Below are 44,817 nucleotides of genomic sequence, written 5' to 3' on the forward strand. Positions count from 1 at the left end.
TGGCATCAAAAGCAGCCACCGGAACCGGCACAATATCCGTTGCGTTAATGGTGGTAAAAACCGGATCGCTGGAACATAAACCCTGCGTAATCACCAGTGAATAAGTGCCGGCAACCGATGGCCCGGTAATTGGCACGCGTATAGAAGATTGATTGGAAGTAAAATTATTAGGCCCGGTCCAGGTGTAAACGGTGTTGGCGGTTACGGTCGTGCTCATCACCAGCGTATCGCCAATGCAGTACGGGCCTTTAACTTTGTTTAGTTGCGTTAAAACAGGTTTCTGCGGCACATTAAATGTTTGGGTAAAAACAGTAACACAACCTTGCGCACCGGTAGCGGTCAAGGTGATTTTTTTATCACCAAAAGAAGCATAGGTAAGGGTAAAAGGCCCGTTGGTAGTGGCACTGGCTATGCTGGCACCGGCGCCAAAATCCCAGTTTAAAGTGGTGTAATCGGTAGAATTATTGGTGATGGTAAAACTTTGCTGCGGCATACATAAATTGTTGGGTGTAACCGTAAAATTCAAAACCGGCGTTTTGCCGATGGGCGGAACGGTAATGGATGCCTGATCGCTCGAACAACCGTTTTGGGTAATAACCAACGTGTAAACCCCGGCTTGGTTATAATTGGTCAGCGGAATGGTAACGACGGAATCCGTTGAAGAAAAACCATTTGGCCCCTGCCATAAATACGAAGTTTTAGCGGAAGGGATTTGCGCCCTCAAAACCAAATTATCGCCCAGGCAATAATTGGTGTTGGAATTTAGCACAACGGGTATGGCTGGTTTTACCGGAATATCAAAAGTTTTGTAATCTACCGTGATACAACCTTGCGGATTGCTGGCCTGCAAAACTACTGTTTTTGTCCCCGGTGTTTTATAAGTAATGGTGTACGGCCCTTCGCCATTGGCAGAATCAATACTGGCGCCATCGCCAAAGCTCCATTTTAATTTGGTGTAATTGGTAGATTGATTGGTAAAAGTAAAGCTTGGACTTGGTGTACAACCGTTGTTAACCTGCATGGCCAACTTGGCAATTGGGCCTAAAAAAGTCCCGGTAGTGTTGCCAGAACCGGTAAAGGAGATTGTAAATCCATTGTTGCCGCTGGAAAAATTATTGATCAGCAAAGCATAAACATGGCCTTGCACCATATCAATATATTTTACAAAACCATCCTGGCCAGGGACGCAGCCAGGCATTTCTGTTAAATCGGTAGAAGTTAAATTTAATCCGGTCTGGTTGTAAAAAGGTGTGCAGTTAACGCCGCTGCCTGATGCACATCGAATAGCATTTGCCGCATTTACATTCGCGGCGCTTCCGCTGGTTCCTAAATCATACAAAACCCAATCAATATCATCCCCGGAAACTGTGGGGGAAATGGTAAAAGTTAACGTGCCGTTATTGGCAGCAGTCCATTTATACCAGGCAGAATTAGCTTCAATAGGTGCAGTTGAAGGGCCATTATCTAAACAAGTTCCGGCTGATTCGCGATTGTTAGACCCTGCACCGCTTACGTTGGTTTGTGTAAAAGCATCTTTAGTACAAATAATTGAAGCCGAACTGTAATCCTGGCCGGGTTTTAAAACCGGATTATAATTGTTAAGGCAAATTTTGAAAGTGCCCGTATTGCTGTCTGCTGCGCTTATACGGATGTAATACGTTTGCCCGATGGTTAAACCACCCTTATATAAAGTAGTAACAGTACTGCTATTGGAAACAGATCCAATCAATTCTGAAAAATTGGAACAATCTGTTGTACTGTATATAGCAATTAACGGGGAATTTAGTGTGCCGCTACCGTTTTCATTTCCGGTAACCGCTATATTCAAATCAAAAGCAATGGCTGTATATTTAAACCAGACATCATTTCCATCTGCAGGCCAAAATTGTGATTTTGCTAAACCGCTTGGCGTAGCATTTACATTGGTGTAAGCTGCATTATCAGAACAAAAGTTGTGAACACTCGACAAATCAATCGCACCCGAACAATTATCGTTTACCGGTGCCTGCGCTTTTAAAGCAGCCGCAAAACTTAAAAAAAAGACCGATAAAAGAAGTATGCGCTTGATTTGCTTCAATTGTTTTCCTGCTTTAAGAGCCTGTTAAATTTATACAAGAAAAAATGCCATGCTTCTTTTACCCTATATAAATTGGTGGCCTCCATCAATTTAAATAAACCAATTGTTTACCAAATTTTAGGTGATAAAAGAAGCATTATAATCCTGTCAAATAAATTTTAACAAAGTTTAATCTTTTCTAAAAATAGAAAAAGCCCCGATAAATTTCGGGGCTTTTTTGGGTAACATTAGCAATACTGTTTTTATACCACATTTTTTTGCTGGCGGCGGATGATGTTAAGCGCGCCTCCTGCCTTAAACCACTCAATTTGCTGCGCATTGTACGTGTGGTTTACGGGGAATAATTCCTGTGTGCCATCGCCATGGTGCAAAACAACCGTTAATTGGCTGCCCGGCGCAAACTGGTTTAAACCGGTAATGTCAATCGTATCGTCTTCTAAAACTTTGTTGTAATCTTCGCGGTTGGCAAAAGTTAAAGCCAGCATCCCTTGTTTTTTGAGATTGGTTTCGTGGATACGCGCAAAAGATTTCACCAAAATGGCACGGACACCGAGATGGCGCGGTTCCATCGCCGCATGTTCACGGGAAGATCCTTCTCCATAATTTTCATCACCCACTACGATACTGCCAATCCCTGCGGCTTTGTAGGCACGTTGCGTAGCCGGAACCGGGCCATATTCGCCAGTCAGTTCGTTTTTTACGGTATCAGATTTTAGGTTGAAGAAATTGATCGCGCCAATGAGCATGTTATTGGAAATGTTATCCAAATGGCCGCGGTATTTTAACCAGGGGCCAGCCATCGAAATATGGTCGGTGGTACATTTCCCTTTGGCTTTGATCAGCAATTTTAGGCCAGTAATGTCGGTTCCTTCCCAGGCTTTAAAAGGATCGAGCAGTTGCAAACGGTCTGAAGTCGGGCTAACCTTTACTTCCACCGTGCTGCCATCAACAGCAGGAGCTAAGTAACCGGCATCTTCTACCGCAAAACCTTTGATCGGCATTTCGATACCTTGCGGCTCGTCTAATTTTACCTGTTCCCCGCTTTCGTTGGTCAGTGTATCGGTCAGCGGGTTAAAAGAAAGATCACCGGCAATGGCAAAAGCGGTTACAATTTCCGGCGAGGCCACAAACGCGTGCGTATTTGGGTTGCCGTCATTTCGTTTGGCAAAGTTGCGGTTAAACGAAGTAATGATGGAATTTTTGCGTGTCGGGTCGCTGGTGTGGCGCGCCCACTGGCCAATGCAAGGGCCACAGGCATTTGCCAAAACCACGCCACCAATTTGTGCGAAAGTGTTTAAATAACCATCGCGCTCTACTGTATAACGTACCAGTTCTGATCCTGGCGTAACCGTAAATTCGGCACGGGTTTTTAAGCCTTTATCAATGGCTTGCGTGGCGATGGAAGCCGCACGGGTAATATCTTCGTAAGAAGAGTTGGTACAGGAACCAATCAAACCAACTTCCAATTGTGCCGGCCAGTTGTTTTCTTTCACGGCATCGGCAAATTTAGAAATCGGCCAGGCCAAATCTGGCGTAAACGGACCGTTAACATAAGGCTCCAGTTCGGAAAGGTTGATTTCAATCACCTCATCAAAATAAGCTTCCGGGTTGGCATAAACTTCTTCGTCGCCGGTTAAATGTTCTTTAATGACATTGGCTGCATCTGCAATGGCGGCACGTTCTGTTCCGCGCAAATAGATTTCTGATTTTTCATCGTAACCAAAAATTGAAGTGGTGGCGCCAATTTCGGCGCCCATGTTGCAAATGGTTGCTTTTCCGGTTGCCGAGATCGAACGTGCGCCTTCGCCAAAATATTCTACAATGGCGCCGGTTCCGCCGTTAACGGTTAAAATGCCGGCCACTTTCAGGATCACGTCTTTTGCTGCCGTCCAGCCGGAAAGTTTTCCAGTCAGTTTTACACCAATCAGTTTCGGGAATTTTAGTTCCCAGGGCAGTCCGGCCATTACGTCGCAAGCATCGGCACCGCCAACACCAATCGCAATCATACCTAGACCCCCGGCGTTTGGGGTGTGCGAATCCGTACCGATCATCATGCCGCCCGGAAAAGCGTAGTTTTCTAAAACCACCTGGTGGATAATGCCGGCCCCCGGTTTCCAGAAACCGATACCATATTTATTGGAAACGGAAGAAAGGAAATCGTAAACCTCTTTGTTTTGGCTTTTTGCGGTGTCTAAATCTTCCCCGGCACCATCTTTTGCCTGGATTAAGTGATCGCAATGCACCGTGGAAGGCACGGCAACCTGCGGCCTGCCCGCCTGCATAAACTGCAAAAGCGCCATTTGCGCGGTTGCATCCTGCATGGCCACACGGTCGGGTGCAAAATCAACATAATCCACCCCGCGTAAAAGCTCCCGGGTCGGGTCGCCTTCAGAAAGATGGGAATACAGGATTTTTTCGGTGAGGGTGAGCGGTTTACCAACTGCTTTACGGGCAGCCTCGATACGGCTGCCGTAGCGATTGTAAACCTGCTGAATCATATTTAAATCAAAAGCCATTTTATTGATTTTTATTTGGGTGATTAATAATTAAACGGGCGAAGTACGGGTGCGAATCTACAAAATTAACAGGTAAAAGAAGTATCGGTTTTGGATTTTTGATTGGTGTGGAATGGGGAAAGGTTGGGTTTTTACGGTGGCTTATAGGTAGATTTGTTGTATGATAGGCGATGGTGTAGGTTTAAGCGGGATTAGAAATTTCAAGCTCGAAAGACGGGGTTGCACCCCGAACAGTAGGGACCAGCAGGGTAGCCGAGAAATGGACAATGCCGCCGCACAACTAGAACTTGACTTTATCTCAACTATACAATTATGTTTTAGGATAGAATTAAACTGCAATTACAAAATGCTTAAAAGCAAAACTGACACACTTCAATTTACACTCCCTTTTATTCAGCTAAATCAAAATTATTTTTCATAGAAATTGAATTTAGTTTTCTAATCAGTTTTGCTTGTATCTCTTCAGATATATTATTCGTAAAGCCCTGCTCCATAAGTTTGCCGTCTAAAATAAATACTTGATAGCCAAAATATATTGTATTATCGTAAATAATGGTGGCAATTTTTTCGATATAAACATTATTCCTTGCCCTGATTTGAATATAGAACCTTGCTGAACCTAATTTAATTTTCTTGTCAAGATACTGAGTCTGAATAGGTGTTAGCTCGTCAAGTTTAAATGCTATAATTTTAGCCTTATTGAAATCCGTTAAGGTAACAACTGGGTTTTTTGTAAATGGCTTTTCATGAAAGCTATTAAGTAACATGTCATAATCGTAAACATTAATAGTTAAATTATAAATAGGAAATTTAGATACAATTCTCAGTTTAAACAGCCCTTTATTTTCATTGTAATTATCTGTAGCAAATTTTTCAATGTCAACAACAGGATAACCATTACCTCCTGTTAAATAATTTTGAATATATTCAGATTTGTCGGAGAGCCTTTGACTTAGTTCAATTATCTTATCATTTCTCTTCTGTAACTTATTGTCTCGTTTTACTAATTCATTATTAAGTTCATTTCTTTCCTTCCTAAGTTCCTTAATGTCATTTTTCAATGCAATATTCTCCTGTTTTGTTGTATTAATGATATCACTTTTATCTTTTGAAGAGCTAATTGATTGTCCAACTGTCAAGAGTATCGCCCCAATGCCTCCTCCAAAAATTAAAACTAAAGCAACTATTGTAATTGTATTCATTTTAGTCATTCACAAACATTATTTAAAACAATTATTGGATCTTTTACTGCCGCGGACTTTAAATCATAATCTTTAAGCGAGGAAATTTATTGTATCGAAAATGCTTTTTTTATCTTATTGTTAACTAAGATTCTATATAACATCCTTATTGGTCGGGATATATAAACCGGTTAGGTCTGCTGGTTGCGGGTTTGTAACCCCAACCTTGAAACTTTAGATTTCAAATCCCCTATTTACAAATACCGATGCTTCTTTTACCGGCAAAAAATTGTTGTGCAAAATATAACGGCGCGGTACATCTAAAGACCTTTTTCAATATCGTCCATCGCAGCATCAAAATCCAATGCCTGCTCCGGTTCGTTCCTGTAATCCTGAAGGCGCTTTTCCACTTCTTCCATCTGCCAAACAGGTATGTCCGTATGCTCCTGTTCAATACCCTTGTATTTACTTTTGAGTTCGTTCCACTCAGAAATCGGGATGAATACGCCGGTGGTTTTTCCTATATTGTCAGAAATATATTGAAGGTTCATAATTACAAATATAGCTTATTTAGAAGTTGCAAATCCCTCACAAACTTTTAAAAACATACCTTTTATCCTGCCAAAAAGCCAATGCTTTCGGCAGCACATATTCCAACCGCGGCCAGGCTTTTAAACTGTCATGAAAAACTACAATCGAACCGTTACTGCTTTTATCCACCACATTTTGGCAACATTGCTGCGGAGAAATATCCGGGTCAAAATCGCCGCTTAAAACATCCCACAGAAAAATTTCGTATGCCTTTTATAAAACCACACTAAAAACTGTTAAACCATCGGTACTAAGTGTTCAACCTAAATTAGTTTATATTATTTCATTTTGCATTACGGGCCGTGCAAATACACCAAAATCAACTATTGAAGAACGTTTGGCTTTGGCGCAAGGGCACAAGCCAGGCGCTTCGCATGCTTTCCGTTCGCGTTGCCATGTTGCCCTGCCGAAAGGGGAAGGCCGCAAGTCGAAAGGCGTTGGGCTGGCAACAGGGATGGCAGGCGCAGGCGCGGACGGTCAACCATCGTATGGCATGCGTAGGCAAAGAACTGACGCTAAACCTTAGCCCTTTTAATGAAAACCAATTTTGAAAAAAATACTTATCAAAATTAAAACAGGCAAAAAAACCCTACAAATTCACGCCGCCCGAAACTTCAATACGCTGTGCATTGATCCATTTAGCCTCATCGGTACATAAAAAAGCCACCACGCTTCCGATATCGTCCGGGCGGCCTACACGACCTAAAGCTGTTGTAGCTGCAATGTATTTGTTTATATCGGGGTTGTCTCGTACCACACCACCGCCAAAATCAGTTTCGATAGCTCCCGGGGCCACTATATTGACAGCAATCCCGCGTGAACCGAGTTCTTTTGCCTGGTATTTGGTTAGCGTTTCGATAGCGCCTTTCATAGATGCGTAGGCAGCATAACCGGGGTTGCTAAAGCGGGCCAAACCGGTAGAAAGGTTGATGATGCGGCCGCCATCAGCGATTAAAGGCAACGCTTTTTGGGTGAGGAAAAACACACCTTTAAAGTGAACGTTCAGCAAAAGGTCAAACTGTTCTTCTGTTGTTTCGGCAAAAGAAGCGTGGACACCGATGCCTGCATTGTTGATTAGGAAATCAAAACGATCGGTTTCAAAAGTATCTTGCAATACTGTTTTTACCTGCCTAAAAAAAGCATCGAAACTTTTTACATCGGCTGTGTCTAATTGCAAGGCTGCGGCTTTTTGCCCGGCCTGTTCTATTTCGTCTGCCACGGCAAGCGCTTCTTCTTTTTTGCTGTTGTAAGTCAGGATCACGCCAATCCCTTTTTTTGCAAGGCTAAAGGCCATGTCTTTGCCCAAACCGCGGCTGCCGCCGGTTACCAAAGCAATTTTGTTGTTCGTTTTCATATTGTCCATATTTGTTTTTGTGGTACAAAGCTGAACAATATATGCCTGGAAAAAATGGTGTACTCTTCAGTATTTTATCAAACCAAAGCAGCAATTTTTAAGGCTTTCCGGTAGCGTAAGGGCGTTGTCCCGGTCATTGATTTATAAAATTTTATAAAGTTGGTCGGTTCGCCATAAGCCAGTTTGTAGGAGATATCCGCCACAGACATTTCTGTTTGGCGCAGCATTTTTTGTGCTTCTTCCAGTAAGCGTTCTTCCATAATTTCGCAAGGCGATTTTCCTGTCGTTAGCTTAATTGTATTGGTTAAATGTATCGGGTGGATAAACAACATTGCGGCAAAATGACTGGTATGAAACCGCACAGTTGCCCGTTGGTGAAGCAAATCATCTACATACTGATCAAACAATCTTAAAAAATCAGCAGTAATTTCGTCTTTCCGGGAAAGGACTTTTTTGGGTAGCGGCATTGGGTAAAAATAAGGATAATACAGATGAACCTTCTTTTTGATCATATTTTGTATGAACTTTTATGATTTGTAGTTTTCCACAAACCAGTTCAAGCAAATAATGCCGACTTTCCTCTTTAATCAAACCCAAATAATTAATTTTACAGGATTATTTTTTTAAAAGCTGATGGTTTTAGTTACCGGTGCAACAGGTTTTTTAGGTTCAGAATTATGCCGACAACTAATTTTAGCCGGTAAAAACAGTATCCGTTGTATCAAAAGGGCAAGTTCTGTGGTTCCCGAAATCCTGCTTCCTTATCAAAAAAAAATTGATTGGGTTGAAGCAGATTTGCTTGAAATTGATGCGCTAAACGAAGCATTGCAAGGTGTTACGCAAGTTTATCATTGCGCGGCTTTGGTTTCCTTTGATCCTTCCTTGAAAAAGAAATTGATCCAAAACAATGTAGAAGGCACGGCCAATTTGGTTAATCTTTGTGTTGAAAAAAGGATCCGGCTTTTACATGTCAGCTCGATTGCGGCCGTTGGCGAAGGGAAACCCGGCGAACTGATCAACGAAAACCATCATTTGGAAGAAACGCCGAAAGACAACGCCTACGCTATGTCTAAATACGAAAGTGAGATGGAAGTTTGGCGCGGGATGGCCGAAGGTTTGGATGCCGTAATTGTAAACCCGTCTTTAATCATCGGAAAAAATGCAGGCACAGCAGGCACCGGGCAAATTTTTGAAACCGTACGCAAAGGCTTAAAATTTTACACTTCCGGCAGTTGCGGTTTGGTGGATGTGGAAGATGTGGCCAAAACAATGATTTTGTTGATGGAAAGTAAGATCAGCAACCAGCGTTTTATCATCAACGCCGAAAACTGGGGCTATAAAACTTTGTTTGAGGAAACTGCCAATTGTTTTGGCATCAAACCGCCAGCTTTTGAAGCCAAGCCCTGGATGCTGGAACTGGCCTGGCGCGCCTCGGCTTTGGGTACTGTTTTTACCGGCAAAAAATTGGGCGTGGATAAAATCTCGGCACAATCGGCCAGCCGGATCCAGGATTATGATAATGGCAAGGTAAAAGCAGCAATTGGTTTTGTGTTTAAGCCGGTGAAGGAAACGGTTCGGGAGATTTGTGAAGCAGTGAAAGATTAAATTAACTACTCAAAACAGTTTTTGGATAACTGTTTTTTTCTCTCGGTTTTAAAAAGTATTTTTCAATACAATGCCAACTTAAAAACGCCGTAAAATAAACTACAGGCAAAACACTAAAAAATAAGCTGTAAGGATTTAAATGCCTTCCTAAAAAATACAAAAACAACTGCTGTACAGGCCAGGCATAAAGGTACATGCCATAAGAAAAATCCCCGTTTTTGGCAAAGTTTTGAAAGCGAATATTGGGATGATAAGCGATATAAAAAAACAAGTAACTTCCGGCAATTGGCAATGTTAAATTGATGCAAGGCACACCAATGCAAGAAACAACAATAGCTACCAGGGACAAAACAACAAATACCTTTTTTCGAAGGATATAATTCCGATACAGATAAAAACAAGCACCAGAAAAAAAGTAAACAAAAAGCCTGGGCAAAATATAAGAATCAAGAATTTCAGAAAGAAAATCAATTGGATAACGGTAGAATATGCTTGTATAAAACCGTAAGGAAAACGCGGGATATTTCAATTGTAAAAAGAATACAATATAACTTAACAAGAATAAAAATAAGGCTGTCCTTTTCTTTTTAAAAACGCCCATGATGGCTGCTAAGGGTACAATCAAATAGCAAGCAAACTCATATTGAATAGACCATAACGGTTCATTAATCATCCCTGGTAAAGGATTTAGGGTGAAGGAATTCTGCAAGGGAGGTTTTCGCAGTGTTAAAAGATTTACAATAGTTTGCTTTTTATGTTGCAAGTTTAAAAAATATCCAGTCCAGGATCCGATTATATGATGACGATCAGTTGCGCCCAACATCCCAAAAAACAAAACACTTAAAATAAAGGCAATAAAAAAAGCAGGGCAAATCCTGCGTATTCTTTTTTTCAAATATGATGCGAATGTACCGCTGTATTCATAACTTCTAAATATTAAAAAACCACTTGTTACAAAAAAGAAATCTACTGCAACGCCTCCTAAATCCATCTGGTTTCTTGTAAAAACCATTCCTGGTTCTGTATCAATTACTTTTGCGTAGCAAAGTACAAAGCAATGGCTGTATATTACGATTACAGCTAAAAACAATCTTAAAATATCAAAGTTGTTTTCTTTAATATTTTCAGCAATTAGCAATTCCTTTTTGTTATAAATTTTTGTTGTAAAATTATCCAATTTTAAAAAGTTGTTTATATTGAAAGTATGTTTTAAAATTTATTCAACAGGACATCAATGCTTCTTTTATCAGCTATAAAATGGGCAAATGTTTGATTTTGAATTTATATAAATCAATGCGGCACCAATTTTTATACGGTAAAAGAAGCATTGGCAATTTTTTCTTGTATAAATTTAAACAGGCCCTGATATAACAAGTTATTTATACGTTCTCTATTTGTAAGTTATGCTCCTGTAATAATATCTACATTATCGTTAAACTTGTTTTCGGCAATAAATTTAAAATACAGTTCTTGGTCGTTTTCCTTTAATGCTTCAAGCCCTTCTTTATCAACTTGCAAGTTTAAATCGTACAATTGATAAAGCAACTTATTATAAATTTTTTCAGAATAATAAACTTTCCAATTGTTCAAACCCTTTTGCAAACATGCTTCTTCTGGTTCATTTAAAACAATGCTTTTCTGTTTATTCAATACCAATAAAGCATATTTTAACATTTCTACATGGTTTGAGGAAACACTATCTTCATGGAAATTGTAAACTGCAACCGGCGCGGTATGATGAACAACCGGATACTTGCGTACAATTTGCAAACACAGATCATAGTCTTCGCAATAGTGCAGGTTTGTATCAAATTGAAATTCATTTAAAACCCATCTTTGGTACATCCCTACCGCAGGCAGTCCCATATAATTTCCTTGCAACAAATTGCAATAATGGTTTTCGGTTACTTCTTTTTGAATGAGCCAGCTTTTGTTTTCAGGTTGATAAAATAGCTCGTGGGCACCAGATACAAAAGCAGCTTCAGGATTTTGTATTAAGTAATTTATGTTGATAAAAAGAGCATCAGGCAAAAGCCAGTCATCCGCATCTAGAAATACAACTAATTCTCCAGTACTGTTTTTTATCCCAATGTTACGTGCAGCAGAAACACCTTGGTTGGATTGATAAACATATTTTACCAACGGATACTTTTGTGCAACTTCTTTTGTTTGATCGGTTGAACCATCATCCACAACAATAATTTCAAAGTTTCGGTAAGATTGTGAAAGGATACTTTCTATAGCTTTTTCAAGATATATTCCTTGATTGTAGCATGGTATAATTACAGAGACAAGCTGCTTTTGCATGGCTAAACTTTGTTAATACCAGAACGGATAGCAGGTTTTTTTCTGTTCTGATAATAAAATTTTATTCCAGAAAGTAAACCATGTATCTCACTAAAAACCGTTCTGTGGTTAAATTTATAAGACGGAAAACCCTTAACCAACAAATAAAAATAGTATTGCGGAAGTTTGTAAAACAGATGTTTGCGATAGCCTGCATGTTTATTTTGGTCATGCTGTATTAAAGCCGCTGCAGCAAAACCACGCATGTAATTAAAAAGCTGTTTATGCAATTTACCAAGTTCTTTTCGATGTTCATGGTACACAACAGCTTGTGGGTTATATTGAATGTTGAAATTATTTTCTAAAACCCTAAACCAAATTTCAGAGTCGCCACTGCAACCAGCAGCCCCAACATCCAACCTTTCATCAAACCAGTTTACTTTTGCCAATACCTGTTTTCTGAAAGCCATATTTGCACCAGCGCCAATGTCCCAAACTTTTGGCCCAACTTTTAAATTTTCTTTTATAAACTGATTGTTATATACTTTATAAAGATATCCTTTGTTAAAAGCCCAATGCTTTTCAAATATTTGCTGGCTTTCTGTATCAAGAGATGAAGCAAGCACCAAACCAGTCATGGCATGGACATCTTCTTTTAAAAACGTTTCCCAAACCCGGTAAGTCCATAATGGATGTACCTGAACATCATCATCTGTATATGCAACAATCTGATTTTTAGCCTTTAAAGCCCCACTATTCCTTGCAATATCAAGCCCGGGGCGCTCCTCTTTGCAATACGTAACATCTTTATATTGTTCTGCAATAAGTTGTGTACTGTTATCTGTTGGTGCATTATCAACTACAATAATTTCTTCAGGCAGGCACGTTTGCTTTAACAGGCTTTCTATGCACAACTTTAAGTCCTGGCTTCTGTTCCGGGTACAAATAACAACAGAAACACCCACTTTACTTGGAATATCAACCGGCAGACAGGCAGAAAAAATTTCGGCCATAATTTTTTTAAAAACATCGTAATTACCACTTATAAATTCCTTTTGGTAATTACCTTTTGGTTTATATTTAGCTGCATAAAAATCAATTGTAGGGGCAATGGCATTAATAATTGCCTTGTTTAATTTACTATTGTTGGGTTCCTGTCCATCAAATTCGATATACAAATCACCCAAAGGGATACTATACCACCAAAACACTAAATAACAATAGCCTTTTTGTTTTGGTTTAAAAGCTAAACCGTCAAGCTGTACATGCTCAATATTGGCTGGTAATATTTTACTCATTTTTTAAATTAAAATTTAAAACTTTTTTCAGGTCTTTGGCATAAGTTTTAATCCTCATTGAAAAAATTAAACGCGCCGTGATCCTGAGAACTTTTGGGTCTTTGTATAGTTTAAGTATTTCTTTTAATTGGTTGGAAACAATCTCCCTGTTTTTAGTTGTGTGCCAAATATCGCAAGTTATGCCCAACGCCCAATAAACGTAGGTTTTTCTGGCTGCTAAACTTGCTTTTTTTTGTTTTTCTTTTGGAAGGTAACTATTAATGATACTAAAAACTTTGCTAATGTCCCTTATATTTTTGCCCGTAATAAAACTGGTGTTAGAAATAGAGCTTTCGTGTTCCCGGTACTCAGCAAGTATTTTAGGCACGTAAGCTATCGGATATTCTTTTGCAACCCTTGCCCACATGATCCAGTCTTCGCCATAGGTTACACCATAAAAGCTGCCTAATTTTTCATAAACTTCCCGCTTAACCGCAATACAAACGTATTGGAGCAATTGCTGCTCAGCCAATAAGGACAAACAATTTTCTATTACACATTCTGCCTCTGCTTCTATCCTTGACGGCCGCAAAACATTGCCTTGGTTATCAATATAATTCCATGCACAATAAGCAGCCCCGGCATCAGGGAAATTGTCAAACAATCTTTTCAAACTGCTGTAAAACCCCGGCTTTACACGATCATCTCCATGCAACAAATGAATATGATGACCCTGGGCACGGTTGATGCAAGTTTCAAAGTTGCGGAGGCTACCCACGTTTTTTTCCTGCCTGTAATATAAAACCCTTCCTTTTCCAAGCTCTTTTACCAATGCCTCAACATCGTCGTCCGTGCTGCAATCGTCCACAACTTCTATTTGCATCGTTTCTTCGCCCGGGTCCTGCTCCAGCACACTTTGGATGGCATCCGGCAAAAAAACAGAACAGTTGTAGGCAGGTATCATCACAGACCAAAAAGGCCGTTTAATACCTGCCGCAAGCGGCGCAATTTTGGGTGGTGTGTCTGGTATCCTTTGCAAAATTGTTATCGTTTAATTTTTTAATTAAGTCCGGTTTAAATATTGTTCAGCTATTTTTTATGCTTCTTTTATCCTATAAAAAACATTAAACTTTTTGTTCTTTTTTGAAGGAAAAAACATAAATACCAATTTTAATAGGGTAAAAGAAGCATTGTTTTTTCAATATTAATTTAAAAAAGCTTTAGGATTATAATACAAGTAGGATGCGTTATCGTATCAAATGGTATAGCTTTTTTGGAACCCTAAAAAATAAATCTATTAAAATCATTAATCCAAATATGAACAGCATTATTACAAGCTTTAAATCAATATAAACTTTGAGGATCTCTTTCATTTGATTATAAACGAGCTTCAAATTTCTTGTTTGTACCCATAAATCTTGCGTATAATAAAACGCCCAATGCATATAGTTTTTTTTTGCCAAACGACTAATTCTCTTCTGGCTTTTTTTTGGCAGATAACCTTTAATTGTGTTAATTACTTTAGCAATATCACTAATGTTTTTACCGGTAAGAAAACTATGGCTTGAAATTGAACTTTTATGTTCGCGGTATTCGGCAAGTATTTCGGGCGTATAAGCTATCGGATATTCCCTTGCAACCCTTGCCCACATTTCCCAATCTTCGCCATAAGTAACACCATAAAAGCTGCCTAATTTTTCATAAGTTTCCCGCTTTACAGTGATTGCAACATATTGGATATGTGTATGTTCAGCTAATTTAGGTAACCATCCTACCAAAAGGTCCGGCTTTCCAACTTCGATAGCAGAACGGCGCAAAATATTATTTTCTTCATCAATATTGTTCCAGGCACAAAACGCAGCACCAGCTTTTGGGTACTTTATAAATAGCGATTGGATATGTTGATAGTATCCCGGCTTTACGCGATCATCCCCATGCAATAAATGAATGTGATAGCCCAGGGCACGGTTGATGCAAGTTTCAAAGTTGCGGAGGCTGCCCACGTTCTTTTCCTGCCTGTAATATAAAACCCTTCCTTTTCCAACCCTTTTTACCAATGCTTCCACATCCGCGTCCGTGCTGCAATCGTCAACGACTTCTATTTGCATCATGTCTTCTCCCATATCCTGCGCCAACACACTTTGGATTGCATCAGGCAAAAAAACAGAACAATTGTAGGCAGGTATCATCACAGACCAAAAAGGCCGTTTAATATTTGCCCCAAGTGGTGCAATTTTGGGCGGTGTATCTGGTATCCTTTGCAAAATTTAATTAATTGGTTGTAGTTTTAAAATGATGGTTTAAAGTTCATCATTTGTTTCAGATGGTTTTAACACTAACGGTAAAGCAGGACGAACAAACCCGGGCCATTTATCAATCCTGTTTTCATTTTCACGGTAATCAGCAACATCGAAAAAAAGGCATGACTCATGCTTATACAAATAAACAGAAGTGTCTTTTACAAAAAGAATGGTTATAAAATAAGAGCCGTCATTAAGCAAATTTCCGGGGATAGTACATTCCCCTTCTAACATTCCTTCATTAAAAACCATAGGCTGAGACGGGATACTAAAAATACATTCCCCTAATAAAGTGTAAAGCATCAGGTCGGTTGATAACATCACTTGATTGCTAAAATTGTAAAACCTGAATTTTATGGTAAGGGCAGTCCGAATATCAATGGCGGCAGCAGGATTTGGCAGATATGGAACAAGTTCAACTGAAAGAACTTTTATCAAATCATTTCCCGGTGCTTCTTTTATCGTATAAAATTTTTGTTTTGGCGCTTTTTGCTGGATGGCGCCCATGTACTGATTGGCTACTACGTTTACATTTCCATCTGCATAAACCCGGCCTTTATCAAGCCAGATGGCTTTAGAGCAAAGTTTTTTTATAGCGTTAATATTATGGCTGACAAATAAAATTGTACGGCCTTGCTCAGATGAAACCTCACTCATCTTGCCCATACATTTTTTTTGAAACTCGGCATCACCCACAGCCAAAACTTCGTCAATGATCATAATATCAGTTTCCAAGTGCGCAGCCACAGCAAACGCCAAACGGACATACATGCCTGACGAATAGCGTTTTACCGGCGTGTCTATATAACGTTCTACGCCTGAAAAATCTACAATTTCATCAAAATGCCTTGCAATATCTTTTTTCCGCATGCCCAAAATGGCTCCGTTTAAATAGATGTTTTCCCTGCCGGTTAGTTCCGGGTTAAAACCTGTACCCACTTCCAGCAAACTTGCAATTTTACCTTTTACTTTTATAGTGCCCGAAGTTGGTGCTGTTACCCTGCTTAATAATTTTAATAGAGTGCTTTTCCCGGCACCATTGCCACCAATAATCCCAACTGCTTCGCCATGTTTAATATCAAAACTGACATCTTTTAAACTCCAAACTACATCGCTGCTTCCTTTTTTGGTCCTGTCATTTACTTCCCCAACAGTTAAAAAAGGGTCTTCCTTGCCGCGCACCTTAGCCAGCCATCGTTCCAAGTCTCTTGAAATCGTACCGGTTCCAACTTCACCCAAACGGTAAACTTTTGAAAGGTTCTCAACTTTAATAACTGTAGACATGTTTTAACCTAAGATGATGAGCTTTATGTTTAAATGAGTAAAAGGTAGTATTGCTTAGTGCTATTTAAGATTATGAATAAATACTTTATAACTGCCGGTAATAGATTTATAAATTTGACTTAACCATTTTTTGTACCTGCTTAAACTTTAATAAATGCATCAGGTAAAAGCGGTACATCCAAAAATACGTCCTTAAGTTTTTATGCATCTTAAAAGCTCCTTCTGCCTGCAAAAAAGCAGCCTCTTTATTGGTCAGCAATAGAGTGTTTGCCACTTTGATACAAAATACGGCATAATATACGAGCGCTTCTTTTTTAAGTTTTCCTTGGTGTGAAACCGGGAGGTAACCTTGGATGATATCAACAACCTTAATAATATCATGGGTATTTTGACCGCTTAAAAACGAGCTATGGCTTATTCCTGAATTATAAGCAACCCGATAATAAGCCAATTTTTTGGGCGAGTAGGCCACCGGAAAACGGGAAGCAATCCTGGCCCACATTTCCCAATCTTCGCCGTAATGCACCGCATAAAAACTGCCAATAGTTTCGTAAACACTTCTTTTTACTACAATTGCCGGTGGCTGGATTAACTGACGGCCTGCTATTTCAAACAGGAAATCTTTAATAACGCCCGGCTTTTTTGACAAAATAGGTGTATCAATATTTAACTTATTGTTTTGGCCGTCAATAAAAGAGAAGTTGGTAAAAGCAGCGCCAGCCTCCGGATTTGCCAAAAACAAGCTTTCTATTTCCTGATAAAAGCCCTGTTCCACATTGTCGTCCCCATGCAGCAGATGCACCCAATGTCCGTTTGCCCGGTTTAAACAGGTTTCAAAATTCCGCAAACTGCCCCTGTTTTGTTTTTGCTTATAATACTTTATCCTCCCCTTGCCCAATGCTTCAACCAAAGCAGCCACATTGCCGTCGGTGCTGCAATCGTCCACCACCTCTATCTGCATTTTCGCCTCGCCGGGGTCTTGAGCAAGTACACTTTTTATCGTATCGCCTAAAAATGCAATACAATTATAAGTTGGTATCATGACTGACCATTGCGGACGCGCTGACTCATCAATAGCAGTTACCGGCAATATTATAGGTGGGGCGTCAGGAATCCGATCATTCATAGTACGTTTTGCAAAACAGGTATCGTTGGCAACAATTAAAAAATATATTATAATATTATCAACAATAATAATATTAACAAATGTAATCGGTTAAGAAACAGCTACAATTAGGGCAATAAAGACCGGGCATTTAAAAAACCATACAATAATAATATTTTTTAACAACGTCTCGGTGCTTCTTCAAATTTTATTCGATGTGGTTTGCATACTTCTTTTACGCCCTAAAAAACAGCAAGGTTTCTATACTTTGTACCTTTTAAAAAAACAAACCTAAAAAATATAGGCATAAAAGAAGCATTAAAAAAATCTGGTTACTTATTTATATGGTGTTTTTTAAATGATCGATCCACAGAAAAATACAAACTCAACTATTAAATTTACTTTTGCGGATGACTTTGGACGAACGCATCGAAAATTCTGTAACGCGTGTTTTTAAAACCGTATTCCCCAACACCACCAACCATTACGATACGCTTTTTGGCGGCACGGCCATGATGATGATGGACGAGGTGGCTTTTATAACGGCCACGCGTTTCAGCCGCAAACGGTTGGTTACGGTTTCTTCGGATAAGATCAACTTCACCGTGCCAATTCCGGCCGGAACGATTATGGAACTGGTTGGCCGCGTGATCTATGTTGGCCGGACGAGCATGAAAGTAATGGTGGAAATTTTTGTCGAGCAGATGTACGAAGATGTGCGTTACCGCGCCATCCACGGCGAGTTTACCTTTGTTGCCGTTGATGAAAACAAAAAACCGACACCAATTTTAGGCTGATAAAAGAAGCATGATGGCTGATCGTTCATTGTTGATGGTTCATGGTTCATTGCCGATAGTTTATAGTTTAAGGCAGAAGCTGATACCTGATACCTAATTTCCAAACCCCAAACCTCCTACCTTATGCCCCAGTATTTCATCATTGATTTCGACAGTACTTTTACACAAGTTGAAGCGCTTGACGAACTTGCCCGTATTTCGCTAAAAGACCATCCCGACCGGAAAAAAATATACAAACAGATTGAAGATTTGACCAATGCAGCGATGGAAGGCCACCTGTCGTTTTCCGAAAGTCTGGCCGGCCGGGTGAAGTTATTGCAGGCTAACCGCAGCCATTTGGATTTATTGGTGAAGCATTTGCGCAAAAAAGTTTCGGCTTCTTTTTCGCGCAACCGCAACTTTTTTAAAGAACACAGCGATGAGGTTTTGATCGTTTCGGGCGGTTTTAAAGAATTTATTACGCCGGTGGTAACCAAATATTTCATCAAAACCGAAAATATTTATGCCAATACTTTTGTGTTTGATGAACACGGAAACATTATTGGCTACGATCCCGAAAACCCGCTTTCGCAGGAAGGCGGCAAAGTAAAATTGCTGCGCCAACTGGATTTGCAAGGCGAACTGTTTGGCATCGGCGACGGGCATTCGGATTTCCAATTGAAAGAATTTGGGCTGATCAAAAAGTTTTTTGCCTTTACGGAGAACATCGAACGAAAAACCATTGTCGAAAAAGCCGATTACGTTACGCCCAGTTTCGACGAGTTTTTGTACATCAACAAGTTTTCGCGCGCCATTTCTTATCCCAAAAACCGCATTAAATGTTTGGTGGTTGGCGATGTTGCCGATGAAGCCGTGATCCAGTTGGGAAAAGAAGGTTACAACATCCGCATTCGTGCAAAAATTGAAGATAAGTATTTGCAGGAAGCCGGCATCTTGTTTTGTGATGAAGACACGCAGCCAACGGAACAGCAGTTGGAAAAAGCCGGACGCCTGAAAGTAATCGGTTGCTTTGGCAAAGCACACCGCAGCATTTGCGATTTTGCCTGCGAAAAAGGCATCATCATTTTTGACGACATCAAGCACAACCCGCGCAACAGCGATTTCATCCCGAAACGGGTGATGGATTTTATGAACGAAGGCAAAACGCACACCAGTGCCAACTTCCCGGATTTACAGCCGCCGCGTGTGAACAACGCACACCGGTTGATCCATATTCACAAAAATGTTCCCGGAATTTTGGCCAAGATCAATGCTATTTTTGCACTTCATCAAATCAATATAGTTGGCGAATTTTTGGTAACCAACCCGCGCATTGGCTATGTAATTACCGATGTAAATGCCGGTTACGATCCGCAGGTTTTAACAGAATTGAAAGCGATTGAGCATACGATCAAGTTTAGGTTGTTGTATTGATTTTTAGGCGGTAAAAGAAGCATTACAGTATAATGAATGTGGCAAGGAGACTTCGACAAGCCCAGCTTGACAAACAAAATCTGATAGGATAAGAGCCTGTTTAGATTTATACAAAAAAATTGCCAATGCTTCTTTTACCCTATAAAAATTGGTGTTGCATCAATCCAAACAAAACCAAATATTCGCCCATTTTTTAGGTGATAAAAGAAGCATTGATAATTCCGTTATTAAAATTTAAAAAGTACCTTAAAACTTTGATAGTTACGCTTTTGCCACTTCCGGTGCATTAATTTCGCTCAATTGCATCGGCACTAATTTTTTGGTCCTGAAAAAAGTAGTCAAAACAACAACCAGTGTCATCGTTCCGCCAAAAATAACCGAAGTTACCGTGCCCATCAAGCGCGCCGTAACACCAGATTCAAAAGCGCCAATCTCGTTGGAAGAACCAATAAACATGGAATTTACTGCGGAAACACGGCCGCGCATTTGGTCGGGCGTGAGCAATTGCATAATGGTGGAACGGATCAAAACGCTTACGCTATCAAACGCGCCCAACATAAACAAACAGAAAAGCGAAAGGTAAAAGTTCTTCGATAAACCGAAGCAAATAATAGAAATCCCAAAACCGGTTACGGCAACCAGCAAATTTCGCCAGGGTTTTCCCATGGGAGAAAGGCGTGTCATGGCCAGCATGGTCAATACGGCGCCAACAGAATCGGCGGCGCGCATCAACCCAAAACCTTCTGCGCCAACTTTCAAAATATCGTTGGCAAAAATCGGCAGCAAAGCCACGGCCCCGCCAAAAAACACGGAGAACAAATCCAAGCTTAACGCGCCCAGCAACATCCTGTTGCCAAAAACAAAACTGATGCCTTCGGACAGACTTTTGTAAATGCTTTCTTTCGGCACAAATTCCGGTTCGTGCCGGTTTAAAGTGAGGATGGCGATGATGGCCGTGGTGATAAAAACGACCACAAAAGAAAAAGTAACGGAAATACCCAAATGATCGAACAGCAAACCACCAGCCAGCGGGCCTAAAACGGAAGCAGTTTGATAAGTGGAACTGTTCCAGGTAGAAGAGTTTGGATAAAGTTCGCGCGGGATAATCCTCGTCATCACAGAAAAAGCGGTTGGCCCGTAAAAGCCGCGCGCCAGGCCGATAAAAAAGATCATGGCGTAAATGATAACCACAATGTGTTGCGTATTCAAATAAGTGCGTGCTGTTGGCAACGTTACGAGCAGCATGATGCCGGAGCAAACCCACATCACGGAGAAAATCATCAACAGCAATCCTTTTTTTTCTGATTTATCGGCCACATAACCGCCGTACAAAGCGATACCGATGGAAGGAATAGCTTCGGCCAAACCGATCATGCCTAACGCCAAAGCGCTTTTTGTTAATTGGTAAATATAATAGCCAACGATAACGGCCTGCATTTGGTAAGCAAACGTTAAAAAGAAACGCATGGCCAGGTAGGAACGGAACTCCTTGAAACGGAGCGCGGCAAAAGGGTCGGGTTTGATGAGAGGTTTCGAATCTTCGTCGGGCACAAATACTAATTTTTAGGTGATAAAAGAAGCATTGCAGCTTCGTTTTTGTTTTTTAAAATGTTAAACCATGCTGGTCAATCAGGTAGATTAAAGCAGCGATGGAGGCTGCGCCCAATTCGAGTTCGCGTTTGTTCACGTTCTCAAAAACGTCTTTTGCGGTATGATGTATATCAAAATAACGCTGCGAATCCGGGCGGAAGCCAATCAAAATTACGTTTGGCATCGTTTCTTTTAACGGTTCGATGTCTGTTCCGGCACCGCCTTTGGTTAGGCGTTCTACTTCATAAGGCTCCAGCAACGGTTTCCAGTTTTTGATCATTCCCTGCAAAACGGCTGGCTGCACATCGCTGAAAGAAAACCCGCGCGGCGTAAACCCGCCTTCATCTGTTTCGATGGCGGCCAAATGTTTTTCGTTGTTTTTTTGCGCCAGCTCGGCATATTTTAAACCGCCTTTGTGCCCGTTTTCTTCGTTCATAAACAGCACGGCGCGGATAGAATGTTTAGGCCGGTAACCTAACGCTTTAAAAATCCGCAGTACTTCTACCGATTGCATAACGCCGGTTCCGTCATCGTGCGCACCTTCGGCCAAATCCCAGGAATCCAAATGGCCGCCAACGGTGATAAACTCGTTTGGGTTTTCAGTCCCTTTTATTTCGCCGACGACGTTGTAAGAAAGCACATCGGGCAAAGTCTGGCAGTTTTGTTTGAGGTAGAATTGAACGCCTTTTTGCTGCTTCAATATTGAACTCAGCAAATTTGCGCTTTTGGTAGAAATGGCCGCCGCCGGGATTTTGTTTCCGCCTTCTTCGTAAGCTGTTGCGCCGGTATGCGGATAATCATCTATAATTTCTGTCATTGATCTTACAATCACGCCAACTGCACCATATTTGGCTGCTTCTGCCGGGCCGCGAAAACGCTGGTCGCTTGCTGCACCGTAAGCTGCGCCGGTTTCGATAAAACGCGGATCGAACGGACGGTTATAAAATACAATTTTACCTTTGATTGCTTTTTCGCCCAAAGTTTTTAGTTCCTGAATGCCTTGCACTTCAACCACTTCAGCTTTTAAACCATTTTTTGCTGTTGCTACCGAACCGCCAAGCGCGACAACCGGAACCGAAATTTGCTGGTTGCCCGATACTATTTTTGCTTGCTCTTTTTCGCCGCGAACCCAATGTGGCACCATTACTTCCTGCAAAAAAACACGGTCGAAACCATATTGCTGCATCAGCTTTTTCGTCCAATCCACTGCTTTTTGCGCATTTGCTGATCCGCTTAAACGCGGCCCGATCTGCTTGCACAAATAGTGCAAGTTTTGGTAAGGCTGACCGTTGACCAATTCTTCATCAAAAATTTTTCTGAGATAAACCGAATCCGGGTTTTGAGCCGATGCAACTAAAGAACTGCCGATAAAAATAGAAAGTAGAAATTTAAACTTCATGAAAAGGGCTTTGTCAGCAAAGTTAAAATTTGTGCCGAATTGCGAAAATCTTTATGAGATTTTGTTCCAGCTTAAACCTTGCGTTTTTTCTGCAAAATGTTGTTGCAGCAATTGGTTTTTGGGGAGCAGCAATTGCGGGTCTTCCTCAAAAATCGCTTCAACGGCTTGCCGCGCTTTGAGCAGTATCGGCTGGTCTTCCACCAAATTGGCTATTTTCAAATCCAAAACGCCGCTTTGCTGCTTGCCTTCAATATTGCCCGGGCCACGCAGTTGCAAATCTATTTCGGCAATTTCAAAACCATCGTTCGTTTGCACCATCGTTTCCAACCGCGTCCGGCCATCTTTGGATAGCTTCTGGCTGCTCATCAAAATACAATACGATTGCTCGGCACCGCGGCCAACCCTTCCGCGTAGCTGGTGCAATTGCGACAAACCAAAACGTTCTGCATTTTCAATAATCATCACCGAAGCATTGGGCACATTTACGCCAACTTCAATCACCGTTGTGGCCACCATAATCTGCGTTTCGCCTTTTACAAAACGCTGCATTTCAAACGCTTTGTCTGCTGCCGCAAGCTGGCCGTGAACAATGCTGATGCGATAATCGGGCAATGGAAACTCGCGCGACATCACTTCGATCCCATCCATCAGATTCTTTAAATCCAGCTTTTCGCTTTCCTTAATCAGCGGATAAACTACGTAAACCTGCCTTCCTTTGGCAATTTCCTGCTTCATAAAACCAAAAACACGCAGGCGGCTGCTTTCATAAAAATGTTTGGTTTCGATAGGTTTTCGTCCGGCCGGCAATTCATCAATTACCGAAACGTCCAAATCGCCATACAAAGTCATGGCCAAAGTGCGCGGAATTGGCGTTGCCGTCATTACCAAAATATGCGGCGGGATACTGTTTTTACGCCATAATTTTGCGCGTTGCTCTACGCCAAAACGGTGCTGCTCATCAATCACTACAAATCCGAGGTTTTTAAACTGCACTTTATCTTCGATCAAAGCATGTGTGCCAACCAAGATATGCAGTTTGCCGCTTTCCAGGTTTTCATGGATTATGCGCCTTTCTTTTTTTGATGTTGATCCGGTCAGCAAAGCAAATTCAACAAAACCTTCTCCCAACAATTGTTTTAACGATTGGTAATGCTGACTGGCCAAAATTTCCGTCGGCGCCATCATACAAGCCTGGAAACCGTTATCAATCGCTAGCAAAATACTCATTAATGCAACAACTGTTTTGCCGCTGCCAACGTCGCCTTGCAGCAAACGGTTCATCTGCACGCCTTTTTGCGTATCAAAACGGATTTCTTTCAGCGTTCTTTTTTGTGCCGAAGTTAATGCGAACGGCAATTTGTGATTGTAGAACTCGTTGAAGAAATTGCCGACATTGCCAAAAATGTTTCCTTTAAATTGCTGCGTCTTAAAAATTTTGTTTTTAAGTAATTTAAGCTGAAGGAAAAAAAGCTCTTCAAACTTCAGGCGTTTGGATGCTTCTTTTAGCTGCCCAAAATCAGCAGGAAAATGAATTTGCTGAAACGCTTTTGCACGGTCAATCAAACGGTGTTTTTCCAGCAAATAATCGGGCAAATTCTCGTTGATGTTTCTGCCATACTGTTCCAGCAAAACCGCAACTAATTTTTGAATTCCTTTAGAATCTAACAAAAACTTTTTTAGCTTTTCGGTTGAATTATAAGCTGGTTGCAAAGCCTGGCTCCCACTGCTTTTGGTTGGGTTTGCACTGTAAAGTTCTGTTTCCGGGTGCGCGATCTGGAGTTTATTGTTGAAGAAAGTTGGTTTGCCAAAAAAAACATAAGCTTTGCCAACCATCAAATTATCAAAAACGCGGGCAATTCCTTGGAACCAAACCAGTTCGATCTGGCCGGTATCGTCTTGCGCAGCAGCAACCAAACGGCGGGCAGCTTTTTCGCCAATAATTTCTTTTTGGGTGAGGCGGGCAATAATTTGAACGTAAGGCATTTCTGCCGATGCTTCTTTTACCTTATAAAAACGGGTACGGTCAATGTATTTGAAGGGGAAATATTGCAGCAAATCGCCATACGAGGCTATTCCCAATTCTTTTTTTAAAGCCGTTGCCCGTGCTACGCCAACGCCTTTTAAATATTCAATTGGGGTTTCAAAAAATTCGTTCAAAAAAAATTGAATTATTACATACTGTTTTTATGCCGGTAAAAACAGTATCAACAGTTTTAGGAAGATTTAATTGCGATAGCCGAAATTTCTACATTCACATTTTTTGGCAGCACCGATACTTCGACCGTTTCCCGCGCCGGAAAATTCCCGGAGAAATACGAACCGTAAATTTCGTTCACCAAAGCAAAATTATTCATGTCCGAAAGAAAAATGGTGGTTTTAACGATGTGGTCAAAACTTAAACCAGCTTCGGCTAAAATAGCTTTCAGGCTTTTAAGAACGGTGTGGGTTTCTGTGGTAATATCCTCAGTAACTAATTGCCCGGAATTTGGATCAATCGCAATTTGGCCGGAAATAAACAGGAAACCACCGGCAGCAACAGCCTGGTTGTACGGGCCAATGGGCTGCGGTGCTTCTTTGGTATTGATAATTGTTTTCATTTTCTTTTCAATATAAACCAATCAATCAGTTTCCAGATAATGCCCAGCAAAAATATAATGATGGCCATTTTATTAATGAAGTGCATTGCCCTGAGGTTAAAATTATCGGGCCTGTTTTTATCCTTTTTTCTGAAAAAATACATTGTACAAATATAAAAAAAGGGGTTCAGAAAAATCTGAACCCCTTTATAAGAATTAATTGATTAATTACATACCAGACATTGCTGATTTAAATTCAACACGACGGTTTAGTACACGTCCTTGTTCGGTTGAGTTATCAGAGATTGGGTTGGTTTCGCCATAAGCTTTAATTTTCAAGCGTTTAGCATCCACACCAGAGTTAACTAAGTAAGTTTTAACTGAATTTGCCCTGTCTTTAGATAAGCGCATGTTGTGTGCGGCAGAACCTTCAGAAGAAGCATAACCGTCTAACTCGATCGTCATGGTTGTATTGCTTCTCAAATCAGCAGAAACTTTATCTAAAGTTGGGTAAGCAGAAGTCCGCAATACAGAACTGTCAAACTCAAACTGAATATTAGAATAAGTGCCCGGAGTGGCAGCAGCAGTAGTATCCGGTTTAGGGAATTTGATTTCGCAACCAGAACCATCAACAATAGTACCAGCTGGTGTACCAGGACATTTGTCAAACTGATCAGAAACACCATCGCCGTCAGAATCTTTTTTCAGGTCGTCCACTGATTTTTCAACATTGGATACACGGCCTTTTAAAGCTTCTACTTCCTGGCGCAATGTCGGGTCTTTCAACTCGTCATACATCAGGGCAACAGGGTTTACCCAATCTAAGTTTGGTTTTGCCGGGTTGCCTAAAGTAAACTCTAAACCACCGTAGCCATAAGAAAATTTATCTTTTGTAGGATATCTAACGGAAGCACCGTCCAGGTTGTCGCCATCAACAAAATTGGCTGTGTAGCCTAAGTTTAAAGCAATACCGTCAGACAGTTTGAATTTTACACCGGCACCAACCGGGATAACTAATTCGTGGATGTATTTGTGTCCGTCTGCTGCATGGTCTTTATAATCAACTACAGTACCGTTGGCAAGGGTAACTTTAGGGGCATAACCTGCATAACCGGCACCAGCCGTAACGAAGAAGTTTATTACATTTTTTCTATGAAGGTAGTTGATATTACCTACATTAACTTTGCCCATCAAGTTGGCATAGTAAGCCAATTCTGTTTTGAAAGCACTAAAACCATCGCGGCTGCCATTCTGTGCACCAGAAATATTCCTGCTGTTGTCGCCGGAGATGGTGCCACGCATTACATTCAATTCCAAGCCAAAAGCATGGGCCAATTGCTCTCTTAATGAAATACCGTAACCCAATTCATAATTGTTTTTGGTAAAATCATTAGAACCGAAAAAAAGCGTTGGCGATAAAACACCAGCGTTTGCACCGATACTAAATGTCCTGTACTGAGCCTTTCCACCAAATACCTTTGCTGAACCGGGGGCGACGGTTGTAGTCGAATCTGAAGAGGTTTGTGCATGGGCTGCAACAACTCCCATCAAAGACGCAATCGACAACACGACTGTTTTCTTTAATGTAGAATAATTCATAGTTTTAAGATTAACGATTTTAATTGTGATTTTTTTTCCAAAAATAGTTATTAAGTTTGATTCGTTGTACCAAACTCCGTTCCATTTTATATTTAATTTTTTAAATTAACATATAAGATACCTATTCCTAACATAAACTTTTGTTTTTCAATGAAATATGAACCTATAATTAATGATGTCTTTTATACGAACAGAAAGCGTTTTTGTTCTAAATTAAAACCAAATTCATTAATCCTGCTCAATTCCAACGACGAATTTCCGCGCAGCGGCGACCAAAATCATAGTTTTAAACAGAACGCCGACCTGTTTTATTTAACCGGGATAGACCAGGAACAGAGCATTTTGCTGCTTTTCCCCGACTGTCCCAATCCACTATACAAAGAAGTACTTTTTTTAAGACAGACCAACGAACTGATTGCCGTTTGGGAAGGCCATAAATACACCAAAGAAGAGGCCGAAAAAGCATCCGGTATCAAAACGGTTTTCTGGCTGCACGAATTTGACCAGATTTTTGCCTCCGTTGTTTTTTATGCAGAAAACATCTACCTCAACACCAATGAAAACGACCGCTACCAGCATGAAGTGCCTTACCGCGACTTGCGTTTCATCCAAAAAATAAAGGAGCAGTTCCCCCTGCACCAGTATTATCGTGCGGCACCAATTTTTAGGGAACTGCGTGCGGTAAAATCCCAGGCCGAAGTTGAACTGATCGGCAAAGCCTGCCAGATTACGCGCGATGCTTTTTTTAGGGTGTTAAAATTTGTGAAGCCCGGCGTGGCAGAATACGAGATCGAAGCCGAAATCATCCATGAATTTATCCGGCAGCGCAGCAGTGGCCATGCTTACAACCCGATCATCGCTTCCGGCATCAATGCAACTGTCCTTCATTACAACGACAACAACCACTTGTGCCGTTCGGGCGATGTGATTTTGATGGATTTTGGTGCCGAATACGCCAACTACAATGCCGATTGCACCCGCTCAATTCCGGTAAGCGGTCGGTTTTCCGCAAGGCAAAAAGACGTTTACCAATCGGTATTAACGGTGATGAAAGAAGCCACACAGCTTTTAAAGCCCGGAACGGTTTGGAATACCTATCACGAAGAAGTGGGCAAGATTATGACTTCGGAACTGATTAAATTAGGTTTGCTAAACAGGCACGACGTGGAAAAACAAAACCCGGCCATGCCTTTGTACAAGCAATATTTTATGCACGGCACTTCGCACCATTTGGGTTTGGATGTGCATGATTTTGCCGGAAGGTACACGCCTTTTGCTGCCGGAAATGTATTGACCGTTGAACCCGGTATTTATATCCCGGCCGAAGGTTTGGGCATCCGCTTGGAAAACAATATCCTGATCACCGAAAACGGCACGGTGGACTTGATGGCTGATATTCCGTTGGAAGCCGGGCATATCGAGGAGTTGATGAACCCTTAATTTATGCCGGTAAAAGAAGCATTCGAAAAGATGATATTAAACTAACGGATTGATCGTGAAGCTAAAGCGGTTTTCTGCCAACCTCCAATATTTTCTTAATTTTGCAGGCTTAACGTTTTGAATGAAAACCTATTTCCGCCTGCTTTCTTTTGCCAAACCGATCGAAAAATTTGCTATTCCTTATGTTATCGCTACCATTTTATCGGTTATTTTTAATACGCTTAACTTAACTTTAGTTGCTCCGCTTTTAACCACGTTGTTTGCCAAAAACAGAACGGCAACATTGATCGCAAAGCCTAAAACCCTCTGGTCTATTGTAGATACCTTTACTTATTATGTGCAATATGCCAACCTTCATTATGGCCTTTTAAATGCCCTGAAATTTGTTTGCATTGCCATTATCGTTGCTACTTTTTTGGGCAACCTTTTTCGGTATATTTCGCAGCGCATTATGGAAAACCTGCGCATCCATACACTGCTTAACCTGCGCAAAGCCGTTTTTGACAACGTGATGAACCTGCATTTGGGCTACTTCAGCAACGAGCGCAAAGGCGATATCATTTCTAAAATTGCTTCCGATGTTCAAGTTGTTCAATTTTCGGTTACCGGGACGCTGCAAGTTGTTTTTAAAGAACCGTTCCAATTGATTGCCTACATCGTGATGCTGTTTTTAATCAGCTTCAAACTCACTTTGTTTTCCTTATTGGTGATTCCGGTTTCGGCTTTTGTAATTTCGCGCATCGTAAAAAGTTTGAAGCAACAGGCTTCGGCATCGCAGCAATCTTACGGCACCATGATCAGTTATCTGGACGAAGCTTTGTCAGGGATCAAAATCATCAAAGCCTTTAACGCTACTGCTTTTATCAAGCAAAAGTTCAGCAACGAAAACAACAGCTATTCGCGTATCATCCGCTCCATGGCCAAACGGCAGCAAATGGCTTCGCCCATGTCCGAATTTTTGGGCGTTTCGATGGTAGCGGGCGTGGTTTTGTATGGCGGCTCGCTCATCATCAACCATCAATCCAATGCGCTTACCCCAGAAGCTTTTATTTTGTACATCATCCTGTTTTCGCAGGTGATGCGCCCGGCCAAAGCCATTTCTGATGCTTTTAGCAATATCCATTCTGGTATTTCTGCCGGCGAACGTGTTTTGGATTTGATTGATGAAAAGCCAAAAATCAACGATGCGCCCGATGCTGTTTTTATCGGTACTTTTTCAGACAGCATCCGGTTGGAAAATGTCTCCTTCGCCTACAATGAAAAACAGGTGCTAAAAGAAGTATCGCTGACCATACAAAAAGGAAAGAACATTGCGCTGGTTGGCCCTTCCGGCGGCGGGAAATCTACATTGATGGACTTGTTGCCGCGGTTTATCGAACCAACCAAAGGAAGGATTTTGATAGATGGCAAAGACATCCAACATATCCAAACGGATTCGTTACGTGCTTTGATGGGCGTTGTAAACCAGGAATCCATTTTATTTAACGATACCATTTTCAACAACATTGCCTTTGCCAAACCAAATGCTACAGAGGCGCAGGTTGAAGCGGCCGCCAAAATTGCCAACGCGCACGAGTTTATTTTGAACACCGAAAACGGCTACCAAACCAACATTGGCGACCGTGGCTCCAAACTTTCGGGCGGACAAAAACAACGCATCAGTATTGCCCGCGCCGTTTTAAGCAACCCGCCAATCATGCTGCTGGACGAAGCAACTTCGGCCTTGGATACCGAATCGGAAAAATTGGTGCAGGATGCCTTAAACAACCTCACCAAAAACCGCACTTCGTTGATTATTGCACACCGTTTAAGCACCATTCAAAATGCAGATGAGATTGTAGTTTTAGAAAACGGGCAAATTGTGGAACAAGGCAACCATCAGGCTTTGATTGATAAAAATGGTTTGTACAAAAGGCTGATTGATATGCAAACTTTTGATAAGTAAGATGAAAAGCAAACAGATGGCACAACTTTTTTACAACAAAAGCATTGCAAAAAGGGCTTATCATCATTATATATTTAGATAATTACAATCAACCTTAATCCAAGTGATAGAAGTCTCTGTTATCATCCCCAATTACAACCATGCCCCGTTTTTGAGACAAAGGATAGACACGGTGCTCAATCAAACTTTCCAGGATTTTGAGTTGATTATTTTAGATGATTGTTCTTCGGACAACAGCAAAGAAATAATAGAATTTTACACCGAAAACCCAAAGATCAGCCATATTGTGTTCAACGATGCAAATAGCGGAAGCCCGTTTTTGCAATGGGAAAAAGGCATTAACCTTGCAAAAGGAAAGTATGTTTGGATTGCCGAAAGTGATGACTGGTGCGAACCTTCTCTTTTAGAAACTTTGGTTGAAGGCGTGAGGAAGGACGACCAGTGCGTGATCAGTTATTGCCAAATGTCTTGCATCAATGGTTATAATGATATAAAATGGCAATCAACCCATCGTTGTTTGGCCGAAATGGTAGAAAGCAAAGCTTTTATCCAGGATTATCTGGCTATAAAAGTGGCCATTTACAATGCAAGTATGGCTATTTTTAAAAGAGAAACATTTAAACATGTATCGCCGGAATTTACAACCTACAAATTTTCCGGCGACCGTCTTTTTTGGATCCAAATCGCAAAGCAAGGTAAGACCCATATCAGTGGAAAAGTTTTGAGCTATTTCAGGAAACACGATCGAGACGTAAGCGGCAATGCTTATAAAAGCGGGTTAAATTTTATAGAAGAACTGAACATCATCAATTGGATGTACAGGGAAAATTTAATTGATGACGTGATCTATACCAAGGCATTTAAAAAGCAATACAAGCAATATTGGATGGTGAGAAATTCTATTGACCGTAATAATAAAAATACAATTGCCGCTTTGTTAAGCCATCCGCTTTCAAAAAAAACCAATACGATAACTATTTTATCGTCGGCCATTTGGAGTGCTTACAAAAAGAAAGACAAACAGCCATAAAATTGGTGCAAGTATTTATTATTGGCACGTTTAAAAGCTGGTTTAAATTTATACAAGAAGAAAATATTGATGCTTCTTTTACCCTATAAAAATTGGAGTTTGTCTCAACCTAAAAAAAATAAAAACTTTGCACACACCAATTTTTAGGTGATAAAAGAAGCATCGGGACTTGGATAAGTAAATTTTAAACGGGCCCGAACATGAAGGATGTAATTATTTATTTTTGTAGAAACACAGCGCATGCCTACCAGTATTGATGTCATTATTCCTTCGTTTCGTTTAATTCCGGAAACCCTGTTGCCTATCCTCAAGCTTCAAAAACCGGCCAATGCAACCATCCGTTTTTATCTTATTGCCGATAACCCGGACATCGTTATTGATCGTTCTATACAAAACTTGGTAGATAACCAAACTGTTTCTTTGTTAATCAACAAACAAAATATGGGTGCTTCGGCTACCCGCAACCGGGGCATAGAAGCCGGACATAGCTATTGGATTTTGTTTTTAGATGATGATATAGAAGTTACGCCTGATATTTTACTTACTTATGCCCAGGCTGCCGAAAAATACCCGGACGAAATAGGTTTTATCGGTTTGGTAGATATGCCGCCGCCGCCAACTTCCTTTGCCAAAGCCGTTGATGCTGATGGCGCTATGAGTATTTTCAGTGCGGCGCGCAACTACGAATCTTACCCCTGGGGTGCCACTGCCAATATCATGATCAAACGCAGCGTGGTAGGCGATGTCCGCTTTTCATCTGCTTATCCCAAAAAAGGCGGAGGCGAAGAGGTTGATTTCTTTTTAAGGGTGAGGCAGCTCAACGGGTCTAAAAATTATAAATGTTTGCCCGCAGCATACGTAGAACACCCCTGGTGGAAAAACGGGCAAACAGACTACGACCGCTTTTATCGCTATGGTATCGGCAATAGCCATCTTGGCGAGCGCATTTCACAGTATAAATGGTATGATTTTTTAAACACATCAGAAACATTACTATTTTCCATACTGGCAGCCATTATAGCATTGCCCATAAACCTTCTGCTCAGCCAATATATAGCGTTCTTTGCCTTAGCTACGGTAGGCATTGAATATATCGTGAACATAGTAAGGGTACAACGCAAAACCCGAAAAATAAAATTGGTTACAGCATTTAATGTAATGCTTTTGCGAAATATATACGAGTTTGGAATTTTGACAGGCAATCTGTCCCGTTTTAGGCTGGCCGGTATCGGAGAACGCTTTAACTATTTAGGCAATGTTACCAAATCTAAGATTTTCAGGTTTAACCGGTATAAAATTATCAAACTGATACTGTACACCGCCATCATAATATCCCTACTGCTTTTTTAAACCTCCTGATAGCCGCTGCTGCAATACGACAAATTTTCTGCTATTGTTTTCCGGTAGATCAGTTCGTTGGGCAAAAAGTTTTCACGGTGGTGCTGCGGATGAAAAATATGGTAGCTGATGGCTGCCATTTTTAAGCGTTTTTTAAGATGCCGGCATTGATCAGGCGGGCGGCAAACTCGTAATCTTCCCAGCCCTATCCTCAATATTTTAATCAGGTTTAAGCCTGATTAAAAGATAAATAAGTACTGGGTATAAAACCCATTTAACAATTTTATAACTGTTGGCACGATAGAACCGCGTTTTTTTCATACTGCCGTCATCATTAAAACGCAGACCAATAGCGGTTATTCTAATGTAGGACAGGTTTTGAAATAACAGCCCAAATTGGTAGGATAACCGCAACAGCATTAAATAAAACACGGTCAATAAATTTAAACCTGATTTTCTTTTTAACGATTGTATGGCATTAGCTATAAATTCTATTATTAATAAACCGACGGTAAATAACAAAATTGATGTAACAGAAAATTTAGGTATTATAGCACTAATCAATAAAACTGTCAGTATTATAAATAAGATTTCGGCCGTATTTAAAAAGTCATAATAAGTATATGCCGGTTTTTTTTTGTAAAGCACACCGCTTCCCCTGCCATACCTGAATGATCTTTTAAAATTTGGCTTGCCCAAACCCCACCATGGGTGTGTAACGGCTGCTTGAGGTAAACTAAGGTAGTTTTTAAACTGGTTTTGCTGCCGCACGGTTAGAAAGAAATCTATATCCTCAGCACCTCCGTTTTTTGGAAAAATTTTGTCGAACCGGATATGGCCCATGGCGGCTCGGTTTACAATCATATTTGCAGTTGCCCCCCATGCAAAGGACGGCCTACGGGCAGCAACGCTAAAAATATCTATCGAACCACTGGCCTGAACCGCCTTATCAAAACTGTTTGCAGGCTCATTAAAGTTCACCAAGCCTATAAAACCAATCTCAGTTGAGTGTTTAAGTATTGCATCGCGATAAACGCTGAGCAGGTTAGGTTCAATTACAATGTCATCGTCTAAAAATAATATCCAGTCGCTTTTACCTGCGTTGATACCCGCATTACGAGTTGATGCTGCGCCAATGTTTCGTTCATTAATGATCAAAAAGATACTTTCATTATCAACTATGGATAGAATATCCGGAGGGATTGTAACATTTGGATTATCAATTACCAAATAAAACTTTACAACAGCGTTGTCGGGCACATTTAATTGAAGTATCGGCAATAAATATTGCTCATCAACACGATAAGAAGGAATAACAACATCAATACTTACAGAGATCAACAGTAATAAATTTAAAAAGATGAATTTGTATTATTTTATAACGATCACGGAAACTAAATAATATTTTTGGATAATGAAGCTAAATCTAAATTTTTCTGGCTTAACAGGTATAAAACCATAAGCTACTACTTTATACCGCCATAATAATATCGCGGCTGTTTTTTAAACTTCTTGATAACCGCTGCTACAGTAAGTAAGCTTCTCTGCTATTGTCCGGCGATAGATCAACTCATTAGGTAAAAAGTTTTCGCGATGATGTACTTTATGAAAAATATGGTAACTGATGGCAGCCATTTTTAAGCGTTTTTTCAGGATACCAGCGTTTATTAGTCGGGCGGCAAACTCGTAATCTTCCCAGCCCCAGCCTTCAAAATTATTATAATAACCATTCACCCGGATATAATCATCACGCCAGAAAGCCAGGTTACATGCTTTTATATTCCATGAACTTTGCGGATCGGGATTAAAGAATACAGACAATAAAGGTAGTCGGATAGCATTAAACCTACCTGATAAGCCTTTAGACAGCGAATGAAAGTTGATTTGTCCGGTTTTTAATATCTCTTGGGTTTTTGCCTCGGTAAGCATCACCCGGCTTCCTTGCACAAAATAACCTTTTGATGCAGCGCGCGCATGATCAGCAATAAATTTAGGGTTTACAATAATATCGCCGTCAATTTCAATGATGTAGCTTGCTTCTGATAATTTAACCGCTTTGTTTAAAATGAGGCATTTTCTAAAACCTTTGTCCTCCTGCCAGGCGTGTTTCACAGGGACAGGAAACAAACTTCGGTAATGGTCTATCAATGCTTTGGTATCCGGCCCGGAGCCATCGTCGGCAATTAGTATTTCGTCGGGCAAACGGGTTTGCTTTAATAAACTGAGCAGTACCAAATCTAATGCTTCGGGCCAGTTGTAGGTAGAAACCAATACTGCTATCGTTAACTTTTCCTCGTTCATTTAAATAGAGCCTGTTTAAATTTTTCCCGAATTATTTTCCATGCTTCTTTTATCCACTAAAAATAGCAAACAGGTAGTTTTTGATTTATTTAAATTGATGCAGACACCAATTTTTATATGGTAAAAGAAGCATGGCCATTTTTACCTGTATAATTTAAACAAGTTTCTAAAATGCTATTCTGTACACTGCCAAACGTCCAATAACTGCTACTGCCCTACCACCCATTTCATCCTGGTTTTGCCGATGCCTACAGTTAACAAAAAGCTTAACACATAAACTATTACAAAACGTACCAGTGTATAAATGATACTGCCGCTTAAATCAAACGTTGTGTTTTTGATTTTTAAAGGGGTAAAAATCAACGGCAGTACATTGACAATCAATACCTGATGAACCAGGTAAATCCCAAAAGTTGTTTGCCTTGGGTTTAATTTTTTTTGTATGATGTTTATGCCCCCTATTTTTAACAAAGCAGCAAACATGCTTAAAGAATAAAGAATATTTGTAAACTTTAATGTATCAAACGAATCCCCCGAACCCAACCGGTTTAAGTAAACCCCTTCTGCCACGCTCAAAACAAAGAAGATGATATTTATCAGGATCAGTGTGCTCCAGGCTGTTTTATTGATAAAGGCCATTACTTTTTCGAAATGTTTGTTTAGCATTACACCAAGCCACAAATAAAACACAAACCCGAACAAAGCGGTAGAATGCTCGGTAGGAACCCAGGCGCCATATAAATTTATACTATAAAAAACAGACAAAGCCCCCAAAAATACACCTAACCACCTATTGTACAAGTACTTTTTGAAGATCAAAAGCAAAGAAATACAAATTAAAAAATTGGGAATAAACCAATAAGAAGTATAAAACAAAATATGCCCGGTCTCTCCAAGCAAAAATGCCGGTAAATTATCAAAAGCATCGTTACTGCCATATCGAAAGTAAATAGTCAACTGGCCAACAACATCTAAAACGAAGAACACAACTACCCAAAACAACCAGGGTTTGACTGTATTATTGAACCTGTTTTTTAAATACTGCCCGGCACTGTATTCGTTAAATTTATGGTTGATCAAAAACCCGCCAATTAAAAAAAACGCAATGGTAGAAAACTTTAAAATTTGCATGACTGCCGTTTCAATCAGTGTTTCTGAGAAATTTGTATATTTTACCCACCAAAAAACAGAACAATGCAGGAACACGATGCCCATCATGGAAATACAACGGATGGTATCAACAAAACTATAATTTACAGTACCGGAAGGTTTTTTAGCACGAACAGATTGATCCATATAGATTGACTTATACGATTTAAGGATTAAAAATATTTATATCTAATAACTTTAAGTGCTTGTTTAAAGCTGATCCGATTTATTTTCGATGCTTCTTTTACCACCTAAAAATCATTGTTGTTCTGTACCAATATAAAATCCACAAACAGAATTTATGGGCATAAAAGAAGCATGGTTGATTTTTATGATGGCAATTTAAACAGGCCCGTTAACCATTAAGTTTATTTAAAAAACATCCTATTTAACCCGGTAAAAGAAGCATCACAAAAAAAGGGCCTTGCTATTATAAAAATAGTAAGGCCCGGTATATTTCGTAATTAAGCTTTCCTGCTAAGCTAGTTTCCGTTTCACTTCCAAATTCTCGTAAGCTTATACAATATCGCCCACTTTAAAGCTAACCAATGTTACTACTGCTAATGCTGTACCAAATCAAGTGCGCTCGCAACAGTACTTATGTTGGCCGGATTATTTTTTCTTTGCTGTGCCTTTTTGCTGTTTAAATTTTGCTTTGCTGTGTCGTTTTTAATCCATTCACTAATTTTTGCAAATTCCAGTTTAGAAGGTTGTCTGCCAGTAGTATAAAAATCAATATCTTTTTCTTCTCTAATCATAATTTAAAGTTACAGCTTTTTAGGAAAATATTGTTCAATTAATTTATTTGCTGCTATTGTGTTAATCGCCATGATATTACCAAAAAGTATGTGGGCGCCTAACGACTTTTTATAGTGTTCAATCAATTTTGTTTTACTTTCAAATGAAACATAACCGCCATAACCTTTGCTAAAAGAAAGCTTGCAAGCAAAAGCTACAAGGTTTCCCGGCACGCCATAATAAACTTTCTTTGCACCTTTGTTAAACTTACTACTTTCGATAAGTAACATAAAAATATGGTCTGATCGGTCTTGTAATTCAATAAGTCCTTGAATGATTGAAGGATTGTCAACAATAACAAGTTTATAAATTTTTTTATCTAATTGTTTTGATTCTGCTTTCCAATCAAAAAGCCAATCTGATTTCTTTAAAGATTTAACATCTGTTGGGGTTATTTCTATAACTTCTGTTTTAAATTTGTCGCCTGTAACCGTATTCTCAATCGAATGTGTTAGTTTGTCAATTTCTATGTTAAACGGTGTTTGTTTTACCATTGCTAAAATACCCAGTCTTAGAAAATATACTGTCCAGATAGCATAAAAGCTTTTGCTGTTAACAAAAGCTTAAGTTTTACAATATTTTTACTGCTAAATGTTTAAGCCAACTTTCTTTTCACCTCAACGTTTTCGTAAGCTTCTACAATGTCGCCAACTTCAATGTTGTTGAAATTGTTGATGTTTAAACCGCATTCGTAACCGGTTGCTACTTCTTTTACATCATCTTTATAACGTTTTAAAGAAGCCAGTTCCCCGGTATAAACTACCACACCATCGCGCACAATCCGTATTTTGCTGTTGCGGCTGATCTTCCCGTCTAATACCATACAACCGGCAATCGTACCCACTTTGCTGATCTTAAAGGTTTCGCGGATTTCTACATTGGCCACAATCTTCTCTTCAAAAGTTGGTGCCAGCATACCTTCCATGGCTGCTTTAATTTCGTTGATGGCATCGTAAATGATGGAGTATAAACGGATGTCAATCTGCTCCTGCTCGGCCAATTTACGCGCACTGGCGGAAGGGCGGACCTGGAAACCAATGATGATCGCATCCGAAGCAGAAGCCAGCAATACATCCGATTCTGAAATTTGCCCCACTGCTTTGCCAATGATATTTACCTGGATTTGCTCGGTCGAAAGTTTCAATAACGAATCAGAAAGTGCTTCGATAGAACCGTCCACATCACCTTTTACAATAATGTTCAATTCTTTAAAGTTTCCGATGGCTAAACGACGGCCAATTTCATCCAACGTAATGTGTTTCTGCGTGCGTAAGCCCTGTTCGCGCTGTAACTGCAAGCGTTTGTTTGCAATTTCGCGCGCTTCCACTTCGCTTTCCATCGCGTTAAATTTATCACCCGCGGTTGGCGCACCTTGCATACCCAACACTTGTACCGGTGTTGATGGCCCAGCTTCTTCCACGCGTTGTCCGCGCTCGTTGGTCAATGCTTTTACACGTCCGCTGTAACAACCAGCTAAGATCGGATCGCCCACACGCAACTTTCCGGATTGAACCAAAACGGTGGTTACAATACCGCGGCCTTTATCCAAAGCAGCTTCAATTACGGTTCCTACGGCACGTTTATTTGGGTTGGCAGTCAGTTCCAATAATTCTGCTTCCAGCAATATTTTTTCCAACAACAGGTCAATATTCAAACCGGTTTTGGCTGAAATTTCCTGTGCCTGGTATTTTCCGCCCCAGTCTTCCACCAAAATATTCATGGCGGCCAACTGCTCGCGTATCTTGTTAGCGTTTGCTCCCGGACGATCAATTTTGTTAAAAGCAAAAATTATCGGCGCACCGGCTGCCTGCGCATGGTTAATGGCTTCACGCGTTTGCGGCATGATGCTGTCATCTGCAGCAATCACAATGATGACAATATCCGTTACCTGGGCACCACGGGCACGCATCGCTGTAAAAGCTTCGTGTCCCGGTGTATCCAAAAACGTGATTTTCTTTTTATTTTCTAAGGTAACTTCATAAGCACCAATGTGTTGGGTAATGCCGCCTGCTTCACCGGCAATCACGTTGGTTTTACGGATAAAATCCAGCAAAGAAGTTTTACCATGATCTACGTGGCCCATAATAGTTACGATCGGCGCACGCGGCACTAAAGTATCGGCCGCATCTGCTTCATCCAAACTGCTTTCTTCATCCTGCGGTTTAACAAATTCCACTTCGTAACCAAATTCATCGGCCACAATGGTTAAAGTTTCTGCATCTAAACGCTGGTTGATAGAAACGAACATGCCCAAACTCATACAAGTGGAAATGATTTGAGTTACAGAAACGTCCATCATCGAAGCCAGCTCGTTTGCCGTAACAAACTCGGTAACTTTTAAAACTTTGGATTGCAGTTGCTGCTCCATTGCCGCCTCTTCTGCCGAAGATGCATAATCATCCCGTTTCTGGCGGCGCAATTTAGAACGCTGGGCAAATTTACCAGATTTCCCGGCACCGCTTAAACGTGCTAAAGTAGCTTTGATCTGATCCTGAATTTCCTTTTCTGTTGGTTCTTCTTTTGGCCCGGTTGCAGGAGCAGGACGATTGTTGCCGTGCGCATTCCGGTTATCAGGACGCCCGTTATTGTTGTTGTTTCTGTTGAACGGCGGACGGTTTCCCTGGCCTTGCGGCGGCCGCTGGCCATTGTTATTGTTATTTTGACCAGGTGCATGAGAACCCTGCGTATTTGGAGCCTGACCGCTATGTGGTGGCTGCCCAGGGGCATTCTCTTTACGTTTGCGCTTCCTTTTTTGATCGGCGGCACTGCTATTGTTTGCCGTGTTTGAAGAAGATGCTACCGGTTGATTGCCGCGTTTAGGCGGATTAACCGGCAAAGTAATCCGGCCAACTACATTCGGGCCGGTCAACCGGTCTGCACGTGCCCTGATCACTTCTGATTCTGCTGGTGCTTCTTCTGTCGGCGCAGCTTGTGCAACAGGAGCAGGAACTGCCGGCGGAACAACAGCAACCGGTGTTTTAACTTCCGGTGCTTTGGCGGCAACCTGTGCCTCAACTATTGGTGCCGGTTTAGGAACCTCTGCTTTTGGTGCTTCTTTTACCACCTCTTTTTCGGTGGCTTCCGGTTGTTTTGCAACCACCGGAGTTGGTGTTGGTACAACAGGCTCAGGTTGTTTTTGCACAACCGGTTCTGGCTGGGAAACAGGTTTTGGCGCTTCCGGTGCTTTTGCTTCAACCGGTTTTACTTCCGGTTTCGGTGCTTCTTTTACAACAGGTTTTTCCTGATGGCCCCTGCCGTTCAGGTCATTTAAATTAATTTTGCCTACAACTTTTACACCTGGCAAATGGCCATCTGTATTGTTGCTTTGTGCCTGGGCAGAAGACCTTGAATTATCGTGGGAATTACCGGAACTCTTGGTCAACGTATCCTGCCCATTGTCCCTGCCATGGAAAGCAACCGGTTTTTCGGCCACTGGCACGGCCTCTTCTTTTCTGATCTTGCCAATGCTGATCTGCTTGGCTTCTTCTTTTATATTTTTATCGCCCTGAAATTCTTTCAACAGCGCTTCATACATATCGGCACTTAACTGGGTTGTGGGCTTGTTTTCTATCTTGAAACCTTTGCCACCAAGAAAACCAACTATAGTACCGGTGCCTATATTCAGTTCTTTTGCTGCTTTAAATAATTTTGTGGATTTGTCTTCTGACATTTATTATTGTTTTCTGCGCTTTATTACAAAAGTACATTTTTTTAATTTGTTATTACATTTTATTCAAATTCTGATTGTAAAATTGACAAAACTTCTTTCACTGTTTCTTCTTCAAGGTCAGTACGTTTAACCAATTCGTCAACACTCAAGTTTAGGATTGATTTTGCGGTATCTAAACCGATGCGCTTGAATTCATCCAAAATCCAGCCATCAATTTCGTCAGAAAATTCTTCGATATCAACGTCTTCTTCGCGCTCGTCCACTTCACGGTAAACGTCTATTTCGTAACCCGTCAATTTACCTGCCAGTTTTATATTATGGCCGCCACGGCCAATGGCCAATGAAACCTGATCGGGCTTTAAATAAACGGCCGCTGTCTTTTTGTCATCGTCCAACTTAATAGAAGTGATTTTTGCGGGAGACAAAGCACGTTGCACATATAAGGATAAATTGTTGGTGTAGTTGATCACGTCAATGTTTTCGTTCTTCAACTCGCGCACAATGCCGTGGATGCGCGAACCTTTCATCCCAACGCAGGCCCCAACCGGGTCAATACGGTCATCATAGGATTCTACCGCTACTTTGGCCCTTTCGCCCGGTTCGCGCACAATTTTTTTGATCGTGATCAGCCCGTCGAAAATTTCCGGGACTTCCATTTCAAACAAACGCTGTAAAAATTCTGGCGCGGTACGCGAAATAATAATTTTCGGGTTGCTGTTCATCATGTCCACTTTATGGATCACGGCACGTACCGAATCGCCTTTTTTAAAATAATCCGCCGGGATTTGCTCTGTTTTGGGCAGCAGCAATTCGTTGCCTTCGTCGTCCAAGATCAAGGCTTCTTTTTTCCAAACCTGATAAACTTCGCCGGTTACAATTTCGCCAACGCGGTCTTTATATTTTTTGTAGATCTCATCTTTCTCCAACTCTAAAACCTTGGAAACCAAAGTTTGGCGGGCGGCCAGAATGGCACGTCGGCCAAAACTCTCCAGTGTAACCAGTTCGATATGTTCTTCGCCAACTTCCAAATCCGGATCGAGCAATTTTGCTTCCGCCAGTTCGATTTCCAAATCGTCATCTTCCGAAAAACCGTCTTCCATCACCATCCGCGTGCGCCAAATTTCCAAATCGCCGTTATCCGTATTCACGATAATGTCGCAATTTTCATCGGTGCCGTATTTTTTTCTGATCATGCTGCGCAGCACATCTTCCATCACGCTCATCATCGTTGGCCGGTCAATGTTTTTGAAATCTTTAAATTCCTGAAAAGAATCAATTAAATTTAAGTTGCTCATTTTTTAATTCAGCTTTTTTATTCCTTTTTATCTTGTTTTCACCAATTTTTAGGTGGTAAAAACAGTATGTAAATTTCTATTTAAAAGACACCAAAACGATTGCCTCTGCGATTTGACCGTAAGTTAAGCGTGCTTCTGCAAACGTTGCTTTTTTGCCTTTTGCCGTTATTTTTTCTTCTATCGAAATGCCTTCTTCATCCGCAGCCAGCAATTTGCCTTCTTTTTTACTGCCGTCGGCTAGTTTGAGTTGTAAGTTACGGCCGATATTTTTTTGAAACTGCCGCAACGATTTTAAAGGAAAATCCACGCCGGGCGAAGAAACTTCCAAGTTGTAAGCCTGCTCGATCACGTTGTCTTCTTCCAAATGAAAACCCACAAAACGGCTGATGGCCGCACAATCTGCAATCCCGATTCCCTGATCACCATCCACCAACACAATCAGGTTTCCGTTGATGTGCATTTTTACATCCACCAAAAACAAATCGGGCCGGTCGCTGACCTTCTCTTCCACCAAGTTTTTTACCCGCTCTTCAATAGTCATCTTTAAAAATTAACGGTTAAAAGAAAAGAGGGAACATTGTCCCCTCTTTCAATTATTGTTGCAAATATATATAAAATATTTAACAGTCAAGCTTTTAATATAATTTGCAGCCGTATTTTCTGCTTCAGGCCGAACAATCCATACTGTTTTTACCACATAAAAATCAGTATTAAAACTTTATAACGGATAAAATTGTAATTGCAGGTACGATGAGGTTTATTTTAGAAATTTTACTGACCGGTTTAGCTGTTTTTATCGCGGCAAACGTGATTCCGGGCGTTCATGTCAGCGGCTTTTTTGAAGCTGTGATTACGGGGATTGTCCTGGCTTTGGTTAACGCCACGATTGGTTTTATCCTGCGGATATTGACTTTCCCGATCACCATTTTAACGCTTGGGCTTTTTTCGTTTATCATTACCGTTTGCATGGTTTTGCTGGTTTCCAGGTTGCTGAACGGGTTTAAAGTTGACGGCTTTTTACCGGCCGCTTTGTTTGCCATTGTTTTGGCTGTACTAAAAATGGTTTTCAGGGCTTTTGAATAAGTGGCCTGTTGAATTTTATTATTAGTTCCTGTTCAAATTTGGATAATAATAAATGCCAATGCTTCTTTTACCCTATAAAAATTGGTGCCGGTATCAATTTTTATAAACCAAAAACCAAATGTTTGCCAATTTTTATAGGGTAAAAGAAGCATGGAAAATAAACTGAACAAATTTAAACACGCGCTTAAATATTTTGGCTAAAGCCAAACCTATACTTTATGAAACCACGGCCTAAAGGCCGTGGCAATTGAATTGAAGAAATTTCAAGTTGGAACTTTAGAATTGCCACGGCCTTTAGGCCGTGGATAAAAGAAACGAGCAATTGGCTTTAGCCAAAAAACTTAAACTATAAGACCCTAAATTTATTGGCATAAAAGAAGCATCATCGGCTGGCAAAAATAAATTTAAACCAGCTCGATACTTATTTTTCAGCCAACAACTGCTGGATCAAAGTTTCAAATTCGTGCGTAAATTCGGTATAATAATCCCCAGTTCCCGGTCCGCTAAAACCCGTGTGTATTTTTCGCACCTCGCCTTTTTTATCAATGATAATGGTAGTTGGAAAAGCAACAAAATTGGCCAGTGCCGGTAAACTTTTGGCCGGTTCGCCTTTATTGTTGGTATAGCCGGTAACCAGCAAATCATAAGGAATATTGAAACGCTTTTTTAACTGCTCCAGATTTTTTTTGGAAGTGGCAAAATCAGTGGTGCGCTCGTAGGCCAAACCCAAAACATCCACGCCTTTTGGATGGTGTTTTTTGTAGAAATTGACCATGTACGCCGTTTCGTCCATGCAGTTTGGGCACCAGGAACCTAAAATCTGTAAAATAACCACTTTGTTTTTAAACTGATTGGCAGATAGAGAAACCGGTTTTCTATCCAAATCAGGAAAAGTAAAATCAATTTTTTTGTAGCCCGGTTTTAAAACCGTAAGCGAATACGCATCGGGCAGTTTGGCGTTTGCATCTTTCACCGCATTCCACAATTGAACGGAAGAAGCGCCGGAATAAAACTTTCCGTTGGTGATGGTTTTATCGTTGCTGATCTTGCCGGTAAATAAAAAAGCGTGGCCGCCATCAAAGCACGACAGGTACAATTCATCGCCCGAAACCGTGCCTTGCAAAAAGCGGTAATCGCCGGTGGTAGTTAAAAAAGTGCCGGTAATGTCGTTGCCGTTTTGTTTGAACTCGCCAACGGTTACGTCTTTGTTCTGCAAATCTTCATCGGTAAAAACAGCAGACCAACGGCCGGAAATATCATATTTTGCTTTCTCGGAAGCAGCAAAAAACCGCCAGGAAGTATTTGCTTCGGCAGAAAACGGGATCAGCACATCGCGGTTCCCTAAATGCCGTACCCAGTTTCCGGTCAGTGTATTTCCGTTTAAAGCTGTACGGATTTCACTGTCAAACAAAGGCATTTTGATGAGCAACGAATCGCCTTTTAAGTTCACATCAGTTACTTTAAACCGCTCTTTCCCGTTGATGATCGTCATCAGTTTTTTCCCGGCACTGTCTTTCAACTCAAAATTAAACGGGATGTATTGGCCGGAAGTGGTTTTTAGTTTGGCCAGCCAGATGCCGTTTTTTAAATTTATGCCGGTAAAAGAAGTATGCAGCAGAAACAAAGCCGCAAACGGAAGAATGTAAAAATATTTTTTTTTCATGTTATTTTATTGTTAATGAAGTTGTTTAAACTTATTTAGAGGGTAAAACAAGGTTCCCAATAAAAGCTGATTTTTGTGGTGCAAATCATAAAAGGTCAGATCAAGATTGGGAACCGTGGATAAAGGTACGATAGGGGAATTAATTTTGCCACATT

Annotated in this window: 37 protein-coding genes; 8 read left to right on the top strand and 29 right to left on the bottom strand. The window is 40.7% G+C overall.

Annotation, left to right across the window (positions count from 1 at the left end):
* The 6 genes from V5804_RS01225 to V5804_RS01250 all read right to left on the bottom strand — a co-directional run.
* Positions 1-2,077: PKD domain-containing protein (locus V5804_RS01225; RefSeq protein ID WP_369589554.1), on the bottom strand; the 2,077-nt coding region annotated here is incomplete at its 3' end.
* 242 nt (positions 2,078-2,319) lie between these two features.
* Complete coding sequence (locus V5804_RS01230; protein ID WP_369589555.1) at positions 2,320-4,593, bottom strand: aconitate hydratase; 2,274 nt, start codon at positions 4,591-4,593, stop codon at positions 2,320-2,322.
* Positions 4,594-4,982: 389 nt separating this feature from the next.
* Complete coding sequence (locus V5804_RS01235) at positions 4,983-5,795, bottom strand: hypothetical protein (RefSeq protein WP_369589556.1); 813 nt, start codon at positions 5,793-5,795, stop codon at positions 4,983-4,985.
* A gap of 299 nt (positions 5,796-6,094) precedes the next feature.
* Positions 6,095-6,325, bottom strand: a complete 231-nt coding sequence (locus tag V5804_RS01240; protein ID WP_369589557.1) for an addiction module protein — start codon at positions 6,323-6,325, stop codon at positions 6,095-6,097.
* 629 nt (positions 6,326-6,954) lie between these two features.
* Positions 6,955-7,719 (bottom strand): SDR family NAD(P)-dependent oxidoreductase, encoded by a 765-nt coding sequence (locus V5804_RS01245; RefSeq protein WP_369589558.1) that lies wholly within the window; start codon positions 7,717-7,719, stop codon positions 6,955-6,957.
* Between the two features lie 77 nt (positions 7,720-7,796).
* On the bottom strand, positions 7,797-8,231 hold the full coding sequence (locus V5804_RS01250) for a helix-turn-helix domain-containing protein (protein ID WP_369589559.1): 435 nt from the start codon (positions 8,229-8,231) through the stop codon (positions 7,797-7,799).
* A gap of 121 nt (positions 8,232-8,352) precedes the next feature.
* On the opposite strand from V5804_RS01250, the gene V5804_RS01255 reads away from it, so the two are divergent.
* Positions 8,353-9,324: an NAD-dependent epimerase/dehydratase family protein gene (locus V5804_RS01255; RefSeq protein WP_369589560.1), complete on the top strand. Its 972-nt coding sequence runs from the start codon at positions 8,353-8,355 to the stop codon at positions 9,322-9,324.
* Between the two features lies 1 nt (position 9,325).
* Here the strand turns inward: V5804_RS01255 and V5804_RS01260 are convergent, their stop codons facing one another.
* The 7 genes from V5804_RS01260 to V5804_RS01290 form a co-directional block, all read right to left on the bottom strand.
* The gene (locus V5804_RS01260; protein WP_369589561.1) at positions 9,326-10,501 is read right to left on the bottom strand and encodes an acyltransferase family protein; all 1,176 of its coding nucleotides are present in this window, start codon (positions 10,499-10,501) and stop codon (positions 9,326-9,328) included.
* Between the two features lie 224 nt (positions 10,502-10,725).
* A complete protein-coding gene (locus V5804_RS01265) occupies positions 10,726-11,631 on the bottom strand; it encodes a glycosyltransferase family 2 protein (protein ID WP_369589562.1) in 906 nt (301 codons plus the stop codon).
* Positions 11,632-11,633: 2 nt separating this feature from the next.
* Positions 11,634-12,908 (bottom strand): glycosyltransferase family 2 protein, encoded by a 1,275-nt coding sequence (locus tag V5804_RS01270; RefSeq protein WP_369589563.1) that lies wholly within the window; start codon positions 12,906-12,908, stop codon positions 11,634-11,636.
* Entirely contained in the window at positions 12,901-13,926 is a 1,026-nt protein-coding gene (locus tag V5804_RS01275) for a glycosyltransferase family 2 protein (protein ID WP_369589564.1), read from the bottom strand. Before V5804_RS01275 ends, V5804_RS01270 begins: the two co-directional genes overlap by 8 nt.
* Before the next feature lie 208 nt (positions 13,927-14,134).
* Entirely contained in the window at positions 14,135-15,076 is a 942-nt protein-coding gene (locus V5804_RS01280) for a glycosyltransferase family 2 protein (protein ID WP_369589589.1), read from the bottom strand.
* Positions 15,077-15,187: 111 nt separating this feature from the next.
* A complete protein-coding gene (locus V5804_RS01285) occupies positions 15,188-16,471 on the bottom strand; it encodes an ABC transporter ATP-binding protein (protein ID WP_369589565.1) in 1,284 nt (427 codons plus the stop codon).
* A gap of 106 nt (positions 16,472-16,577) precedes the next feature.
* Positions 16,578-17,597 (bottom strand): glycosyltransferase family 2 protein, encoded by a 1,020-nt coding sequence (locus tag V5804_RS01290; protein WP_369589566.1) that lies wholly within the window; start codon positions 17,595-17,597, stop codon positions 16,578-16,580.
* 389 nt (positions 17,598-17,986) lie between these two features.
* On the opposite strand from V5804_RS01290, the gene V5804_RS01295 reads away from it, so the two are divergent.
* Positions 17,987-18,373, top strand: a complete 387-nt coding sequence (locus V5804_RS01295; protein WP_369589567.1) for an acyl-CoA thioesterase — start codon at positions 17,987-17,989, stop codon at positions 18,371-18,373.
* 123 nt (positions 18,374-18,496) lie between these two features.
* Entirely contained in the window at positions 18,497-19,786 is a 1,290-nt protein-coding gene (locus V5804_RS01300; RefSeq protein WP_369589568.1) for an HAD-IB family phosphatase, read from the top strand.
* A 261-nt stretch (positions 19,787-20,047) separates the two neighbouring features.
* On the opposite strand, the gene V5804_RS01305 is transcribed toward V5804_RS01300, so the two are convergent.
* The 6 genes from V5804_RS01305 to V5804_RS01330 form a co-directional block, all read right to left on the bottom strand.
* The gene (locus tag V5804_RS01305; RefSeq protein WP_369589569.1) at positions 20,048-21,337 is read right to left on the bottom strand and encodes an MFS transporter; all 1,290 of its coding nucleotides are present in this window, start codon (positions 21,335-21,337) and stop codon (positions 20,048-20,050) included.
* Positions 21,338-21,389: 52 nt separating this feature from the next.
* Positions 21,390-22,775 (bottom strand): M20/M25/M40 family metallo-hydrolase, encoded by a 1,386-nt coding sequence (locus tag V5804_RS01310; RefSeq protein ID WP_369589570.1) that lies wholly within the window; start codon positions 22,773-22,775, stop codon positions 21,390-21,392.
* 51 nt (positions 22,776-22,826) lie between these two features.
* Entirely contained in the window at positions 22,827-24,932 is a 2,106-nt protein-coding gene (gene recG / locus V5804_RS01315) for an ATP-dependent DNA helicase RecG (protein WP_369589571.1), read from the bottom strand.
* A gap of 56 nt (positions 24,933-24,988) precedes the next feature.
* The gene (locus V5804_RS01320; protein ID WP_369589572.1) at positions 24,989-25,372 is read right to left on the bottom strand and encodes a RidA family protein; all 384 of its coding nucleotides are present in this window, start codon (positions 25,370-25,372) and stop codon (positions 24,989-24,991) included.
* On the bottom strand, positions 25,369-25,515 hold the full coding sequence (locus V5804_RS01325) for a DUF6728 family protein (protein ID WP_366518133.1): 147 nt from the start codon (positions 25,513-25,515) through the stop codon (positions 25,369-25,371). Before V5804_RS01325 ends, V5804_RS01320 begins: the two co-directional genes overlap by 4 nt.
* Before the next feature lie 64 nt (positions 25,516-25,579).
* Positions 25,580-26,950 (bottom strand): OmpA family protein, encoded by a 1,371-nt coding sequence (locus V5804_RS01330; RefSeq protein WP_369589573.1) that lies wholly within the window; start codon positions 26,948-26,950, stop codon positions 25,580-25,582.
* A 150-nt stretch (positions 26,951-27,100) separates the two neighbouring features.
* Between V5804_RS01330 and V5804_RS01335 the strand changes: the two genes are divergently transcribed.
* The 4 genes from V5804_RS01335 to V5804_RS01350 all read left to right on the top strand — a co-directional run bounded on the left by V5804_RS01335 (position 27,101) and on the right by V5804_RS01350 (position 32,715).
* Entirely contained in the window at positions 27,101-28,390 is a 1,290-nt protein-coding gene (locus V5804_RS01335; RefSeq protein ID WP_369589574.1) for an aminopeptidase P family protein, read from the top strand.
* A gap of 121 nt (positions 28,391-28,511) precedes the next feature.
* The gene (locus V5804_RS01340; RefSeq protein WP_369589575.1) at positions 28,512-30,335 is read left to right on the top strand and encodes an ABC transporter ATP-binding protein; all 1,824 of its coding nucleotides are present in this window, start codon (positions 28,512-28,514) and stop codon (positions 30,333-30,335) included.
* A gap of 103 nt (positions 30,336-30,438) precedes the next feature.
* The gene (locus tag V5804_RS01345) at positions 30,439-31,365 is read left to right on the top strand and encodes a glycosyltransferase family 2 protein (RefSeq protein ID WP_369589576.1); all 927 of its coding nucleotides are present in this window, start codon (positions 30,439-30,441) and stop codon (positions 31,363-31,365) included.
* Positions 31,366-31,605: 240 nt separating this feature from the next.
* Positions 31,606-32,715: a glycosyltransferase family 2 protein gene (locus V5804_RS01350; RefSeq protein ID WP_369589577.1), complete on the top strand. Its 1,110-nt coding sequence runs from the start codon at positions 31,606-31,608 to the stop codon at positions 32,713-32,715.
* Here the strand turns inward: V5804_RS01350 and V5804_RS01355 are convergent.
* From V5804_RS01355 to rimP, 9 genes are all read right to left on the bottom strand, one after another.
* Positions 32,712-32,843 (bottom strand): hypothetical protein, encoded by a 132-nt coding sequence (locus V5804_RS01355; protein ID WP_369589578.1) that lies wholly within the window; start codon positions 32,841-32,843, stop codon positions 32,712-32,714. The two genes, V5804_RS01350 and V5804_RS01355, sit on opposite strands and share 4 nt — an antisense overlap.
* A gap of 79 nt (positions 32,844-32,922) precedes the next feature.
* Entirely contained in the window at positions 32,923-34,044 is a 1,122-nt protein-coding gene (locus V5804_RS01360) for a glycosyltransferase family 2 protein (protein WP_369589579.1), read from the bottom strand.
* A 162-nt stretch (positions 34,045-34,206) separates the two neighbouring features.
* Entirely contained in the window at positions 34,207-35,004 is a 798-nt protein-coding gene (locus tag V5804_RS01365; RefSeq protein ID WP_369589580.1) for a glycosyltransferase family 2 protein, read from the bottom strand.
* A 207-nt stretch (positions 35,005-35,211) separates the two neighbouring features.
* Positions 35,212-36,300 (bottom strand): acyltransferase family protein, encoded by a 1,089-nt coding sequence (locus tag V5804_RS01370; protein WP_369589581.1) that lies wholly within the window; start codon positions 36,298-36,300, stop codon positions 35,212-35,214.
* A gap of 413 nt (positions 36,301-36,713) precedes the next feature.
* Positions 36,714-36,911, bottom strand: a complete 198-nt coding sequence (locus V5804_RS01375) for a hypothetical protein (RefSeq protein WP_369589582.1) — start codon at positions 36,909-36,911, stop codon at positions 36,714-36,716.
* Between the two features lie 9 nt (positions 36,912-36,920).
* Positions 36,921-37,445, bottom strand: a complete 525-nt coding sequence (locus V5804_RS01380) for a hypothetical protein (RefSeq protein ID WP_369589583.1) — start codon at positions 37,443-37,445, stop codon at positions 36,921-36,923.
* Positions 37,446-37,546: 101 nt separating this feature from the next.
* Positions 37,547-40,621 carry a translation initiation factor IF-2 gene (gene infB, locus V5804_RS01385; RefSeq protein ID WP_369589584.1) on the bottom strand — a complete coding sequence of 1,025 codons (3,075 nt, stop codon included), beginning with the start codon at positions 40,619-40,621 and terminating at the stop codon, positions 37,547-37,549.
* A 59-nt stretch (positions 40,622-40,680) separates the two neighbouring features.
* Positions 40,681-41,916, bottom strand: coding sequence for a transcription termination factor NusA (gene nusA / locus V5804_RS01390; RefSeq protein ID WP_369589585.1), 1,236 nt, complete (start codon positions 41,914-41,916; stop codon positions 40,681-40,683).
* Positions 41,917-41,992: 76 nt separating this feature from the next.
* Positions 41,993-42,457 carry a ribosome assembly cofactor RimP gene (gene rimP, locus V5804_RS01395; RefSeq protein ID WP_369589586.1) on the bottom strand — a complete coding sequence of 155 codons (465 nt, stop codon included), beginning with the start codon at positions 42,455-42,457 and terminating at the stop codon, positions 41,993-41,995.
* A 209-nt stretch (positions 42,458-42,666) separates the two neighbouring features.
* Here rimP and V5804_RS01400 point away from each other — a divergent pair, with 209 nt between their 5' ends.
* Positions 42,667-42,999: a phage holin family protein gene (locus V5804_RS01400; RefSeq protein ID WP_369589587.1), complete on the top strand. Its 333-nt coding sequence runs from the start codon at positions 42,667-42,669 to the stop codon at positions 42,997-42,999.
* Positions 43,000-43,420: 421 nt separating this feature from the next.
* Here V5804_RS01400 and V5804_RS01405 read toward each other — a convergent pair whose 3' ends face one another.
* Entirely contained in the window at positions 43,421-44,662 is a 1,242-nt protein-coding gene (locus V5804_RS01405; protein ID WP_369589588.1) for a peroxiredoxin family protein, read from the bottom strand.
* Positions 44,663-44,817 lie beyond the last annotated feature (155 nt).

Source organism: Mucilaginibacter sp. (assembly GCF_041088075.1).
Taxonomy (GTDB): Bacteria; Bacteroidota; Bacteroidia; order Sphingobacteriales; family Sphingobacteriaceae; genus Mucilaginibacter_A.

Excerpts from the sequence above, each read along its gene's own strand:
- rimP (WP_369589586.1), bottom strand. The coding sequence starts at position 42,457 with ATGACTATTGAAGAGCGGGTAAAAAACTTGGTGGAAGAGAAGGTCAGC.
- V5804_RS01295 (WP_369589567.1), top strand. The coding sequence starts at position 17,987 with ATGACTTTGGACGAACGCATCGAAAATTCTGTAACGCGTGTTTTTAAA.
- V5804_RS01330 (WP_369589573.1), bottom strand. The coding sequence starts at position 26,950 with ATGAATTATTCTACATTAAAGAAAACAGTCGTGTTGTCGATTGCGTCT.
- V5804_RS01375 (WP_369589582.1), bottom strand. The coding sequence starts at position 36,911 with ATGATTAGAGAAGAAAAAGATATTGATTTTTATACTACTGGCAGACAA.
- V5804_RS01355 (WP_369589578.1), bottom strand. The coding sequence starts at position 32,843 with ATGGCAGCCATCAGCTACCATATTTTTCATCCGCAGCACCACCGTGAA.
- V5804_RS01340 (WP_369589575.1), top strand. The coding sequence starts at position 28,512 with ATGAAAACCTATTTCCGCCTGCTTTCTTTTGCCAAACCGATCGAAAAA.
- V5804_RS01290 (WP_369589566.1), bottom strand. The coding sequence starts at position 17,597 with ATGAATGATCGGATTCCTGACGCCCCACCTATAATATTGCCGGTAACT.
- V5804_RS01235 (WP_369589556.1), bottom strand. The coding sequence starts at position 5,795 with ATGAATACAATTACAATAGTTGCTTTAGTTTTAATTTTTGGAGGAGGC.
- V5804_RS01370 (WP_369589581.1), bottom strand. The coding sequence starts at position 36,300 with ATGGATCAATCTGTTCGTGCTAAAAAACCTTCCGGTACTGTAAATTAT.
- infB (WP_369589584.1), bottom strand. The coding sequence starts at position 40,621 with ATGTCAGAAGACAAATCCACAAAATTATTTAAAGCAGCAAAAGAACTG.
- V5804_RS01230 (WP_369589555.1), bottom strand. The coding sequence starts at position 4,593 with ATGGCTTTTGATTTAAATATGATTCAGCAGGTTTACAATCGCTACGGC.
- V5804_RS01400 (WP_369589587.1), top strand. The coding sequence starts at position 42,667 with ATGAGGTTTATTTTAGAAATTTTACTGACCGGTTTAGCTGTTTTTATC.
- nusA (WP_369589585.1), bottom strand. The coding sequence starts at position 41,916 with ATGAGCAACTTAAATTTAATTGATTCTTTTCAGGAATTTAAAGATTTC.
- V5804_RS01335 (WP_369589574.1), top strand. The coding sequence starts at position 27,101 with ATGAAATATGAACCTATAATTAATGATGTCTTTTATACGAACAGAAAG.
- V5804_RS01270 (WP_369589563.1), bottom strand. The coding sequence starts at position 12,908 with ATGAGTAAAATATTACCAGCCAATATTGAGCATGTACAGCTTGACGGT.
- V5804_RS01405 (WP_369589588.1), bottom strand. The coding sequence starts at position 44,662 with ATGAAAAAAAAATATTTTTACATTCTTCCGTTTGCGGCTTTGTTTCTG.
- V5804_RS01320 (WP_369589572.1), bottom strand. The coding sequence starts at position 25,372 with ATGAAAACAATTATCAATACCAAAGAAGCACCGCAGCCCATTGGCCCG.
- V5804_RS01350 (WP_369589577.1), top strand. The coding sequence starts at position 31,606 with ATGCCTACCAGTATTGATGTCATTATTCCTTCGTTTCGTTTAATTCCG.
- V5804_RS01380 (WP_369589583.1), bottom strand. The coding sequence starts at position 37,445 with ATGGTAAAACAAACACCGTTTAACATAGAAATTGACAAACTAACACAT.
- V5804_RS01280 (WP_369589589.1), bottom strand. The coding sequence starts at position 15,076 with ATGATACCTGCCTACAATTGTTCTGTTTTTTTGCCTGATGCAATCCAA.
- V5804_RS01265 (WP_369589562.1), bottom strand. The coding sequence starts at position 11,631 with ATGCAAAAGCAGCTTGTCTCTGTAATTATACCATGCTACAATCAAGGA.
- V5804_RS01255 (WP_369589560.1), top strand. The coding sequence starts at position 8,353 with ATGGTTTTAGTTACCGGTGCAACAGGTTTTTTAGGTTCAGAATTATGC.
- V5804_RS01300 (WP_369589568.1), top strand. The coding sequence starts at position 18,497 with ATGCCCCAGTATTTCATCATTGATTTCGACAGTACTTTTACACAAGTT.
- V5804_RS01245 (WP_369589558.1), bottom strand. The coding sequence starts at position 7,719 with ATGAAAACGAACAACAAAATTGCTTTGGTAACCGGCGGCAGCCGCGGT.
- V5804_RS01365 (WP_369589580.1), bottom strand. The coding sequence starts at position 35,004 with ATGAACGAGGAAAAGTTAACGATAGCAGTATTGGTTTCTACCTACAAC.
- V5804_RS01250 (WP_369589559.1), bottom strand. The coding sequence starts at position 8,231 with ATGATCAAAAAGAAGGTTCATCTGTATTATCCTTATTTTTACCCAATG.
- V5804_RS01310 (WP_369589570.1), bottom strand. The coding sequence starts at position 22,775 with ATGAAGTTTAAATTTCTACTTTCTATTTTTATCGGCAGTTCTTTAGTT.
- V5804_RS01240 (WP_369589557.1), bottom strand. The coding sequence starts at position 6,325 with ATGAACCTTCAATATATTTCTGACAATATAGGAAAAACCACCGGCGTA.
- V5804_RS01325 (WP_366518133.1), bottom strand. The coding sequence starts at position 25,515 with ATGTATTTTTTCAGAAAAAAGGATAAAAACAGGCCCGATAATTTTAAC.
- V5804_RS01285 (WP_369589565.1), bottom strand. The coding sequence starts at position 16,471 with ATGTCTACAGTTATTAAAGTTGAGAACCTTTCAAAAGTTTACCGTTTG.